General features: G+C 61.8%; 49 protein-coding genes, 1 tRNA gene and 1 pseudogene (2 of these 51 cut by a window edge). 36 read left to right on the forward strand and 15 right to left on the reverse strand.

The annotated features are described in order from the left end of the window. The 3 genes from AACW30_RS10010 to AACW30_RS10020 form a co-directional block, all read right to left on the reverse strand. Positions 1-1,057: the 5' portion of a DNA topoisomerase III gene (locus AACW30_RS10010; RefSeq protein ID WP_200624912.1), read on the reverse strand. 893 nt of this gene lie to the left of the window's left edge; the window shows 1,057 of its 1,950 coding nt (coding positions 1-1,057); the start codon lies at positions 1,055-1,057; its stop codon lies beyond the left edge, outside the window. 224 nt (positions 1,058-1,281) lie between these two features. Next, positions 1,282-2,904 carry an MFS transporter gene (locus AACW30_RS10015; protein WP_119735512.1) on the reverse strand — a complete coding sequence of 541 codons (1,623 nt, stop codon included), beginning with the start codon at positions 2,902-2,904 and terminating at the stop codon, positions 1,282-1,284. A 103-nt stretch (positions 2,905-3,007) separates the two neighbouring features. Beyond that, positions 3,008-4,654, reverse strand: a complete 1,647-nt coding sequence (locus AACW30_RS10020) for a GMC family oxidoreductase (RefSeq protein WP_200624913.1) — start codon at positions 4,652-4,654, stop codon at positions 3,008-3,010. A 155-nt stretch (positions 4,655-4,809) separates the two neighbouring features. On the opposite strand from AACW30_RS10020, the gene AACW30_RS10025 reads away from it, so the two are divergent. After that, a complete protein-coding gene (locus AACW30_RS10025) occupies positions 4,810-5,703 on the forward strand; it encodes a LysR family transcriptional regulator (RefSeq protein ID WP_106579936.1) in 894 nt (297 codons plus the stop codon). 184 nt (positions 5,704-5,887) lie between these two features. On the opposite strand, the gene AACW30_RS10030 is transcribed toward AACW30_RS10025, so the two are convergent. From AACW30_RS10030 to AACW30_RS10045, 4 genes and pseudogenes are all read right to left on the reverse strand, one after another. Beyond that, the gene (locus tag AACW30_RS10030) at positions 5,888-7,747 is read right to left on the reverse strand and encodes a DUF3857 domain-containing transglutaminase family protein (protein WP_200624950.1); all 1,860 of its coding nucleotides are present in this window, start codon (positions 7,745-7,747) and stop codon (positions 5,888-5,890) included. 156 nt (positions 7,748-7,903) lie between these two features. Beyond that, positions 7,904-9,005, reverse strand: a pseudogene (locus AACW30_RS10035) (DNA alkylation repair protein). 16 nt (positions 9,006-9,021) lie between these two features. Further along, on the reverse strand, positions 9,022-10,368 hold the full coding sequence (locus AACW30_RS10040) for a glutamine synthetase family protein (RefSeq protein WP_124416990.1): 1,347 nt from the start codon (positions 10,366-10,368) through the stop codon (positions 9,022-9,024). A gap of 11 nt (positions 10,369-10,379) precedes the next feature. Next, positions 10,380-10,937: a helix-turn-helix domain-containing protein gene (locus AACW30_RS10045; protein ID WP_106580015.1), complete on the reverse strand. Its 558-nt coding sequence runs from the start codon at positions 10,935-10,937 to the stop codon at positions 10,380-10,382. Between AACW30_RS10045 and AACW30_RS10050 the strand changes: the two genes are divergently transcribed. The 3 genes from AACW30_RS10050 (at position 10,936) to AACW30_RS10060 (ending at position 13,013) form a co-directional block, all read left to right on the forward strand. Beyond that, positions 10,936-11,343 carry a nuclear transport factor 2 family protein gene (locus AACW30_RS10050; RefSeq protein ID WP_234452668.1) on the forward strand — a complete coding sequence of 136 codons (408 nt, stop codon included), beginning with the start codon at positions 10,936-10,938 and terminating at the stop codon, positions 11,341-11,343. The two genes, AACW30_RS10045 and AACW30_RS10050, sit on opposite strands and share 2 nt — an antisense overlap. 90 nt (positions 11,344-11,433) lie before the next feature. Then, complete coding sequence (locus AACW30_RS10055; RefSeq protein ID WP_106579940.1) at positions 11,434-11,742, forward strand: RcnB family protein; 309 nt, start codon at positions 11,434-11,436, stop codon at positions 11,740-11,742. A 77-nt stretch (positions 11,743-11,819) separates the two neighbouring features. Then, entirely contained in the window at positions 11,820-13,013 is a 1,194-nt protein-coding gene (locus tag AACW30_RS10060; RefSeq protein WP_200624914.1) for an MFS transporter, read from the forward strand. Here AACW30_RS10060 and AACW30_RS10065 read toward each other — a convergent pair. The 3 genes from AACW30_RS10065 to AACW30_RS10075 all read right to left on the reverse strand — a co-directional run bounded on the left by AACW30_RS10065 (position 12,976) and on the right by AACW30_RS10075 (position 15,142). After that, positions 12,976-13,248 (reverse strand): DUF1652 domain-containing protein, encoded by a 273-nt coding sequence (locus tag AACW30_RS10065; protein WP_106579942.1) that lies wholly within the window; start codon positions 13,246-13,248, stop codon positions 12,976-12,978. The genes AACW30_RS10060 and AACW30_RS10065 overlap by 38 nt on opposite strands. Positions 13,249-13,262: 14 nt before the next feature. After that, positions 13,263-13,514 carry a CsbD family protein gene (locus tag AACW30_RS10070; protein ID WP_200624915.1) on the reverse strand — a complete coding sequence of 84 codons (252 nt, stop codon included), beginning with the start codon at positions 13,512-13,514 and terminating at the stop codon, positions 13,263-13,265. 131 nt (positions 13,515-13,645) lie between these two features. Beyond that, positions 13,646-15,142 (reverse strand): PAS domain S-box protein, encoded by a 1,497-nt coding sequence (locus AACW30_RS10075; RefSeq protein WP_200624916.1) that lies wholly within the window; start codon positions 15,140-15,142, stop codon positions 13,646-13,648. A gap of 172 nt (positions 15,143-15,314) precedes the next feature. Between AACW30_RS10075 and AACW30_RS10080 the strand changes: the two genes are divergently transcribed. From AACW30_RS10080 to AACW30_RS10135, 12 genes are all read left to right on the forward strand, one after another. Continuing rightward, the gene (locus AACW30_RS10080; protein WP_200624917.1) at positions 15,315-16,283 is read left to right on the forward strand and encodes a hypothetical protein; all 969 of its coding nucleotides are present in this window, start codon (positions 15,315-15,317) and stop codon (positions 16,281-16,283) included. Positions 16,284-16,365: 82 nt separating this feature from the next. Then, positions 16,366-17,169: an AraC family transcriptional regulator gene (locus AACW30_RS10085; protein ID WP_200624918.1), complete on the forward strand. Its 804-nt coding sequence runs from the start codon at positions 16,366-16,368 to the stop codon at positions 17,167-17,169. Positions 17,170-17,390: 221 nt separating this feature from the next. After that, the gene (locus AACW30_RS10090) at positions 17,391-18,275 is read left to right on the forward strand and encodes a PhzF family phenazine biosynthesis protein (RefSeq protein ID WP_200624919.1); all 885 of its coding nucleotides are present in this window, start codon (positions 17,391-17,393) and stop codon (positions 18,273-18,275) included. Positions 18,276-18,414: 139 nt separating this feature from the next. After that, positions 18,415-19,035, forward strand: coding sequence for a transglycosylase SLT domain-containing protein (locus AACW30_RS10095; RefSeq protein WP_119735503.1), 621 nt, complete (start codon positions 18,415-18,417; stop codon positions 19,033-19,035). 146 nt (positions 19,036-19,181) lie between these two features. Continuing rightward, positions 19,182-20,183, forward strand: coding sequence for a hypothetical protein (locus AACW30_RS10100; RefSeq protein ID WP_200624920.1), 1,002 nt, complete (start codon positions 19,182-19,184; stop codon positions 20,181-20,183). A 72-nt stretch (positions 20,184-20,255) separates the two neighbouring features. After that, positions 20,256-24,881, forward strand: coding sequence for a membrane-targeted effector domain-containing toxin (locus tag AACW30_RS10105; protein WP_200624921.1), 4,626 nt, complete (start codon positions 20,256-20,258; stop codon positions 24,879-24,881). Between the two features lie 119 nt (positions 24,882-25,000). After that, positions 25,001-25,345: an FKBP-type peptidyl-prolyl cis-trans isomerase gene (locus AACW30_RS10110; RefSeq protein ID WP_119735500.1), complete on the forward strand. Its 345-nt coding sequence runs from the start codon at positions 25,001-25,003 to the stop codon at positions 25,343-25,345. A 12-nt stretch (positions 25,346-25,357) separates the two neighbouring features. Beyond that, entirely contained in the window at positions 25,358-25,960 is a 603-nt protein-coding gene (locus AACW30_RS10115) for a GNAT family N-acetyltransferase (RefSeq protein WP_200624922.1), read from the forward strand. Between the two features lie 810 nt (positions 25,961-26,770). Then, on the forward strand, positions 26,771-27,487 hold the full coding sequence (locus tag AACW30_RS10120; RefSeq protein WP_119735498.1) for an MgtC/SapB family protein: 717 nt from the start codon (positions 26,771-26,773) through the stop codon (positions 27,485-27,487). 301 nt (positions 27,488-27,788) lie between these two features. Next, a complete protein-coding gene (locus AACW30_RS10125) occupies positions 27,789-28,415 on the forward strand; it encodes a response regulator transcription factor (protein WP_106579958.1) in 627 nt (208 codons plus the stop codon). A gap of 6 nt (positions 28,416-28,421) precedes the next feature. Further along, complete coding sequence (locus AACW30_RS10130; protein ID WP_200624923.1) at positions 28,422-32,051, forward strand: transporter substrate-binding domain-containing protein; 3,630 nt, start codon at positions 28,422-28,424, stop codon at positions 32,049-32,051. Between the two features lie 124 nt (positions 32,052-32,175). After that, positions 32,176-32,598, forward strand: coding sequence for a chemotaxis protein CheY (locus AACW30_RS10135; protein ID WP_106579960.1), 423 nt, complete (start codon positions 32,176-32,178; stop codon positions 32,596-32,598). Here AACW30_RS10135 and dkgB read toward each other — a convergent pair. The 3 genes from dkgB to AACW30_RS10150 form a co-directional block, all read right to left on the reverse strand. After that, the gene (gene dkgB / locus AACW30_RS10140; protein WP_179607239.1) at positions 32,595-33,413 is read right to left on the reverse strand and encodes a 2,5-didehydrogluconate reductase DkgB; all 819 of its coding nucleotides are present in this window, start codon (positions 33,411-33,413) and stop codon (positions 32,595-32,597) included. The genes AACW30_RS10135 and dkgB overlap by 4 nt on opposite strands. A gap of 205 nt (positions 33,414-33,618) precedes the next feature. Beyond that, a complete protein-coding gene (locus AACW30_RS10145; RefSeq protein WP_200624924.1) occupies positions 33,619-34,197 on the reverse strand; it encodes a cupin domain-containing protein in 579 nt (192 codons plus the stop codon). Continuing rightward, complete coding sequence (locus AACW30_RS10150) at positions 34,185-36,140, reverse strand: oxidoreductase (protein WP_200624925.1); 1,956 nt, start codon at positions 36,138-36,140, stop codon at positions 34,185-34,187. The genes AACW30_RS10145 and AACW30_RS10150 overlap by 13 nt, the downstream gene beginning before the upstream one ends. 131 nt (positions 36,141-36,271) lie before the next feature. On the opposite strand from AACW30_RS10150, the gene AACW30_RS10155 reads away from it, so the two are divergent. The 11 genes from AACW30_RS10155 to AACW30_RS10205 all read left to right on the forward strand — a co-directional run bounded on the left by AACW30_RS10155 (position 36,272) and on the right by AACW30_RS10205 (position 49,440). Continuing rightward, complete coding sequence (locus AACW30_RS10155) at positions 36,272-37,030, forward strand: class II aldolase/adducin family protein (protein WP_200624926.1); 759 nt, start codon at positions 36,272-36,274, stop codon at positions 37,028-37,030. Positions 37,031-37,071: 41 nt separating this feature from the next. Beyond that, positions 37,072-37,710, forward strand: coding sequence for a TetR family transcriptional regulator C-terminal domain-containing protein (locus AACW30_RS10160; RefSeq protein ID WP_106579972.1), 639 nt, complete (start codon positions 37,072-37,074; stop codon positions 37,708-37,710). A gap of 148 nt (positions 37,711-37,858) precedes the next feature. Further along, positions 37,859-38,650, forward strand: a complete 792-nt coding sequence (locus tag AACW30_RS10165) for an enoyl-CoA hydratase/isomerase family protein (RefSeq protein ID WP_200624927.1) — start codon at positions 37,859-37,861, stop codon at positions 38,648-38,650. 26 nt (positions 38,651-38,676) lie between these two features. Beyond that, positions 38,677-39,837 carry an acyl-CoA dehydrogenase family protein gene (locus AACW30_RS10170; protein ID WP_106579974.1) on the forward strand — a complete coding sequence of 387 codons (1,161 nt, stop codon included), beginning with the start codon at positions 38,677-38,679 and terminating at the stop codon, positions 39,835-39,837. Positions 39,838-39,855: 18 nt separating this feature from the next. After that, complete coding sequence (locus tag AACW30_RS10175) at positions 39,856-41,964, forward strand: acetate--CoA ligase family protein (protein WP_200624928.1); 2,109 nt, start codon at positions 39,856-39,858, stop codon at positions 41,962-41,964. Continuing rightward, the gene (locus AACW30_RS10180) at positions 41,954-43,561 is read left to right on the forward strand and encodes a 5-guanidino-2-oxopentanoate decarboxylase (RefSeq protein ID WP_200624929.1); all 1,608 of its coding nucleotides are present in this window, start codon (positions 41,954-41,956) and stop codon (positions 43,559-43,561) included. The genes AACW30_RS10175 and AACW30_RS10180 overlap by 11 nt, the downstream gene beginning before the upstream one ends. Positions 43,562-43,580: 19 nt before the next feature. Further along, complete coding sequence (locus AACW30_RS10185) at positions 43,581-45,167, forward strand: ABC transporter substrate-binding protein (RefSeq protein ID WP_200624930.1); 1,587 nt, start codon at positions 43,581-43,583, stop codon at positions 45,165-45,167. 149 nt (positions 45,168-45,316) lie between these two features. Continuing rightward, positions 45,317-46,276 carry an ABC transporter permease gene (locus AACW30_RS10190; RefSeq protein WP_200624931.1) on the forward strand — a complete coding sequence of 320 codons (960 nt, stop codon included), beginning with the start codon at positions 45,317-45,319 and terminating at the stop codon, positions 46,274-46,276. Between the two features lie 3 nt (positions 46,277-46,279). Next, entirely contained in the window at positions 46,280-47,107 is an 828-nt protein-coding gene (locus AACW30_RS10195; protein ID WP_106579980.1) for an ABC transporter permease, read from the forward strand. A gap of 2 nt (positions 47,108-47,109) precedes the next feature. Further along, positions 47,110-48,729 carry an ABC transporter ATP-binding protein gene (locus AACW30_RS10200; protein WP_200624932.1) on the forward strand — a complete coding sequence of 540 codons (1,620 nt, stop codon included), beginning with the start codon at positions 47,110-47,112 and terminating at the stop codon, positions 48,727-48,729. 9 nt (positions 48,730-48,738) lie between these two features. Beyond that, a complete protein-coding gene (locus AACW30_RS10205; RefSeq protein WP_119735481.1) occupies positions 48,739-49,440 on the forward strand; it encodes an NAD(P)H-dependent oxidoreductase in 702 nt (233 codons plus the stop codon). A 123-nt stretch (positions 49,441-49,563) separates the two neighbouring features. On the opposite strand, the gene AACW30_RS10210 is transcribed toward AACW30_RS10205, so the two are convergent. Next, positions 49,564-50,643 (reverse strand): 3-deoxy-7-phosphoheptulonate synthase, encoded by a 1,080-nt coding sequence (locus AACW30_RS10210; RefSeq protein WP_200624933.1) that lies wholly within the window; start codon positions 50,641-50,643, stop codon positions 49,564-49,566. Positions 50,644-51,262: 619 nt separating this feature from the next. Between AACW30_RS10210 and AACW30_RS10215 the strand changes: the two genes are divergently transcribed. Both AACW30_RS10215 and AACW30_RS10220 read left to right on the forward strand, forming a co-directional pair. Further along, positions 51,263-52,012: a carbon-nitrogen hydrolase family protein gene (locus AACW30_RS10215; RefSeq protein ID WP_200624934.1), complete on the forward strand. Its 750-nt coding sequence runs from the start codon at positions 51,263-51,265 to the stop codon at positions 52,010-52,012. Continuing rightward, positions 52,013-52,459 carry a GNAT family N-acetyltransferase gene (locus AACW30_RS10220; RefSeq protein ID WP_200624935.1) on the forward strand — a complete coding sequence of 149 codons (447 nt, stop codon included), beginning with the start codon at positions 52,013-52,015 and terminating at the stop codon, positions 52,457-52,459. Between the two features lie 35 nt (positions 52,460-52,494). On the opposite strand, the gene AACW30_RS10225 is transcribed toward AACW30_RS10220, so the two are convergent. After that, a complete protein-coding gene (locus AACW30_RS10225) occupies positions 52,495-52,734 on the reverse strand; it encodes a DNA-binding protein (protein WP_106579986.1) in 240 nt (79 codons plus the stop codon). Between the two features lie 81 nt (positions 52,735-52,815). Here AACW30_RS10225 and AACW30_RS10230 point away from each other — a divergent pair, with 81 nt between their 5' ends. The 7 genes from AACW30_RS10230 to AACW30_RS10260 form a co-directional block, all read left to right on the forward strand. After that, positions 52,816-53,181 carry a helix-turn-helix domain-containing protein gene (locus tag AACW30_RS10230; protein ID WP_200624936.1) on the forward strand — a complete coding sequence of 122 codons (366 nt, stop codon included), beginning with the start codon at positions 52,816-52,818 and terminating at the stop codon, positions 53,179-53,181. Positions 53,182-53,332: 151 nt separating this feature from the next. Next, the gene (gene gacA, locus AACW30_RS10235) at positions 53,333-53,974 is read left to right on the forward strand and encodes a response regulator transcription factor GacA (protein WP_003190387.1); all 642 of its coding nucleotides are present in this window, start codon (positions 53,333-53,335) and stop codon (positions 53,972-53,974) included. 1 nt (position 53,975) lies between these two features. Next, the gene (gene uvrC / locus AACW30_RS10240; RefSeq protein ID WP_119735477.1) at positions 53,976-55,799 is read left to right on the forward strand and encodes an excinuclease ABC subunit UvrC; all 1,824 of its coding nucleotides are present in this window, start codon (positions 53,976-53,978) and stop codon (positions 55,797-55,799) included. Positions 55,800-55,831: 32 nt separating this feature from the next. Then, positions 55,832-56,392: a CDP-diacylglycerol--glycerol-3-phosphate 3-phosphatidyltransferase gene (gene pgsA, locus AACW30_RS10245; RefSeq protein WP_003232771.1), complete on the forward strand. Its 561-nt coding sequence runs from the start codon at positions 55,832-55,834 to the stop codon at positions 56,390-56,392. A 63-nt stretch (positions 56,393-56,455) separates the two neighbouring features. Further along, positions 56,456-56,531: transfer RNA gene (locus tag AACW30_RS10250), tRNA-Gly, on the forward strand. A gap of 189 nt (positions 56,532-56,720) precedes the next feature. Next, the gene (locus AACW30_RS10255; protein WP_106579989.1) at positions 56,721-57,020 is read left to right on the forward strand and encodes a hypothetical protein; all 300 of its coding nucleotides are present in this window, start codon (positions 56,721-56,723) and stop codon (positions 57,018-57,020) included. Between the two features lie 386 nt (positions 57,021-57,406). Then, a protein-coding gene (locus AACW30_RS10260; RefSeq protein WP_234452669.1) for a DUF4113 domain-containing protein crosses the window boundary here: on the forward strand, positions 57,407-57,671 show its 5' end (the start). It continues 560 nt past the right edge of the window; the window shows 265 of its 825 coding nt (coding positions 1-265); the start codon lies at positions 57,407-57,409; its stop codon lies beyond the right edge, outside the window.

Genomic DNA, 57,671 nt, shown 5'->3' on the forward strand with positions numbered 1-57,671 from the left:
TCAGTTCATTCACTGCCGGGTCCGCGCGCCCCAGCGCAGCTAAAATTTTCGGCGCGTCGCTGTGCTGGCTCAACGGCAGGTAGCCGCAATCACTGCGCGGGTAGGTGATGACCTTGTGGGTTTCGTAGAGTGACTGGGCGATATCCAGGGTTTCCTGGGCACCGAGCCCCAGTTTTTTGGAGCAGATTTCCTGCAGGGTGCCAAGATCGAAGGGCAGGGGCGCCACCTCGCGCATGCGCTCGGTGCGCAACTTCACCAGCCGCGCAGTGGCGGCGTTGCGCATGGCATCGGCAGCGTCGCGGGCCACCTGCGGGTTGAGGCAGCGGCCCTGGTCGTCACACGCATCATCCGCGGCGCGCCATTGGGCGGTGAAGGTCATGCGCTCATGGCGCAGATCGACATCGATGGCCCAATAAGCCACCGGCACAAAGTCGGCGATGCTGCGGTCGCGGTCCACCACCAGGCGCAAGGTTGGCGTTTGCACCCGGCCCACCGGCAACACGCCTTGATAGCCGGATTGGCGCCCAAGCAAAGTAAACAGACGGCTCATGTTCATGCCGATCAGCCAGTCGGCGCGCGAGCGACCCAGCGCCGAGTGGTACAGGCTGAAGGTTTCGGCGCCCGGCTTGAGCGCGGCCAGGGCTTTGCGAATGGAGGCGTCATCCAGCGCCGACAGCCATAGCCGCTGGATCGGGCCGCGATAACGGCAATGCTCGACCAACTCCCGGGCGATCATCTCGCCCTCACGGTCGGCGTCGGTGGCGATCACCAGGTCCTGGGCTTCTCCCAGCAAACGCTTGACCGCCTTGTACTGGCTGGCAGTCTTGGGCTTGACCTGCATCTTCCATTTTTCCGGGACGATCGGCAGATCGGCCAGCACCCAGCGCTTGTATTTGGCGTCGTAGGCGTCGGGCGGGGCGGTTTCCAGCAGGTGGCCGATGCACCAGGTGACTGTGACCCCATTGCCCAGCCAGCAACCGTCGCCGCGCCGGCTGGCGCCGAGCACGGCCGCGATATCCTTGGCCTGGGAGGGTTTTTCACAGAGGTACAGCCGCATGGTCATCACATCAGATCGGGTTGATGCCTTGCAGGATGCTGAGTCAGAGGGATTTGAGCAACCATTATCTGTATGGATGTACAGCAAAGTGTGTGAGTGCCACAAAACAAAAGTGGGAGCGGGCTTGCTCGCAAAAGCGGTGGATCAGTCAACGAATGTGTCGACTGGCACACCGCCTTTGTGGGCAAGCCCGCTCCCACAAGGGGGCTCAGGCGTCGTGAAGATCAGTTGTTATTGATGTCCACATGTCGGGTTTCCTTGAGGCAGAACAACCCCACAATCAGACTCACGCCGGTCACCACCACCGGGTACCACAGGCCATAGAAAATGTCGCCGGTGTACACCACCAGGGCAAATGACACAGTCGGCAGGAAACCGCCAAACCAGCCGTTACCGATGTGATAGGGCAGCGACATCGAGGTGTAGCGGATACGCGTCGGGAACAGTTCCACCATCAACGCTGCCAGTGGGCCGTAGCACATGGCGGCGATCAGGATCAGCACCACGATCAGCACCACCACCATGACCTTGTTGACCTGTGCCACATCCGCCGAAGTCGGGTAGCCGGCGAGTGTCACCGCACCGCGCAGGGCCGCTTCGTCGTAACCGTCGATGCGCACGTCACCCACGCTTACCTGCACCGGGCTGCCGGCCGGCGCCGCAGAACTGCTGTACGGCAGGCCTTGCTTGACCAGAAAGGTCTTGACCTTGTCGCACGGGCTGTCAAAACGCGCCTTGCCCACCGGGTCGAACTGGAAGGTGCACGTGGCCGGGTCGGCCAGCACGGTAATCGGCGCCTGATGGCTGGCCTGGTCCATCGCCGGGTTGGTGTAATGCGCCAGGCCCTTGAAGATCGGGAAGTACAGGGCGGTCGCCAGCAGCAGACCGAGCATCAGCACCGGTTTGCGCCCGATTTTGTCCGATAGCCAGCCAAACAGGATAAAAAACGGCGCGCCGATCACTACGCTGATAATCAGCAGCATGTTGGCCAGCGCAGGGTCCATTTTCAGGAATTGGGTGAGGAAGAACAGCACATAGAACTGCGCCGCGTAGAACGTCACCGCTTGCCCACCGTTGATGCTGAACAGCGCGATCAGCACCACCTTGAGGTTTTCCCATTTGCCGAACGACTCGCGGATCGGCGACTTGCTGGCCTTGCCTTCCTCTTTCATTTTCAGGAACGCCGGCGACTCGTGCAGGCTCATGCGGATCCAGGTGGAAATGCCCAGCAGCACGATGGAAAACAGGAACGGAATCCGCCAGCCCCAGACTTCGAACTGGTCGCCGGTGAAGTAACGGCAAGCCAGCACCACCAGCAGCGACAGCAGCAGGCCGAGGGTGGCGGTGGATTGAATCCAGCTGGTGTGCAGGCCGCGTTTGCCGGCCGGCGCGTGCTCGGCCACATAGGTGGCTGCGCCGCCGTACTCACCGCCCAACGCCAGGCCCTGCAACATGCGCAGCACGATCAGGATGACCGGCGCGGCAATGCCAATGCTGGCGTAGGTCGGCAGCAGCCCGACACAAAACGTCGCCACGCCCATCAGGATGATGGTGACGAGAAAGGTGTACTTGCGCCCGATCATGTCACCCAGGCGACCAAACACCAGCGCGCCGAACGGCCGCACCACAAAGCCTGCCGCGAAGGCCATCAAGGCAAAGATAAACGCCGTGGTGTCGTTGACCCCGGCAAAGAACTGTTTGCTGATCACGGCCGCCAGAGCGCCGTAGAGGAAAAAGTCATACCACTCAAACACCGTCCCCAGAGACGAGGCGAAGATGACTTTTCTTGATTCGCTGCCGGTGCTCGCACGAACGGCCGAGCCCAGGGGTTGAGCATGTTCTGACATCGGGTAACCCTCACAGTGATTATTTATTGTTGTTCCACTGTCGGCGCCAACCTCGGCGCCGGTTGTCTCTCTGTAGGCGGCCGGCCAGCCGGACACCTACAGGTCACGCGGGTGTGGTCATTTCTCTTTCCGGGGCAAGATTCCTTGTGTTCGGCGAAAGGATCAACTGCGCAGCTTTCTCCGCAATCATCAGTGTAGGTGAGCAGGTGTTACCTGACGTGATGCGTGGCATCACCGAAGCATCGGCGATGCGCAAACCCGGCACGCCATGTACGCGCAGTTGGGCATCGACCACAGCGTCTTTGTCGCTGCCCATGCGGCAGGTGCCCACCGGATGGAAAATCGTCGTGCCGATGCGCGCGGCGGCTTCGTGCAGTTGCGCCTCGGTCTGCAATGAATCGCCCGGCAGGTACTCCACCGGCTTGAACTGGCTCAAGGCGGGTGCGGCGACGATGCGGCGCGTCAGGCGAATCGCGTCGGCGGCCACGCGCAAATCTTGCGGATGGCTGAGGTAGTTGGGCCGAATCAACGGCGTATCTGCCGGGTTGGCCGAGCGAATGTCGATACGGCCACGACTGTGCGGGCGCAGGTCGCAGACCGAGGCGGTAAACGCCGGGAACGCATGCAACGGCTCGCCAAAACGCTCCAGTGACAGCGGTTGCACATGGTATTCAAGGTTGGCCGAGGTTTGTTCGGGGCCGGAGCGGGCAAACGCGCCGAGCTGGCTGGGCGCCATCGACAGCGGGCCGCTGCGGTCATACAGGTAGCGTAGGCCCATGCCCATTTTGCCCCACAGGGTGCCCGCGATCTGGTTCAGGGTGCGCGCGTTTTCCAGTTTGTAGATCAGGCGCAGTTGCAGATGGTCCTGCAGGTTGCCGCCCACGCCGGGCAGCTCATGCACCACGTCGATGCCCAATGGTTTGAGCACATTGGCAGGGCCGATCCCCGAGCGTTGCAGGATGCCCGGCGAGCCCACGGAACCGGCGCACAGCACGATTTCCTTGCGCGCTTTCCAGCTCATCTGCTGGCCGTTCTGACGCCCGAGCACCTGGGAGGCTCGGCCGTTTTCCAGCACCACGCGGTCCACTTCGACCTCGGTCAGCACGTTGAGGTTGGGCCGCTGGCGGATCGGCTTGAGAAACGCCTTGGCCGCATTCCAGCGCACGCCGGCCTTCTGATTGACCTGGAAATAGCCGCAGCCCTCGTTATCGCCGGTGTTGAAGTCGCTGATCGGCGCGATGCCGCTTTGCGCCGCTGCATCGCGAAAGGCATCCAGGATCGGCCAGTGCAGGCGCTGTTGCTCCACGCGCCACTCGCCGCCGTCGCTGTGAAATTGCGAACCGCCGGCGAAGTGGTTTTCGCTTTGTTTGAACAGTGGCAGCACGTCTTTCCAGGCCCAGCCCGGGTTGCCCTCGGCCGCCCAGCCGTCGTAATCCTGGGCCTGGCCGCGCATGTAGATCATGCCGTTGATCGATGAGCAGCCACCCAGCACCTTGCCGCGTGGGTAACTCAACGCACGGCCTTGCAGGCCTTCCTGGGCTTCGGTCTTGAAGCACCAGTCGGTGCGTGGGTTACCGATGCAGAACAGGTAGCCGACGGGAATATGGATCCAGGGGTAATTGTCGCGGCCGCCAGCTTCAAGCAGCAGCACGCGGTGGGCGGGGTTGGCGGACAGTCGATTGGCCAGCAGACAGCCTGCGGGGCCGGCGCCTACTACCACGTAATCGTATTCAGCAGCTGCAATGGGCATCTGAGGCCTCGCTTGTTTTTCTTATTGGCTCCATCCTAGTTGTTAGTTTTCGTCTTAAAAATGTTAGTTTTTACCCAGCTGCTGTGCGTTTTTAAACAGTGCCTGTAACCACTGACATGAGCGCAACTACTGACTGTCCACGCAAGGGAGGCGATATGTTCGACTGGAACGACCTGCGGTTCTTTCTCGAATTGCAACGCAGCGGCCGCTTGCTCACCGCTGCCCAGCGCCTGAAAACCACGCACGCCACCGTCGCCCGGCATATCGAGGCCATCGAAAAGAGCCTGGGGACTGCGCTGTTTGTGCAGCACGCACAGGGCTACGAGCTGACGCCGTCCGGCGAAGCCCTGCTCAAACACGCTGAGGCCATGGAAAACGTCGCGTTGCTGGCCGAAGACGAACTCACCCATTGCGCCGCGCCCCTGGGCAAGATCCGCCTCGGCGTGGCCGAAGGGCTAGGCGTGATGTTTCTTGCCAGCCGCATGGGCGGGCTGTTTGAGCGTTACCCAGGCTTGGAAGTCGAACTGGTGGCCGTGCCGCGCTTTGTCAGTATTCTGAACCGGGAAGCGGAAATCAGCATTCACCTCGAACGCCCCAGCGTCGACCAGCTTGTCACGCGCAAACTCACCGACTACCGCCTCGCGCTGTATGCCAGCCGCGCGTATCTGGACCGCAACCCGCCGATTGAAAAGCGCGAAGACCTGGCCGTGCATGCGTGGATCGACTACGTGGATGACTTGCTGTTCAGCCAGGAACTCAAATTCCTCAGCAGCTTCTGCCGCAACCCCAAAGTGGTGTTCCACAGCACCAGCGTGATCGCCCAGCACCAGGCGGCGCGCTCGGGGTTGGGCATCGCTGTGTTGCCGTGCTTTATGGCGGCGGGTGATCCGGACCTGGTGGCGTTGTTGCCGACGGAGGGCATTCAGCGCAGCTACTGGATCAGCTCACGCCGGGAGCTGCACAAATCGGTACGGCTGCGGGTGTTGTGGGATTACGTGGTGGAGTTGTGCGCAAGGGAGCAGGGGTTGCTGCTCGGCGAATCCAGCTGAAGAAACCGGATCACACCTGTGGGGAGCGGCGCTTGCCTGCAACACGGCATCCCTCTGATGGCATGAGATCCACGTGTGAGAGCTGGCTTGCCTGCGATGCAAACACCTCGGTCGATCAGGCATGACCAGTGGATGCCATCACAGGCAAGCCAGCGCCCATATTGGATTTGCGTTTACGCTGCCGTCAGAGCTTTACCACCTGATGCACCTGTTCGGCACACGTGCGCGCCTCGTCAATCATTTTGCCAAACGCTTCGCTGGCGACCTCGGCGTGAGTCAGCCAACGCGTTTTCTGGCTCAGGCGATAGTGATAACGCAGCCCGTTGTCCGTGCGCGTGCCGTCCAGGTCCAGGTCGTACCAGGGCGAGCGCACCTGGCAGCCGGGGATGGCTTTTTCCATCTTCGCGCCAGTCAGCGTGAAGCTGTAGTCGTAGGTCTGCGGGTTGCCCAGGTACAGGTCGGCCTGTTGATTGTGACGGCGGTAGTTGATGAAACCATCCCAGCGCCCGTTGAGTGACTCATCGGTATAGACGTAGTCATTCGCGAGTTTTTCCAGGGCACGCTGGTCGTTCAGGGTAGCGTGAACAGCGTAGCCGTCGTGCACCACAAGGGCTGTGGGTTGGCGGGTGATCTGGCAGTCGCTGATCTCGTTGCCAAAGTGCGCGCAGAGGTTCTGGTCGGTGGCAGTGGTGCCTTGTTGGCGGTCATCCACGCTCATTTGCATCAGCGGCAGGCGGCTGAAGGTGATGGTCGCCTGGGTGGCACCATTGCCCTGTTTGTCGAAGTGCACCTGTTTGTCCAGACGCAGGGCGGTTTCGGGGCGTTCCAGCGGGATCTGTTCTTCGCGCACGTGGCCCTGAGCATTGTTGACCAGCACCCAGCGGTCCTGGATGTCGGGCAAGGTCTGGCCTGGGGCGAACACCGGGTTGGTCGGGTCGAGCCACCAGACCTGGCCGTCCACTTCGGCGCGCACGATCGCATGGTTCGGTGCATTGGTGCCGGGAATCAACAAGGCATATGCCACGTCGCCGCGGCTGACCCAGGCGGTTTCAGCCTTGATGCCGCTGGCCTTGAGCATCGCCGTCAGCAGGATCGCGAGGTCCTTGCAATCGCCATAACTGTGCTGCTCGATTTCCGCCAGGTTGAACGGCACGTAGCCGCGCTCTGTAGCGCGCCAGTCGCCCAGGTAGCGGTAGTGATCGTTGATGTGCTGCATCAGCGCGGCCACCTGTTCTGCCGGCGCCAGGCCGCCGACTGCAGCCACTGCCGCGGCGGCTTGCGCAGGCAGCCTGGCGGCAAGTATCTGGTTGTAACGCTGGGCAAAATCACCGAAATACGCCTGGCGATCCACGGTGCTGCCCACTTCCAGGCGCGGAATGCGCTGTAGCGCAGCGCTGGACGATTCGTTGATGTAGTTGAGGTAGGTCGGGGCTTTTTGCTCCACGTCCAGCGTCTTGCCGTTGGCCGACGGGGTTACGGTGAAACCGTCGAACAGCTCACTGCGCCACTGGATCGGCCGTTCGGCGGTAAAGCGCGCCTTGACGTGGTCGCGACGGAACGCGCTGGGGCCGAAGGTGAGGGCATAGTGAAACTGACTCACCAGCGGTTTGGCCGCGCGATGTTCGCGCACGGTGAAGCGAATCTGTGTGCCCACGCGCAGGTTCGGGAAGGCCAGGGAGGTCTGCTTGTCACGGCTGAAACCCTGGTCCGGGTTGGGCGCGGTGCGGGTGTCGATTTGCGTGGCGTCCAGCGCCACCGGCTTGGCACCTGGCTGGGTGGAGTGCGCGCTGATCACCTCAAAGGTGTCGCCTTCGGAGTAATCGAAGTCAATGCGCGAGAGCATTTCGCGGCCGTTGGGTTTGAGGATCGTGTAGTGCTGGGTGGTGGTGCAGTCGGTGCTGGCGTCGCGGTTGAAGTGGCAATGCAGCTCGGTGTCACTGGCCAGCGGCGCTTCGGCCATGGGTTGGAGTGCGGCGTTAACAGGATGGGTAACCAGCCCCAGGCTGATGACAATCAAACAGCGGTGAAACGAAAAACGGTGCAAACGGTACATTGGCGCCTCGGGTGAAACATTGAAACAACTACCCAACGGGCAGTGAGAAGGCGCCGGATGATAATGGATCGCAACAACAAAGGCCAGGATTGTTCGACAATTTATCTGGCTGAAAGGCCCGTGCTAGAGCCTTTTGCTTGATTTGGGTCAGGGTTTTAGCAGTTCAAACTCCGCGCTGCCGAGCTGCTCGCCGTTGACCAGCACATGCACCCGATGCGTGCCCGCGTAGTGCTTGCGCGTGGTCAGCTCACGAATAGGGTGTTCGCGCCGAATGCTGTGGTTTTCGCCCGCGCCCAAGGTGAATGCCTTGAGCTTGAACACCTTGGCCGCACTGTGGCCGGCGCTTTTCACATAGTCGATGGCGTAATCCACCACCAGTTTTTGGGGCGCGGCAGCGGTGGATTCGAGGCTCAATGACAGCGTGATCCGTTCGCCCAGGTTGATCACGGCTGGCGTGACGGCCAGGTGATGAATCTTCACCTCGGCCTTGGCCCCGGCGCCGATGATCGTCAGTGCGCGGGTGTTGCCTTGCTTGATCAGGTTGCGTAAGGCGTGGCGGGCGATCCAGGCGGTGTGCGGGTTGTCCAGGTTCCAGCCTTCGATCAGGCCGAGTACCCATTCCGGATGATCCTTGGTGATGTCGTTGAGGTGGTTGGCCACCGACTTGCGCACGTACAGGCTGCTGTCGGCGTTGAGGTTGTCGAGAATCGACGCGCACAGCGCGGGGTTGGTCTGTACCTCGGCCAGGCGAAAAGACCACGGCAGGCGAGGGCGCGAGCCTTCGCTGGCCAGGCGGCGCACGTGTTCGTTGGCATCCAGCGACCATTGCTGCATGACCGCCAGGGTGCGCTGGAAGTCGTTCAGCAAGAAAGGGCGGATGGCAAATTCGGCAGAGCCAAAAGTGGTGAAGTACTTGAGCGCGGCCATGGACCGCCTGAAGTCACCCTGGCCGTAAGTTGCCACGTAGTGCGGCAGGCACAGGCACACAAACGCGCTGTTCAGGCGCGGCGCAAGGGCGTAAAGCAGCTTGAGTGTTTGCGCGTAATCCAGCGCTATCACGGCGTGCAGGGTGTCGCTGACCCGCGCCACGCGCTGCATCACCGACAACTCGGCAAGCCCGGCCTTGGCGTGCTTGAGAAAAACCCTTGGCGTCGAACGCCGGGTACACCGCCGACATCTCTTGGGCGATGTGCTGCAGGCGTTCGGCGTTGAAGATTTCCTTGAGGGCTGGCGCGCTTTGCTCGGGCATCGGTGCTTCCTGAGTGTTAGAGAAACCAGCGGTATTCCCGCGCGTTGATCTCTTGTTGAAAAGCCAGATGGTCCTGGCGTTTGTTCTCGCAATACACGTCGACAAATTCTGCGCCCAGCTTATCGCGCACAACCGGCTGATGTTGCATGGCGCGCACGGCGTCGAGCATCTCAAGAGGAAAGTCGGTGCCGCTGAGGCGGTCTTCGTTCAAGGGCGCGATGGGTTCTTGCCTGGCTTCAAGGCCATGCTCAAGCCCTGCCAGGATCGCCGCCAGAACCAGATACGGGTTGGCATCCGCACTGGCCAGGCGGTGCTCGATACGCAGGTTGCGCGGGTCTGATTGGGGAATGCGCACGCACGCATCGCGGTCTTCAAAGCCCCAGCTGGCGCGGGTCGCCGCGTTGACCGTGCCACCCAGGCGGCGGAAGGCGTTGTGGTTGGGCGAGAAAATCGGCATGCAGTGCGGCAGCAATTCCAGGCACCCGGCCACGGCATGGCGCAGCGGTTGCTGCTGGTGCGCGGCGAGCAGGTTATTGCCCGCCGCGTCGTAGAGGCTGACATGCACATGCATGCCGCTGCCGGGAAATTGCAGGTAAGGCTTGGCCATGAAGCTGGCACGGTAACCGTGCTTGAGCGCCACGCCACGCGTGCTGCGGCAGAACAGGGCGGCCCAGTCGGCGGCGCGCAGGCCGTCATCGAGGTGGCCGAAATTGATTTCGAACTGGCCCGGGCCGATTTCGGCGGTGATCACCGTGATATCGATGCCTTGGTCCTTGGCGGTTTGCGCCATGTCGTCGAGCACCTCGCTGAAGCGCGACAGCCGTTCGATATGCAAGTTGGGCTGGTCATCGGCGTCCTCGCTCAGCGGGTCGCGGGCGAATTGCGGCAGGCCGTTGTCGAGTTTTTTGTCGAACAGGTAGAACTCCAATTCGAAGGCCACCACCGGATGAATGCCCTTGTGCTGCAGGCGTTCGAGCACCTTGGCCAGCACTTCGCGCGGTTCGAACTCGATGGGCGCCTCGGTGCCGTCCGAGGTGATCAGCATCTGCCCCAGCGGCTGCGACTCCCAACTCACCGGCTTGAGCGTGCCTGGTACCAGACGGCGGTTGGCGTCCGGATCGCCGTCGTGGAAGCAATAATCACCAATCTTGAACAGCCCGCCCTGTGCGCCGAGCAGCACGGCGTTTTGGGGCAGCTTCAGCGGGCTGCCTGCGGCGACCTTTTCCAGCATGTCCACCGGGTAGCGCTTGCCGTAGAAATGCCCCGGAATGTCCAGGGCGATCAGGTCGACGTAACGCACCTCGGGGTGGTTCTGGCGAAAGGTCCGTACTTCGGCCAGCAATGTGGAAGACTGGTTTTTCACGGGTGTTGCTCCTAGTTGTAAACCCACAGCACGCGGGCGGGCAGGTCAGTCAGGTTGGCGTAACGGCAATGGGCGAAACTGGCCAGGTGGAAGCTGTCGCCAGGGCCAAGGGTGACCGAGTCCGGCTGGCCTTCCACCCACAGCGTCAACTCGCCCTCCAGCACAAACCCGGCCTGCTCGGCGCGGTCGCTCATGGTTTGTTCACCGCTGTTGGCGCCGGGTGCGAGCAGGCTGTCGAGCATCGAAAAGGCGCCGTTCATGCTCGGCGAGACCAGGATGTCGGTGATGCCGTTGGCGTAGTACACCGTGCGTCGCTCGTTGGGGCGCGTGACCCAGTCCACCGCCTTGGGTTTGGGCAGGCTGTAGAAGTACGTGGTGGGCACGTCGAGGGCGTGGCTGATGGCGGTCAAGTCAGCCACGGTCGGGCGCGACAGGCCACGTTCGACCTGAGACAGGAAACCCACCGAGCGCTCGATTTTTTGCGCAAGTTGCGCCAGGGTGAGTTTCTTGTGTTTGCGCAGGTCGTGGATCAGCGCGGCCAGGGTGGCGAGTTCTTGTTGTTGGTTCATGAAATTTATGTCGAGAAATTTCATGAAAAATTACAGGATTAATTTCATGGGGGCAAGGCTGATGGATCTTGAAGCGCATCTGTTTTCGTTAGAGCAGGCGCTGCAGCAGAGCACTACACGCAGCGATGCCGCGCAGCTTGAACGTTTGCTGGCGGATGACTTTGTCGAATTTGGCGCCAGTGGCAATGTCTGGGGCAGTAAGGCCCAAGTGATTGCCGGGTTGCAGGATGAGGCTTTCAGTGCGCGCCGCATGACGGAGTTTGCGGTGAAAGCACTCAGTGACGGGGTGGCGCTGGTGACTTATCGCGGTTACCGCGAAGGCGTCGGGCAATCGTTGCGCAGTTCAGTGTGGCGGCAGGAAGAAGGTCAGTGGCGGATGGTGTTCCATCAAGGCACGCCGGTGTAACCCCTCGCCACAAGGATTGAAGGCGGGCTGAATGATTCCGTGCGCTCGCGGTCCGAACCTGGGTACGCATCATTCATTGAAGGAGCACCCATGAAGTCCAAAACCCTAGCTGCTTGCCTGTTGCTGACCGCGGGCCTGTCCACCGCCAGCTTTGTCGTGCAGGCCGGTGATACCCCGCAGGAAACGGTGAAACCTTCGAGCATCAACGCGCGCGATTTGAAAGAAGGCGACCGCGCCCCGGACATGCTGATGCGCAAGGAATCGGCCGTCAGCGACTGGAAGAAACGCGGCCTCAAGCAACCCGAAGAAGACAGCCAATGGGCCCGCGTGGGTGACAAGTTCGTGCTGCTCAAAACCACCAACGGCACGATTCTCGAGATCACGCCCGTCAAGAAATGACCGGTCTTTTTTGCCTGGTCTTGCGTTAAGGTAACCGACCCCCACAGGTCGCGTTACCTCAAACGGATGAGAGCAGGATGCTTGCCACCATCAGAAACTACCCGCGCACCGTTAACCTGTTGCTGTCCGCCACGTTACTGCTGACGTTGGCCAAGGCCATTACCTTTCCCTACCTGGTGATTTACCTCACCCGTCACTTCGGCCTCGACATTACTCAGGTCGGCTTGGTGATCGGCAGTTCGCTGATTGTCGGCTCATTGCTCAGCGTGTATGGCGGTTTTCTGGTGGACCGCGTGAACAGCTACAGGCTGTTGTTGGGCTTGAGCGCGCTGTTTGTGCTGGGGTTTATCGGCACCGTCGTGGCTCAGGGCATCTGGCTGTTCTACAGCTGCCTGATCCTGATCAACCTGGCCTATGCGGTCATCGACATCGCCATCAAGGCCGGCTTCGCCAGCTTGCTGCCCGAAGACGCGCGCAGCGAAGTATTTTCCATCAAATACACCCTGACCAATATCGGCTATGCCGTCGGCCCGTTCTTTGGCGCAATGGTGGCCAAGGTGGATATCAACTTGCCTTTCGTCCTCTCGGCGCTCCTGGGCCTGGGGTTTTTCCTGCTGTACTGGCGCTGGGGTGATCGCAGCCTGGCCAGCGTCGATGCCACGCACAAACCGCTGGCGTTTCTCGCCGTCGGTCGTGTGCTGCTGAGCGACCATCGCCTGGTGTGTTTCACCTTCGGTGGCGTGCTCAGTGCAGTGGTGTTCGGTCAGTTCACGGCGTATCTGTCGCAGTACCTGGTGACAACCACCACCGCGCAATATACCTACACCGTGATCAGCGCCGTGCTCACCACCAACGCCGCACTGGTGATTGCCTTGCAGTATGTGATTGGCCGGCGCATCTCGCACCGCCACCTGAGCCAGTGGCTGATCGCTGGCCTGGGCATGTTTATGCTGGGGGTGATCGGCTTTGCCCTGGCCACCAGCGTGCTGTGGTGGGTGCTGGCGATGGCGGTATTTACCGTGGGGGAGATTATCGTGTTTCCGGCCGAGTACATGTTTATCGACCGAATCGCCCCTGACCACCTGCGCGGCATGTATTACGGGGCACAGAACCTGTCCAACCTGGGCGCCGCGCTGGGGCCGGTGTTGTGTGGGCTGGTGTTGGCCAGCCTGCCGGCCCACTACATGTTTTACATGCTGGGGGCGTTTACCGTCGGTGGTGGGGTGTTCTATTTCATGGGTGCGTCGTTGAAGGCAAATCATCCAACGTGAGCTTGCCGACGTTGTTGCTTTGCAATTCGTAGCGCAGCTCTTCCACCATTTTTTCCACTTCCTGCGGGGTCTGCAGCCGGTTGGTGCTGATCCCGGTCACCACCAGGTCGACCCGACCGGTCTGGGCGTCGAACACCTTGAGGGTCAGTGAAGCGTCCCGGCACAAGGTGAACTCGCAGGTCAGCGGCGACAGGCCTTCTTCGATGCAATTGCGCAGTTGAGAAAGGGTGAACATCTTGCTCAGCCTCCTCAACGACGGCGCAGCAACAGGCCCACCAGCAGGCCTACACCGGCGACGACAGCGACGGTAGCCAGCGGTTTGTTGCGGGTGAAATCACTGACGGTATCCAGCGCGTCGCCATAGGCCTGCTGCATTTGCCCGGCGGCCTGGCGCGCAACGCCTTCGGCTTGCAAATGCTCATCACCGGTCAGGTCGCCAAGAAAACCCTGGGCCTTGCCTGCAACTTTCTCGACGGCGCCTTTGACTTGTTCGCTTTTCATAGTGCATTCCTTCAAGAGATCAAACCAATACGGCACGGGACTCAAAGCCCTGTGCCCACCCTTCAAGGTTAAGCATCTCGATCTACGCAAATAAGGCGAATTTGCACCGGTCCTACTAGTGCATTTGCACTTTATTTCTTGCTTTTTACGCGTAGTTCCCCGGCGAACAGCCCGCGTTCACGGGCCCAGACAATCGCCGCACTGCGGCTGTGCACCCCCAGTTTGGAGTACACCGTGGCCACGTGGTTACGCACGGTGTTGGGCGCCAGTTTCAGGCGCGAGGCGATCTCCTTGTCGGCCAGGCCTTCGCAGATCAAACCCAGCACATCGCGCTCACGGGCCGTCAGGTCGGTGAAGGCCACGTTCGGCAAATTGGGGCTGTTGACACTCTTGGCGTTGGCCAGTTTTTCGATCAGCGTCTGGCTGAACCAGGAGGCGTCCTGCATCACTTCCTCGATGGCCGCCACCAGCTCCAGCTCCGAGCGTTTGCGTTCGGTGATGTTCATCATTACCAGCAAATAGCACGGCACATCCTGGATCAGCACCGTGTCGGCGGAGACCACGCAATCGATCACCTCGCTGCCTTTTTTGCGCACCTTGAGGTCCAGGCCGTCGAGGTTGCCGGCTTTTTCCAGCGTCGCAAACAGCTGCGCGCCTGCCTGGGGATTGTCGATGAAGTGAATGTCTTCGATGGTCTTGCCGATCAGCTCTTCACTGGTGTAGCCCGTGATGTTCATGAACGCTTCGTTGATATCCACCACCTGCCGGTTGGCGGCGCTGCACACCAGGGTCGGCACCGGCGTCAGGCGGAACGATTTGGCAAAGCGTTCCTCGCTCTGGCGCAGGGCAATTTCCGCCTTGCGCCTTGGCTCCAGGTCGGTGAAGGAAAACAGCATGCAGTCTTCCTCGTTCATGTCCAGCGGCTGGCCCGCGACGATCACCAGTTTGCTGCCGCCTTCGGGCAGGCGCAGCTCGGCCTGCATCTGCGGGATGGTTGCACCTTCACCCAGGCGCTGGATGGCCAGGTCCTTGCGCTCGGCCTGTTCCAGCACGTCCAGTTCATACACCGAGCGCCCGATGACCTGATCGCGGCTGTAGCCGGTCATTTCCAGAAAACCCTGGTTAACCTTGATATAGCGCAGGTCGCTCAAGCGGCAGATCACGGCGGGCGCCGGGTTGGCGTTGAAGGTTTTCTCGAAGCGCTGCTCGGCGCTGGCCCACTCGGTGGCATCGCTGAGGATCAGCACCAGCAGCTCCGGCTCACCCTGAGTGTCGGTCAGCACCAGGCTGCGCAAGCGGTGCACCCAGCTACGGTTTTCGTCGGCGGCGGGGGTGACTTCCACCACCACATCGCTGAAATCTTCACCGGCTGCCACGCGGCTGAGCGGGTAGCTGTCCAGCGGCAACGGATGGTTGTTGCGATAGCGCAGCGCGAACCGCTTGGCATATTGCGCAGTATTGACCCCCAGCGCCTCGATCTCGCTGACCCCGTGCATGGTCAACGCCGCTTCGTTGGCCCAGAGGATGGTCTGGTCAACCTCGGCCAGGATCACGCCGTCGGACAATCCGGAGATGATCTGCTGCAATTGGCGGCGGTTGGTTTCTTTGGCAAGAACGTCCTGGGTCATGGTCTCTCCGGAGTATGGGCGCATGGCAGTTACGACACTCGGGCTTGAGGATAGTGCAGAGAAGTTGCCCGGCGCGGGGTGCGAATGCACCAGACGCCCTGGTGCATTTGCGCGAGGACGGCCGTCCCTGCGCTCGCCAGACTAAAACGGTCAATCACTCAAAGGATTAATCATGACCACTGTCCATGAAACCAATCGTTCACCGTTTCGCGTGTCCTGGAGCTCTGTGCTGGCCGGTAGTGCAATTGCCCTGGTGACCTACCTGGTGCTCAGCGTGCTGGGCACGGCCATCGGCGCGAGCGCGGTCGACCCGATGCAAGCCGGTAACCCGTTGCGTGGCTTCGGCACGGGCGCCGGGATCTGGCTGTTTGTGTCGACGCTGGTCGCCATTGCAGTCGGTGCATTTGTAGCGGGGCGTACCGCGCCGGATCGCGGCGGCCTGCATGGTGTGCTGACCTGGACGCTGACCACACTCTTCACCACCTGGCTGCTGGCGGCGCTGGCGTCAAGCGTGGTGGGCACGGCGGGCAATGTCGTCGGCAAAGGCCTGTCGGCTGCCGGCAGCGGCATCGCCGCCGCAGCGCCAGGTATCAGCGACAGCGTCAAGCAGCAGCTGGACGAGCAGGGCATCCACCTGGATTGGAACAGCCTGCAAGGCCAACTCGACACCTTGCTCAAGCAAAGTGGCAAGCCTGAACTGGACCCGGCCAACGTCGAGCAGAAAACCGACCAGGCTGCCGCCGACGGCAAGCAGACGGCCACGGATGCCGCGACCAACCCGGCCCAGGCCGGTGATCAGCTCAAGCAGTGGTTCGAGCGCGTGAAAGCCTCCGGTGAACCTGCGTTGAATGCGGCGGATAAAGACGCGCTGATCAACATCGTTGCGGCCCGTACCGGCAAGAGCAAAGAGCAAGCCACGCAAATCGTCGACAACTATGCGCAGGCTTATCAGCAAGCCATGCAAAAGGTCGATGAGCTCAAGCAACAGGCCGAGCAGAAGGCCCGTGAAGCAGGCGAAGTCGCCGCCAAACAGCTCTCGCGTGCAGCCTGGAGCACCCTGGCCATGCTGCTGTTGGGTGCGGCCCTGAGCTTCTTCGTCGGCCGCACGGCGTTGACCACACGCCGCGTACCGTTGGCTTAACCGTGTCAGCGGCAGGGACGCCGCTTTCCACTGATCCCAAACATGCTAGTGTCAGCGCTCCATTCCCGTGCAGTGCCTGGCGATGCGTGATATCTACAGCGTCTTCAACGCCAACGACACCTATGAAACGTCGGCCCACGCCCATGACGCGTTCATGCTGATGGTGCCCGAGCGTGGCGTGTTGCGCTTCAAGGATGAAGACAGCGGGCGCAGCGCGTCGGTGCTCAACCGCCAGTTCGTGTGCGTGCCGCCGCAGCGCAGCCATTCCTCCTCGTCACTCACTGCCCGCCAGGGCCACCTGGCGTTGTACGTCGACCCTGACTACATGCATTACGCGCTGCGCGATCTGGCCGGGGACGCCAACCGCCTGCCGCGTGCGCCCACCCTGGGCATCTGGCAAACCTCTGCGCCGCTGCACGCTCTGTTGCTGGCGAAGAAAGCCTTGAGCCAACCCGACCCCTTCGTTGATCGCCGCCGCCAACTGGCCCAGGTCGATCACTTGTTACTGCTCGAATGCCTGACGATTAGCCTCAGCCAGCCAAGCCTGCAACGCTCCTGCACAGAGCGCCATGGCGCCATGCTGGTACGTGACGTGAAAGCGTACGTCGAGGGCAATCTTGAGCAGGCGCCGGGGCTGGACGAATTGGCTGCGGTGTTTCATCTGTCGCGTCGGCACCTGACCCGCTTGTTTGCCTTGCACACTGGCGAGACGGTGCTGGCGTTCGTGCAGCGCTTGCGTGTGGAGCGCGCACAAACCCTGCTGCGGCATACGCGCATGTCGGTGCTGGAGATCGCCCACAGCGTCGGCTACGAATCACCGTCGCACCTGGCCCACGTGTTTCGGCGGGTGCTGGGCAGGTCGCCGGATGAGTGGCGGCGCGGCTGACATGCCTGGGTCACACTCGCCCCCTGTGGGAGCTGGCTTGCCTGCGATAGCATCACCGCGGTCTGACTGAACAACCGAGCTGCCACAGTTGGTTCGGTTCCTTCAAATCGATTGCCAATTTTTCATGGCCCGATCCCGCGCATGATTCGGCCCGATCCCGTGCGCTACACGGCAGTCATCGGTTCATCCTGTGTTCTTCACCCACTCAAGGGAGAGGCGAAATGACGCCCGAGGTTCACCTGGTCAATGTATTTTGCGCCGCCCCGCGCGGCGGCAACCCGGCGCCCACGGTGGTGCTGGCAGATGGCATGAGCGATGCGGACATGCAGCAGGTCGCCCGCGCCTATGGGCATGAATGTGGTTTTGTATTCGCCGCCCCCGTGGGCAGCGACTTCGATTTTGCACTGCAGTTCTGGGTGCCCAACCACGAAATGCAGATGTGCGGCCACGCCACGGTTGGCGCCATCTGGTTGCTGGACCGGCTCGGCCTGTTGCACAAGCAGCAACTGGCGCTCTGGACCTTGAGTGGGCGGGTCGATGCGCGCGTGATTGACGCAGGTACGCCACAGGTTCAGGTCGAAATCAGTCAGCCCAAGGGCCAGGTCGCCACCCTGGGCGATGCCGATGTCGAAGCCGACATTCTCTCGGTGCTGGGCATCACCGCCAACGAACTGGCGCCGTTGCCGATTCAGAACGCCTGCACCAGCCGTGTGAAAACCCTGATCGCGCTCAAAAGCGTGGCGGTGCTGGACAGCCTCAAGCCCGACTATCGCCGTATTGAGCAACTGTGCGAGCGCATCGGCTCCACCGGCCTGTACCCCTACGCGGCGTCCGACCTTGAAGGCCGACAGTTCGATGCACGGCAATTTCCCAAGTCTTCTGGCTACCCCGAAGACGCTGCTACCGGCATCGCCGCCGCCGCGCTGGCGTTTGGCCTGCTGGAAAATCAGCTGGTCAGCGCCGATGAGCGCCCGGTGCATATTCGCCAGGGCAGGGCGATGGGGCGGCCGTCGCAGATTTCCCTGCGGTTTCGCCGGGATGCGGCGGGGCAGGTTCAAGGGTGCTGGCTGGGTGGGCCGGTGGAATTTGCCGAGGCGCATTCATGAGCCTTCGGGGCTGCATCGCTGCTTTGGGCCCGGTGCTGCCCGCTCCCACAGGTTATAGCGCCAAGCCGATAACCTATGTGCCTGAATGAATGCGTAAAATAGCGGCCTTTTACTTACGCGAATCACGCAAAGGTGCCCCTTGAGCGCAGGCAAAGCCGTCGGACTGTTACTCCTCACCTCAATGCTGGCGGCGTGCGGCACCTCGCCGCCACGCACGCCGAATGATCTGTGCGGCATCTTCCGTGAAAAGGACGACTGGTACGACGCCGCCAAAGTCACGCAAAAGCGCTGGGGTGTGCCGATCCAGGTGCCGTTCGCGATCATGTACCAGGAGTCCGGTTTCCATCAGGACGCCCTGGCCCCGCGCAAATATTTGCTGTGGATCATTCCCTGGGGCCGCGTCTCTACCGCCGCCGGCTATGCCCAGGCCAAGGATGAAGTGTGGAACGACTACCGCAAAAGCACGGGCCGCAGCGGCGCCAGTCGCCAGGACTTCGACGACGCCATCGACTTTATCGGCTGGTACATGGACAAGACCTACACCATCAACGGCGTGTACAAATACGACGCCTACGGCCAGTACCTGAACTACCACGAAGGCTGGGGCGGTTACCGCCAGCGCACTTACGCCGCCAAAGCCTGGCTGCCGCCGGTGGCCAGCAAAGTGCAGGCCCGCTCGCAGATGTACGCGGCGCAATATGCAGGCTGCAAGAATGATTTGGGGCGAGGGTTCTGGAGCCGGTTCTGGCATTGGCTGTAAACAACGGCGCGACCCGGCCACTCGTTGAAGGCTCAACGATGTAGCCGTGGCGCGGGAACAAGCACGCTCGCCACTATCTATCTAACACCGCGCGTACCGGCCGCTCTCCATGCTGATGCCTCTTTCATCGCATGGAGCCACGACCAATGAGCATCGCCGTTTCTGTCACATCCGTTCCTTCTTTCAGCGAGATCAAGGGTTACCTCAACCAGATCGGCCATCACGTGTTTGAGCACCCGGCGCCGCTGTTGCCCGAGCAACCTGTCGGCGCCGAGCAGGCGTATTTGCAGCGTTTGCACCGCACGCTAAGAAGCCACTGCGCGGCGCTCGCCACCACGCTGCGTGCGTTGTATCAGCCCCTGGCAACCGCCGACCTGCAGCATGCCGACGGCAAGGCATTGCTGGCGCGTCTGCGGCGCGAGTTGAACGCTCAAGTGCACGCGGTGCAAGCGCGCAGCGTGATCAGTGGCAAAGGGCTGCGCAGTTTCCTCAGCAACGAAGCGGGCATTACCGCGTTGGAGCAGGAGGCACAGCGTGACCTCAACGACCGGCTGCTGCACCCGCAGATGGCGCGCCAGATCACGCACATTTCACTGGGCCCGGCGTTTCGTCCCGGGCTGTATGCGCTGACTTTTACCTACCAGGCGCGGCGCATTGAGTTCGCCGGGGCGTTTGTGCTGACCACGCTCAATCATCCAGGCGTGAATTCGCTGACCGGCGGCGAATCGGTCGGCAACGTGCTGATGTTCAACCCGCTGCGCGGGATCGAATCCTTCAACTCGCTGGAAGAACTCGACCGTTACCTGCTGAACGCCATGGACAACGCGGCGTGGCGCAGCGAATTCATGGCGTTGCTGCCCAGACGCTACCAGTCCCTGGGCCCGGCCGGCATCTGGCCGCTGGCGCTGGAACCGATCGACGCGGAGCCGCTGTTCGAGCACACGGTTGACGCGTTGACGGCCAAGCGTGAGCAGGATATCGACTGGGCGCTCGACCTGGTGGAGAACCCGGGGCGCACGGCACGCGAGGTGGTCGCTGACCTCGATCAGGCCATCCAGGCGACGCTGCCCGACCTCGGCCCGCGCCTGGCGTTGCACGCCCAGCGCCTGCTTGACCGCTGCTTGCGCTACAGCGCCCCGGATTGGTAGCGCAGCGCCAATACTGCGCAACGAACCCTTCTGGCCCAGTTGTTGGCTCGCTATAACCAGGCGCGCGCGACGATGCTCGACCTGCTGGGCCCGGCCGCCACGCCGCCGGCCCTGGCGCGTTATCAAGTGGTCGAGCACTTGGCCGACGAACTGGATATCCACGACCTGGACCCGGATCTGCTGCAGGTCAGCACAGGGCGTGGCGTGGCGGGTGTGGGCGACTATGAGCAGCAGCTAAGCCTGACCCTGTTGGCCTTGCGCGGGTTGCACGAGGGCGATGATGCGCCGGGGTCGGACTTCCTCACCAGAACCACGTTGACCTATGACCAGACGCCGCTGGGCGCTGAGTATCAGGACCTGACGCCGGCTTACCTGGCGAGTTTGCTGGGCCGCCTGCAACCGCGCCTGGCGTTTGCCGCCGTGCAGAAAGAAAGTCACACCAGCCCGGTGGTCAAGCAGGCGATCGAATCGATGTTCGACCACCGGCTCAACGCCCTGGCGTACACGGCATTGTTGCAAAACCATGTGAGCGAGGCCGACTACGCATTGATCCAGGCGCTGCGCGAGGGCTCCGGCGAAAACCTCAGTGCCGCTACCGTGTCGCTGCATGAGGCACAGCTCAATGGGGTGTGGCTGCTGCGCCAGACGGACGCGAAGGGTGCGGTCAAACGCTTGTTGCTGTGCACGCCCGAAGCCCCCAGCGCGACGCAGTTCCAGGCATTTGACTGCGAGGCCAGCTGCAAGGCGCACCTGCTTGGCTGGTGCGCCCAGCCCGCCATGAAGGGGTATGTCATCCGTACACTGGCGTTGCGTTTTCGCCCGTCCATGCAACGGATTCTCACGGGCCTGAGCCTCAAGCCGCATGCGCAGGAGTACCACGAGGTCAGGTTCACCTTTGTTGCCGATTACGCCAGCGGTCTCAACGCCATGGCGCAACACATGCTGGCTACGCTGGACGACGACCGCACGTTCGCCACGCCGCTGTGGTTCAGTTCCGCCAGCCAGGCGCAGCGCCAGACCCTCACCGGCCTGGCGCAGGACGCCGAGGGCGCCTTGCGCACTTACACTGCCGATCCGCACGGCCAGGCGTTGTTCCCGACCTTTACGACCTTTGTGCATGAGCAGGCCAAACTTCGCCTGAACGCGCTGCTCGGGCGTGCCGCGCAAGACGTCGACCCCAATACGGTCCACGTCCATTACCCGCAGGCGTTTCCCGGGCTTACGACGCCGGACTCCGTCACGTACACCCGATTGTTGCGCGACGGTTATCACGACAGCGTGGGGTTTCTGGACCCCAAGTTTGAAACCTCGGCGACCTTTACCGGCCCAGCCGGCGTCGACCTCAGGCGCTTGACGCCTGAAGCGGTGTCGCGCTCGGTGCGGGGCGTGTGGATCGGCCAGCGCTATGTCGACCTGGTGCGCAACACCCTGCAAAGTCCCAGCAGCCCCGGCTATGTATTCCGACGTAACGCAACGCTGGCCATCAGCCAATTGCAGATGCGCAACGCTGCGCTCGAATCACGCCTGCAAGGCCACCTCTCCCAGGCTGACCTGGACTGGCTCAACACCTGCCTGCAGAGCTTGGGCAATACCTCGGCCCAGGTGCGCGAAAGTTACCAGGTGCACCGGCTGTTCGTGGACGGCGAATGGGTGATCGACACCTTCCTGTTCAAGCGCGGGCATGACCCGGTGCTGCTGTACACCCCGAATGCGCCGGATGGCGTCACCTTTCGCCATGCACGCCTGTTCAACTATGTGTTGAAACACGTGGATGGCATGGTCGGTTACCTCGCCGAGCGGGTGGGCACGCAGGCACAGGCCCGGGTGCTTGGGTTTCTGGAGAACGCCAGAAAACAACTGCCGCAAACCCTGGATCGCAGCCATCCCAGCCCTGGCCGGTATGATCCGATCAGTCGTGAGACGGTGGTAATCAACCTGCGTCAGGCGCTGTACGACGCCAAGTTGCAGCGCAAGATAGACGACGTCGAGGCAAGCTCCGTCAACCGTGCGCACATGATCATGGACCTGGTGTGGAGCGTTATCGAACCCCTCGTTGCCGTCGCCACCGCGCCTTACCCGGTGCTGAGCCTGAGCCTGGGCATGCTGCTGGCTTTCAAGGATGGGATGCTCGCCCTGCACGCGTATAACCAAGGGCAGATGGGTGAAGCCTTCGGGCACTACCTTGGCTACCTGCTCAACAGCGCCGGCGCGGTATTCACCGATTTGCGCCCGGCGCTGATCAGCCCGCTGGGCAAGCCGATACGTCCGCTGCGGCATACCGCGCCGCAGGAACACGCGTTGTCGTTGATCAAGCAATTGGAGGCGCCAACGCCGGCCCTCGATGATCTGCAAGCGGTGATGTTCCAAGGCCAGGCGTTATGGACCCGCAAAACGCCCGACGCTCTGGGGCGTTTCCTGCTGCTCAGGCAGGATGCTGCAACCGGGCATTTGCAGTCCACTGGCAGGCTGGTCCAGCGTAATACTCAAGGCCAGTGGAGGCGTGCCGGTGTTGCGGGCGGCGCCCCCAAATATGAAAAACTGCCCGTCGCCGCCAGCCCGCTGGAGCGTTACGAAACCCCGCAGGCGCTGTTGAAAGACCTTGAGCATGTGGTGACCCCTGGCGCCGTGGAGGCGGCCTTCGCGCGCATCGCCGACCCGTATGGCGAACAGGTCGCCAGGGACATCATGGGCAAGCAGCTGTTCCACCTGCGCGCGCCGTATGGCACGGCAGTGGACAACCTGACCCGTGACGCCAACGCTTACTTTGATGCCTTGGCCCCGATTGTGCCCCGGGCCGATGTACTGAGTGTTGAGTCTGACGCCCTGCATGAAGTCATCCTGCAAAAGCTGCTCAGTGAAAGCAAAGGGCTGGTGATCGGCGCGAGTGTGGATTCGATTGCCAGCAAGCAGTTCCTGATCGACACCCTGCAAACCTTGCATGAGCGTGGCGTGCGGCGTCTGTACATCGAGTACCTGCCCGCCGATGTGTTTCGGGTCAAGCTGCAAACACGCCACGCCGCCAAGGTGTCGAAGAGCATCGACACGCACCTCAAGAGCGTCGATAAAGCGTTGGGCATGCCCAAGGACAGCGCCTATTCCTACCAGGCGCTGGTGCAGGCGGCGTCTGACAACGGCATCGAGGTAAGGGCGCTGGATGCGTCCACTTCCTACTATCTGGACGATGCGTTGGCGGGAGGCACCACCTCGGTGCTCACGCCTCGGGAGAACCGGCTGCGCAACTTCTATTCACACAAGGTGATCGCCGCCGACGTGGCGGCCCACCCTGACGACGGTTGGGTGGCGCTGGTGGATCACCGGCGCATGAGTACCCACGGGCAAGTCCCTGGCCTGGCCGATCTGCACAGCGCCGTGAGCCTGCGTGTCGAGGATGTCAGCGTTGGCACGCCGGTCGGGGTGTGGAAGGACACACCCGGCTCGATTCCCGACGATGCGTTGGCCAAGGCTGATTTCAGGATCACCCTGCAGACCGCTTACACCCAACCCCAGGCGCAGGCGTTGGCGCCCCCGGCGCAGCACGGTTACAGCGTGTTCGAAATGCCCTGCGCGCTGCGTGAAGCGTTGCGCACGCTGAAAGACTCGCCAAAGGGTCTGGATTCGCGGTACTTCCCCGGCAACCCAGCGCTTCGACCGGCCTACGCGGCCTTCCAGCGGACTCGCGAACGTCTCGACGCGGCGGCCGGCGCGCACTTCAAAACCTATGTGCCGCCCGCCAGCGCGCCGCAGCCACAGCTGTCGCCGGGCCTCACCGTGCGGGAGTTCTTCGAGCGCGCCTATGCCCATTCAAACGGGGTAGTGATCGGCGAGGCGCACAGCCTGCAATCGAGCAAGGCGCTGTTGATCAAGGAATTGAAGACCATGAAGGTCAAGACGCTCTATGTTGAGCACCTGCTGACGGACCTGCATCAGGCGGACCTTGATGCCTTGTCCCAAGGCAGTCCGATGTCCAAGGCGCTCAAGGACTATCTGCGGATACAGGACCGTGGGCACATGCTGGGCTATAAAGGGCCGCACACTTACACCGCGGTGATCGAAACGGCCGCCAAGTACAAGATTCGCGTGCGTGCGCTGGATTGCTTCGCCAGTTACTGCGTCGACGGCATGCCGGATAAAGCGACGTCGCGCACGGCGATGTTCAGCTATTTTGCCAATGAGGTCATTACTCAGGATCAAGTTGCCCATGGCCCGCATCGCTGGGTGGCGTTGATGGGCAACACCCACACCGACACGTTCCTGGGCGTGCCTGGCCTGGCAAGGTTGCAGGGCGCCATCAGCCTGCATGTCAACGAAGTGGCGCCCAGCCAGCCTGTCGGCTTGCGGGTGGGAAAATGGGAGGCGGCCAACAAGCCCCTGCGCCCCGATGAATGGGTAGCCATGCGCAGTGATTTTGCCCTTGATGTCGCGGTGGCCGGCCGCACGCCGCCGGAGGCGTTCAAGCCCGCCGACCGCTCACGTCTGAGGCACACCGGGCATTTTTTGATCGAGCGTCCGACGCCCGACCAGACGCTGCTGGTGCATCGCTCGCGCAGCGGCGACATCGTCACCACGCCGATTCAGGTGGATGAGCGCGGGCACTTCTTTATTGATCGGTGGGCGCCGCTCCAACACGAGCGCTATCTTTATCAATTCCATTTGATCGAGGCGCTGCAACTCCACATGGGCTTGCGCCCGGCGCCTTGAGTGGCTGCGAGCGGGCAGGGGGCATTGCTGCCCGCACTTCGTTGGGCCGTGCGCAGGTGCTTGCCAAACGCCGGTGATTCTGGGAAAACGCCCACCTTCTGGTATTTAACGAGCACCCCATGAGCAACCAAGACCTTCAGATCACTGACATCCGCCTGGGCGACGGTAAAACCGTGGTCAAGGGCGCACTGATTACCACCCAATACACCGGCACCCTGGAAGACGGCACGGTGTTCGATTCGTCCTGGGAACGCGGCAAGCCGTTTCAGTGTGTGATCGGCACCGGACGCGTGATCAAAGGCTGGGACCAAGGCTTGATGGGCATGCGCGTTGGCGGTGTACGCACATTGTATGTACCGGCGCACCTGGCGTATGGCGAGCGTTCGATGGGCGCGCACATCAAACCCAATAGCAATCTGCGTTTTGAAATCGAGTTGTTGGAAGTGCTGACGCGCGATGACTGAGGGAAAATGAACATGGACGTTGATGTTGAGGCGCTGCCGGGCTGCTGCGTCGCGGGCATCCGGGTGGTCGAATTGCTGGGCAGCGATGCGGCTGAGCTGCAGCATTTTTTCGAACAGGCGCCGGCCTATTTCATCGCGGTCAATGGCGAGCCGGCCACGCCGACTGAAGCGCGCGAAGAACTGCAGGGTTATTTGCCGGCAGGGTGGCGCTGCAGCCGGATGTACTGGCTGGGTTACCGCGATGCGCAGGATCAGTTGGTCGCCGTGGTGAACATTGCCGCGGACTTGCTCGCTGCCGGGGTCTGGCATATCGGATTGCTGCTGGTGCATACGCGTTTGCACGGCACCGGGCTTGCGCGACAGTTGCATGCCGATCTCGAATCCTGGGCGGCGAGCAAAGGCGCCCAATGGCTGCGGCTGACGGTGGTGGTCGGCAACACCAGGGCCGAGCGGTTCTGGCCCAAGCTTGGGTATGTGCCGGTGCGCACCCGCGAGGGCATCACGATGGGGCGACAGGTGAATACGGTGTCGATTCAGGTCAAGGCATTGGCGGGTGGCCGGATGGATGAATACCTGGAGAAGGTCGAGCGCGATCGGCCGGGTGCGCCGTCATAACGGTGTACATAAACCTGGTGCACAGGGGCCATTTCACTCTCATCTTTGATCGGGGTGACGTCCGGAGAAGGGTTCCTGAACTCACCCTGAAGAAGCGGCCTGTTCGTCATCGGTAAACTTTCCTACGGTTTACTCACGCGAAAACGCGGCGTAAACTCCGCGCGTTTTCATCAATAGCGGAGACCCTCAGTGGGTACTTGTTCGAGTGACAGTTGTCGGCCGGTTTCAGTAACCGGCACATCCTTGGCAAGATAACGCGCATTCTTCCTGTGCCGTTGTCTCGCCTGAAAAAAGCGAGAAGCGGCATTCCGGCAGCGGCCAGTCCTGGCAACTGCCTGCATCCCTCTCATCGACGCTGACCAGCACCTGAAAGCATTCAGGCTGCTACGGACGCGCCTGCCTTTTACGGTGGGCGGGCCAAGCTGACTGTACCGATCAAACCGGTGCGGCGCAGACGGTCGTACCTGCACGAAGGTTTCCTCGCGCAGGAGTTACACCATGCATCTCATACGGCTCAGGGCGTTCTTCGCCGGCTTGCTGCGGACCGGGCCTGTCGCTCGCGCGAGGGTGTCAGCACCCGTAATGCCACTGCCTTGCGCGTGCAGTACGGTGTCAATGAGGTCGAGCACGAGCAGGCCGCTGGTGTGGCGAGTACCCGTGTGGCACCCATTCAACCGGCTGCCGACCCGGACGCTGATCGTGCGCATGATCCGCACCTCGAACATCCCGTTTCTGCACAGTCGCTGACCCAGGCGGGGAAGGGTTTCTATATCTGTAAGTTTGGCTGGCAATAAACAGGGAGGATTTCCTATGCAAGCAATCAACAACATCAACCTCAATTCCTTGGTCGATACGGTCGTCAGCCTCAGCGCGGCGTTTATCCTCGGTGGCTTGATCGGCTTCGAGCGTCAGTACCGCCAACGCACGGCGGGTTTGCGCACCAATGTGCTGGTGGCCGTGGGCGCGGCGATTTTTGTCGACATGGCCAACCGGCTGGGCGGCGCGGAAGGCGCGGTTCGGGTGGTCGCGTATGTGGTCTCGGGCATCGGCTTTCTGGGCGCTGGCGTGATCATGCGCGAAGAAGGCAACGTGCGCGGTCTCAACACTGCCGCCACCCTCTGGGCCTCGGCAGCCGTGGGTGCTTGTGCGGGCGCCGACCTGATCCTCGAAGCGCTGCTGGGCACGCTGTTTGTGCTGGCGGCCAACACGCTGCTGCGCCCGATCGTCAACAACATCAACCGTCAGCCTCTGGACGTGGTGTCGGCAGAGGTGACCAACATTCTCTATGTCATCGCGCGGCGCAGCCAGCAACAGGCAGTGATGGTGTTGCTCGAAGCCGAGCTGGCGCGCTGCAACTACCCGGCGAGCGACGTTGACGTTCGGCCATTTGGCAGTGAGGAAGTGGAGATCGAGGCCACCCTGGTCGCCACCTCGGTAGACGGCGACGAACTGGATGCGCTGGTAGCGCGTATTTCTACATCGACCCTGGTGGTGCAGGCCTTCTGGAGCCCGAGTACCACTGATTGACCGGCGCGCCTCACGCATGACCAGGCGCTGGCTTGGTCATGTTTCGTGAGGAAAAGTCCTACATACGCTTGGGACTATCCCTTCCGATGAAACGTCATTTCGTTGCTAAGGTTGCGCGCTTGCGGCTAGCCGGCGGCATCGGTTTGGCTGTACGTGTTCGGCCGGTTTCAATCGAAGGGACCAGGAACAGCCTGGTTATTGTCCTGAGTAGGTGCAGCACCGCTGGTCGGCACTGTCATTTCTCACAGGTACCTGTGTCCCGTGTCATGTGTAAGGGTACTTATCCTCTCAGGGGAGTTTTATGACTAAAGCGCTAATAGTTGATGATCATCCGTTTATCCGTAAAACCGTCCGGCACCTGCTGACACTGGAAGGGTTCACCGAAATCGATGAAGCGGGCAACGGTGCGGACGCTGTGCAGAAGGCCAGAGAAGGGCGTCCGGCGTTGATCATTCTTGATTTGGCCATCCCGAAGCTGGGGGGGCTTGAGGTGATCAGCCGGGTCAAGGCGTTGGGGCTGCCGTGCAAGATTCTGGTACTGACTTCGTACCTTCCGGAGTTTTTTTCGGCGCGTTGCATGCGTGCCGGGGCCATGGGGTTCGTGGCCAAGACCGGTGAGCTCGATGAGCTGCAAAAGGCTATCAAAGCGGTGATGTCCAACTACAGTTGCTTCCCCAGCTTGCCGAGCAGTTCGGTGCGCCGTGACGATCTGCAGTCCACGGAACAGGAACTGGTGCAAGCCCTGTCAGATCGCGAGTTGGCGGTGTTGCAGATGCTGGCCCTGGGCTTGGGCAATAACGAAATTGCCAATCAGATGTTACTCAGCCACAAGACCATCAGCACCTATAAAACGCGACTCAAGGAGAAGCTGCGCATGTCGTCTGTGGTCCACATGGCCAAGTTTGCACAGCGTAATCATCTGATCTGATTCGACATGATCCTTGCGCCGATGCGACGGTTCATCATTGCGCTGTTGATGGGCGTGCTGCCGATGATGGCCAGTGCCCTTGATCAGCCGCAAAACCTGCGCCTGCTGGGGCACTCCAGCCTCAATGGCCACTCCGTAACGCTGGGCGAAGCCGACTGGCAGTGGTTGCGGGGGCGGCGTGTGTTGCTGATGGGCGTTTCCGCGCCCGACTACGGGCCCTTCGAACTGACCAACAACAACGACGAAATCGAAGGCATCACGGCGGACTATGCCGGGTTGCTCGCCCAGGCGCTGAATATCAGCGTTGAGGTGCGGCGCTACGACACCCGCGATGAGGTGCTCGAAGCCCTCAAGCAAGGCGCCATTGACCTGCTTGGGACGTCCAATGGTTTTGAGGCGGGCGACCCGCAACTGGTGCTTTCGCGTTCTTACGCCAATGACCAGCCGGTGCTGGTTACCCGCACCGGCGACAGCCAATCCCTGAGTGTCGGCCTCGCAGGCAAGCGCATCGCCATGCTCTATCACTACATGCCGCCCGACGTGGTAGAGGCTTTTTACCCCAAGGCCCACGTGGAGCTGTTTCCGTCTATTTTCGAAGCCATCGGCGCCGTCGCGTTCGGTCGCGCCGATGTCTACCTGGGCGACGCCATCTCTGCCAATTACCAGATCAACCGCAACCACTTGAACAATGTGCAAATGGCGGATTTTTCCACGCTGGAATCCAACTCCTTCGCCTTTGCCGTGCTCCGGGACAACACCCGCTTGCTGCGCATCGTCAACACTGCGCTGAGGGCCATCCCGGCGAACGAACAGATGGAAATATTGCGTCGCTGGAACGGTGACAACCTGGGCCTGCTCGGTGCCGAGCGGTTGCACTTGAGCACCAGTGAGCAGCGTTGGCTGGAGAAACACCCGCGGGTCAGGGTAGTGGCGTCCGAACAGATGCTGCCGTTGGCGTCCTTTACCGCACAAGGGCGACTGGAGGGTTTGAGTGCCGATGTACTGTCGCGGATCAGCCTGCGTACCGGCTTGAAGTTCGATGTCGTGTCCGGCGGCTCGATGCCTCAGCAGATTGACGCGGTCAGCACAGGCCGCGCCGACATGATGGCGGTGGTAACGCCCAGTATCGAAGGCTCTGATCAGGTGCGCTTTACCCGACCCTACCTGACCAACCCCGTGGTGCTGGTCACCCGCAATGACGACCCTGGCACGATGACCCTGGAGGACATGGTCGGCAAGCGTCTCGCGATCAGCAGTGGCAATGCCGTGCGCGACGTCATCAACCGCGATTACCCGGGGATTAACTTTGTGGCGGCGCGAAACCCCACCGAAGCCATGGCGCTGTTGGCCAGCGGCGCTGCCGAAGGGGCAGTCAACTCATTGATCAATGCGCGTTACCTGATCGCCCAGCAGTACCGCGACCGCTTGCGCGTGACCAGTACCGTCGGCGCCGAGCCGGCACGCATGACGTTCGGCGTCAATCGCGGCCAGCTGGAGCTGTACTCGATACTCGACAAAGCGTTGCTGAGTATCCCTCCACAGGAGATGGATGAGCTGGTCAGCCAATGGCGCACGGATGTGATCATTGAAGACCATTGGTTGCGTCACCGCAGCGCGATCATTCAAGGCTTTGGCCTGGCGGCGTTGTTGCTGCTGATCACCTCCGGCTGGGCGATTTACCTGCGCAGCCTGATCCGCAAGCGCGCGCAGGCGGAACGGGCGTTGAGCGACCAGATGCGTTTTATGGGCGTATTGATCGACGGCACGCCCTATCCCATTTACGTGCGCGACCGCCAGGGCCGGCTGATGGCGTGCAACAGCGCTTACCTGGACGTGTTCGGCTTCAAGGCCGAGGCAGTGATCGGCAAGACCGTGATAGAAGCCGACAGCGGCAACCCTGCGCAGTCGCGGTCCTTCCATGAGGATTACCTGCGGTTGATGGCGCGCGGCGAGCCGCAGATCAATGACCGGCTACTCACGTTGCCGAGTGGCAAGGTGCTGACCATTTACCACTGGATGCTGCCGTACCGTGATGGGGACGAAAACGTGGTGGGCATGATTGCCGGCTGGGTGGATGTGAGCGAACGCCAACGGCTATTGGGCCAGTTGCAGGAGGCCAAGGAAGACGCCGATGCCGCCAACCGCGCCAAGACCACGTTTCTGGCAACCATGAGCCATGAGATTCGCACGCCGATGAACGCGGTGATCGGCATGATTGAACTGGCGCTCGCCAACGCCGAACAGGGGCGCGTCGACCGCGATGCCCTGGAGGTCGCCTCGGTTGCGTCGCGCGGCATGCTGGAGTTGATTGGCGATATTCTGGACATTTCCCGGATCGAATCCGGTCACTTGGCCCTGACCCTGGCGCCGGCCAATCTGCATGAATTGCTCACCTCGGTGGCGCGGGTGTTCGAGGGGCTGGCGCGAACCAAAGGCCTGGCGTTGCAGGTGGAACTCGACCCGCTGATTGATCATCCGGTGTTGATCGACTCCTTGCGGTTCAAGCAGGTGGTGTCCAACCTGCTGAGCAATGCGATCAAGTTCACGGCCCAGGGCCAGGTACGTCTGGGCGGGCGCAGTGCATCGGGGTCTGACACTGGCCATCTGGACCTCGTGTTATGGGTGGAAGACACCGGCATTGGCATCAGCAGTGAAGACCAGCAGCGTCTGTTCAACCCGTTTTTCCAGGGCAGCAACACCGAACAATCAGCGCGCAGCGGCTCGGGGCTTGGGCTGGTGATCAGCCGCAGCCTGTGTGAAATGCTGGGCGGCACGCTGCAGTTGAGCAGTGTGCCCGGGCAGGGCACGCGCGTGGACATGACGTTGACGTTGGCCAGGGCCACCGCAGCGCCGGTCGAGCGTGCCGGGCCGGCGCCAGTGGCCCGACCGGGCCGTGTACTGAGCATTTTGGTGGTCGACGACTACCCGGCCAATCGCTTGCTGCTGGCGCGCCAATTGCGCTTTCTGGGGCATCGCATCACCCTGGCCGAAGACGGTGTGCAAGGGCTTGAATGCTGGCAAGCCGAGCACCCGGATGTGGTGATCACCGATTGCAACATGCCCCTCAAGAATGGCTACACCTTGGCGCGTGATATCCGCGCGCAGGAGCGTGCGCAAGGCTTGGTGCCGTGCTTGCTGCTGGGCTTTACCGCTAACGCGCAACCGGAGGAAACCGAGCGCTGCCGACAGGCAGGCATGGATACGTGCTTGTTCAAACCCGCAGGTCTTGAGGACTTGCGCTCGGCACTGGCTGCGCTTGCGACCAGCCCAGGGGTATCAGACGTTGAGCAGGCATTTGATTTGAGCGCCCTGATCACGCTGACGGGGGACGATGACGCGGCGCTCCATGAACTGTTGATACCCTTGCTCTCAAGCCTTGAGGCAGACCGCACGCTACTGCCGGTGCTGCACCGCCAATTGAATTTTCACGAACTGCATGACCTCGCCCACCGCGCCAAGGGCGGCGCACGGCTGGTCAGGGCGCACACGCTGATAACCCGTTGCGAAACGCTCGAGGAGGTGTGTCAACGCCAGGAGGGCGACGCGTTGGGCATGGCGGTTGAAGCGGTAGGCGAAGCCCTCGACGATCTGCATCGGCGGCTGAGCAGTTTTACGCTCGGCGCTGAGCGCGGTTGATGGCCGTTCAGTGGATTTGGGAGAACTCCTACATCAAGGGGGAACATACCTGATTTTGTCTTCGGGATATGTCTGGAAAATGGGCCACGCTCACTGACGAGCACAGCCTGCCCAGGGGTTTGCCATGCCGAACAAAGCACTGACCATCCTGATTGCCGATGAACAGCACCTGCAACGGCTGTACATCGAAAAAATGCTCAACCAACTGGGGTACCACCGGATTGTTCCGGTGCAAACCCTTGAAGAAGTGGAGGTTCTTACCGCCATCCCGGCCGAGCCATTCGACGTACTGATCATTAATGCGGGGTTGGCGGCCCAGGCCGGCGAGCCGCAGCCCCAGGTGCGCCATGTACTGGTTTATGACCATCAGGACCTGGATATTCCAGGCGGCGTACCGCCGACGCTGCTGGTCCGGCTGCCCGGCATGCCGGACACCGTCAACCTTGAGCACTTCATGGACATCATCGACCCGCCCGAGGCCCACCGGGGCCTGCGGGTATTGCCGTGGCTGCGGGAGCTATCCCGCACGCCGGCGGCCGGGGTTTAGTCCCACTTCGGGGCGATGCCTTTAGGGCTGGTCAGGCGATGGCCGCGCTCCAGGCCGGCGATCTGCGCCATGTCGGCGGCGCTCAAGGTCAATTGCAGGGCCTTGAGGTTGCTGTCCAGATTGGCGCGCTTGGTCGACGACGGAATCACCGCATAGCCCAATTGCATGGCCCACGCGAGGGTCACTTGCGCCGCGGTGGCTTGGTGGCGTTCGGCGATCTGCTGGATTACCGGGTCTTTGAGCACTTCGCCGTAGGCCAGGGTCATGTACGACGTAATCTGGATACCGTGGGCGGTGGCGAAATCCACCACCTTCTGGTTTTGCAGATAGGGGTGGAGTTCGACCTGGTTGGTGGCGATGTTTTCGGCGCCCACCGCAGCAATCGCCTGCTTCATCAGGTCGATGGTGAAGTTGGAAATACCGATCTGGCGCGTCAGGCCCAGGCGCTTGGCTTCCAGCAACTGGCCCATGAATTGGGCGACAGGCACCTGGTCTTCCGGCGACGGCCAGTGGATCAGGGTCAGGTCCAGGTAGTCGGTCTTCAGTTTGCGCAGGCTTTCACGCAGGCTGGGAATCAACTGGCCTTCGGCGAAATTGGCGATCCAGATCTTGCTGGTGATGAACAGTTCATCACGTGGCACGCCGCTGTCGGCAATGGCTTGGCCGACATCCGCTTCGTTCTCGTAGATCTGAGCGGTATCGATGACCCGGTAGCCCAGTTCCAGGCCCGTGCTCACAGAGTCGATTACCACTTGGCCTTGCAGGCGGAAGGTGCCAAGGCCGAAGGCGGGAACGTTTTGCGTAGGGATAGACATCTGTAACTCCTGAAGGGGGGTGAACAATGGAGTCGAGTATCCACCCGACGTTCCTTTGGAAAAACCGCCGATCCCGAAAAGGACTCTTTACCAGAAGTCACGAGTGTCGCCGCGATAAAAAATGCGGCTTCACTTGCCACAGGTGGGCGCCGCACGGTATTCCAGAACACCCATTCACACCGCGCCGTTTATCAACGCAAGCGGCTCAAAACGTTGGCGGCGTAATCACCCAGATGACTCGCGTCTCTACCTTGCCCGGGTTGCCATAGCGATGCGGTTCGCTGCTGGCAAAGCTGAAGCTGTCACCGGCATCCAGCACAAAATGCCGATCGCCCACCCATAGCTCAAACTGCCCGCTCAACACATAGCCCGCTTCCTCGCCTTCATGGCTGTAGCTCTGCTGGCTGTAGGCGCCGGGCGGAAAGCTCGATTGCAGCATTTCCAGTTGATGGTTGGGCAACGGTGTCAGCAATTGGTCGACGATGCCATCTTCATAGCGAATGCTCTGGCGATTGTTCTGGCGCACCACATAGCCTTCATCCGCCTCGGCGGGCATGCTCTGACTGGCGAAAAACCATTGGGTCGTCACCCCGAGGCTGCGGGCGATGTTGAACAGCGCCGGGATCGACGGGTACGCAAGATTTCGCTCCAACTGGCTGAGATAGCCGGCGGTCAACGCGCTGCTGCGAGCCAGTTCGGTCAGTGTCATGCCACGCGCCTTGCGCAAACCACGGATGCGCGTGCCGAGAAACAGTTGCTGCGGTTCGTCGTTCAAAGGTTCCATGCGACCTTGAGTCCTTCGTAAATCGCCTCTTCGGCGGTGCGCGGTGCGAGGCAGTCGCCGATGCGCTCAAAGGGCACCCGCCCCGCCAGTTCTGCGCCCAGAGTGTCCACTGGCTGATGCCCCTGGCACAACACCAGGCTGTCGATATTTTCCAGCAACATCGGCTCGCCACTGGCGGTGTGTTGCAGGTAGACGGTGTTGTCGTCGCAGCCGTACAGACGCGCATAGGGGATGATCGGGATGCCCAGTCGATGCAGCTCTCCCGCGAGTTGATCGCGGACGTACAGCGGCAGGTTTTCCCCGCAGTGGGTGCCGTTCACCGCCAATTGCACGTGATGGCCAGCGCGTACCAGGCGCTCGGCAATACCGGGCCCGATCCAGTCGCAACGCCAGTCGACTACCACCACCGAACGCCCCAGCGTGACTTGATCGCGCAACACCTGCCAGGCGTCCACCACCTGCAACGCTCCACCTTGCTCGAAGGCCGGCCAATAGGGCTCGGCGCCGGTGGCGATGATGACGTAATCGGGCTGCGCCTGTTCCACCAGCGCACGGTCGACGCGGGTATTGCGCACCACGCGAACACCCGCCAGTGCCATCTCGCGTTGCAGGTTGGTGCTGGCACCACCGAATTCACTGCGCCGTGGCAGCAACTGCGCCAACAGCACCTGCCCGCCCAATTGCGCACTGGCCTCATACAACGTTACGTCATGGCCGCGTTGCGCGGCCACGGCCGCCGCTTTCATGCCGGCCGGGCCACCGCCGACCACCATGACGCGTTTGCGCGTCAACGCCGGCTGCAGGCGACTGAAGCTCAGTTCGCGCCCGGTTTCAGGATGCTGGATACAGGAAATCGGCAAACCCTTGTGAAAGTGCCCGATGCACGCCTGGTTGCAGGCGATGCATGCGCGCACATCTTCGACGCGGCCTTCGAGGGTTTTGGCGGGCATCAGCGGGTCGCAAATCAAGGCGCGGGTCATGCCGCACACGTCGGCCTGGCCGCGCGCCAGGATCAACTCGGCCTCCTGAGGCTGATTGATCCGCCCGGTGACAAACAACGCAATCGACAGACTGGCCTTGAACCTGGCGGCTTCGTCCGCGAGGTACGCGGCAGCAATGGCCATGGGCGGCACGATATGGATCGCACCGCCCGTTGACGCCGACGTGCCGGCGACGATGTGCACATAGTCCAGTTGAGTTTGCAGGCATAGCACGGCTTCCAGGGATTCGCTTTCGGTGAGCCCTTCGGCGTCGCGCTCGTCAGCGCAAATACGCAGGCCGATGATGAAATGCTCATCGGTCGCTGCTCGTACCGCCGCAAGGACTTCCCTCAAAAATCTCAGACGTTGCTCAAGCGCGCCGTTGTATTGATCGGTACGCCGGTTAACCCGTGGGTTGAGAAACTGCGCCGGCAGGTAGCCATGGCTGGCAACCACTTCCACCCCGTCAATCCCCGCCTGATGCAAGCGCCTGGCCGCTGCTGCGTAGCCGGTGACGATCTCCTCGATCATCGCGTGATCCAGCGCCCGAGGCATCACCCGAAACCGCTCGTTGGGCACCCCCGACGCGGAGTACGCCACTGCCAGCAAACCGTCTGCCGACTCTATGATTTCGCGGCCCGGATGAAAGATCTGCGACAGCACCACAGTACCGTGGGCATGGCAGGTCTGGGCCAATTCGCGGTAGCCCTCGATGCAGGCGTCGTCGGTGGCCATCAGCACATGCGAGGTGTACCGCGCGCTGTCATGCACCCCGGCCACCTGCAGCACAATCAGCCCCACGCCGCCTTCGGCTCGCGCACGGTGATAGGCGATCAACTGCGCGTTGACTCGGTTGTCGGTGGGCATCGAGGTGTCATGCCCGCTGGACATGATGCGGTTTTTCAGGCGTTTTCCGCGCAGCTGCAACGGCGCGAACAGGTGAGCAAAGGCGGGGTGCGACATGGTGCGGATACTCCAGGCGCTGTTATTGTTATTTTTCTATAGGAGGCGAGCGCCAGTAAAAAATCAACTTGTTTTTTTACTGGCGCCTGGCTTAGCGTCGCCTTCACCAACCGCGTGCCTGGAGAATAAAAATGACTGACTCCGCCGAGAAGCAACTGCGCGAAGAACTCGCCGCCTGCTATCGCCTGATCGCGCACTACCGCATGAGCGACTTGATCTTCACCCACATCTCGGTGCGCATTCCCGGGCCTGAGCATCACTTCCTGATCAACCCTTACGGGCTGATGTTCGATGAAATCACTGCCTCCAGTCTGGTCAAGATCGGCCTGGATGGCCGCGCGGTGGAGCCGTCGGCTTATGCGGTGAACCCGGCTGGTTTTGTCATCCACAGCGCCATCCACGGTGCGCGCGAAGACGCCCGGTGCGTGCTGCACACCCACACCCGTGCGGGCTGCGCCGTGGCGGCGCTGGCGTGCGGGTTGTTGCCGGTCAACCAGATCTCGATGGAGTTCTACGGCAAGGTCGCCTACCACGATTATGAAGGCGTCGCCCTGGACATGGCCGAGCAGCGCCGGCTGGTGCACGACCTGGGCGACAAGCCGGTGCTGATGCTGCGCAACCATGGTTTGCTGACGGTGGGCGAGACGGTCAGCCAAGCGTTCTTGCGCATGTACTACCTGGAAAAGGCCTGCGATATCCAGATTGCCGCCCAGGCTTGCGGCGCATTAGTCCTGCCGCCCGCCGAGGTCTGCGCCCACACCGAACAGCAATTCAACAACCCCGGTCGCGCGCTGCAGGAAGGCGAATTGACCGATCCGGACGCCACGCAGTTGGCATGGGCGGCGTTGCTGCGGAGGCTCGATCGCGTGTCGCCCGGTTACAGGGACTGATGTAGAGTCGTGCAGCCGACTCAACCGAAGGACATCGCCCCATGACCCAGGAATCCCGTTTTTCCAGGATGGAACCGCAATTGCGCAAGGCCAATCTGGTCCAGGCAACGCTGACGTGCCTCAAACGCGACGGTTTCCAGGGGGCATCGATCCGTAAGATCAGCGCCGAGGCCGGGGTGTCGGTCGGGCTGATCAGCCACCACTACTCGGGCAAGGATGAGCTGGTGGCCGAGGCTTACCGCACGATCACCGGCCAAGTCATGAGCCTGCTGCGCGAGACCATGGCCAAGGCGCCGCCCGAGCCTCGCGAGCGCCTGTCGGCGTTGTTCCGGGGTTCGTTTTCGCCTGAATTGCTCGACCCGCAACTGCTCGATGCGTGGCTGGTGTTCTGGGGCGCGGTGAAAACGGCGCCCGCGATCAACCAGGCCCACGAACACTCCTACGGCGAGTACCGCACCATCATGCGCTGCGCCCTGACCGACATGGCCAGGGAAGAGGGCTGGCAGCAGTTCGACGCCGACCTTGCCGCCATCGCCCTCAGCGCCTTGCTCGACGGTTTGTGGCTGGAGTCGGGGCTCAACCCCGGCACCTTCACACCGGAGCAGGGCATCCAGATTTGCGAGGCGTGGGTCGATGGCCTGCAAAGCGGCGGTCGCCAGCGTTACCTGCTCAAACCCTGAGCCTCTCTCGCCGCCTGAACGCAAGGTTCAGGCGGCTATTTCCCGTCTGAAAATATTTGCAGTTTGCCGATTGCCTCCTTGCTGAACACTCGTTTAGTATCTCGCCATGTCGCACCCCTCACGCCAATTAAAATAATTCGAGGAAGCCATGACTACCGATTCGCCCGTGCTCACCGATGTGCAAGCAGGCGTTGCCTGGATCACCTTCAACCGTGGTCCCCAGCGCAATGCCCTGGATATCCCAACCCTCAAGCACCTGCATGCCTTGCTCGACACCTTCAACCGCGACCCCGCCGTGCGCGTGGTGGTGTTGACCGGCAGCGGCCGCAGCTTCTGCGCCGGCGCCGACCTGGCGGAGTGGGCCGAAGCCGAATCGCATGGCGCCCTGGAAACCTACGGCTGGACCGAAACCGCCCACGCCCTGATGACCCGCCTGCACACCCTCGACAAACCCACGATTGCCGCGATCAACGGCACGGCGGTCGGCGCCGGCATGGACCTGACCTTGTGCTGCGACTTGCGCATCGCCGCCCAATCGGCGCGCTTCAAGGCCGGCTACACCAGCATGGCTTACTCGCCGGATGCCGGTGCCAGCTGGCACCTGCCGCGCTTGATCGGCAGCGAACAAGCCAAGCGCCTGCTGTTTCTCGATGAGCTGTGGAGTGCCGACCGCGCACTGGCAGCCGGCCTGGTCGGTGAGGTGGTTGCCGACGAGCAACTGCACGCCCACGCCATGGCGCTGGCCTCCCGCCTGGCCAATGGCCCGACCTTCGCGTTCGCCCAGACCAAGACGCTGATCCGCGAAGGCGCCGCCCGCAGCCTGCCCGAGCAATTGCACGCCGAACTGGCGGCTGGCCTGTTGTGCGGGCGCAGTGTCGATGGCGCCGAAGCCCTGCGCGCGTCCATGCAAAAGCGTTCACCGATTTTCTGCGGCCAATAACAACAACACCCCGAGCAGGTAGCGCCATGAATTTCCAACTCAGCCAAGAACAAGACATGTTGGTGGACGCCGTACGCAGCTTTGTCGCCAAGGAGTTGCTGCCCCACGAAGAGGCGGTGGACCGTGCCGATGAGGTGTCGCCCGAGCTTGCCGCGCAGATCCGTGACAAGGCGATTGCCGCCGGTTTCTATGCCTTCAACATGCCCGAAGAGGTGGGCGGTGGCGGCCTGGACTACCTGTCCCAGGCACTGATCGAGCGGGAGCTGTCCAAAGTCTCGTGGGCACTGCACGTGTTCGTTGCGCGGCCTTCGAAAATTCTCATGGCGTGCACCGGCGCGCAGATCGAGGATTACCTGTTGCCGTGCGTGCAAGGCAAGAAAATCGACTGCTTCGCGCTGACCGAGCCGGGTGCCGGTTCCGACGCCAACGCCATCAAGACCCGCGCCGTGCGCAGCGGCGATGACTTCGTCATCAACGGCAGCAAGCACTTCATCAGCCATGCCGGCCACGCCGATTTCGCCATCGTCTTTGCGGTGACCGACACCTATGAGCACAACGGCCGTCAGCGCAATGCGGTGACCTCGTTTCTGGTCGATCGCGGCACGCCCGGCATGACCATCCGCCGTGGCCCCAAGTGCGTGAGCAACCGTGGTTATCACACCTATGAAATGTTCTTCGACGACTGCCGCGTGCCTGCGTCCAAGGTGCTTGGCGAAGTCGGCAAGGGTTGGGACGTGGCCAATGCCTGGCTCACTGCCGGGCGCGTGATGGTCGCCGCCAACTGCGTCGGCCAGGCTCAGCGCGCGCTGGATGTGTCGCTGCAATGGGCCGCCGACCGCAAGCAGTTCGGCCAGCCCATCGGCACCTACCAGGGCGTGAGTTTCAAACTCGCCGACATGGCCACGCAGATTCGCGCCGCCGAGCTGCTGACCCTGCACACCGCCTGGAAGATGGACCAGGGCAGCATGACCGACGGCGAGGCCGGCATGGCCAAGCTGTTTGCCAGCGAAACCCTGGGCAACGTCGCTGATGAAGCCGTGCAGATTTTCGGTGGCATGGGCTTGATGGACGAAGGGCCGGTGGAGCGCATCTGGCGCAACGCACGCATCGAACGGATCTGGGAAGGTACCTCGGAAATCCAGCGCCATATCATCGCCCGTGAACTGCTGCGGCCGCTGTTGCGCTGATCGGCGCGGAGAACGCTTATGTCCCAGGCTATTCGCGACAACCTCAAGCGCCTGCTGGCGCCCCGGCACCTGGCCTTCGTCGGTGGGCGCAGCATGGCGCGCGCGCTCAAGCGCTGCGCCGACGGCGGTTTTACCGGGCCCATGTGGCTGGTCAACCCGCAGCACGACAGCCTCGACGGTATCCCGTGTGTGCGCCGCATCGCCGATTTACCCTGCGGCCCGGATGCGGTGTTTATCGCCACCAACCGTGAACTGACGCTGACCTGCGTGGCGGAACTGGCCGCCATCGGCACCGGCGGCGCGATTTGCTACGCCTCGGGTTTTGCCGAAACCGGGGCCACCGGCCTAGCCCTGCAACAGCAGTTGCTGAAGGCCGCGGGCGACATGGCATTGCTCGGTCCCAACTGCTACGGCCTGCTCGATTACCTGCACAGCTCGGCCCTGTGGCCGGTGGCCCATGGCGGCAAAGCGGTGCACAAGGGCGTGGCGGTGCTGACCCAGAGCGGCAACTTCGCCTACAACCTGTCGATGAGCGACCGCTCGCTGCCGGTGGCCTACATGGCGTCGGTGGGTAACCAGGCGCAACTGGGGGTGGCCGAACTGATGGACGTGTTGCTCGATGAGCCGCGCGTCACCGCCATCGGCCTGCACCTGGAAGGCTTGAAGAATGTGCCGGGGTTTGCTCGCGCGGCGCACAAGGCCCTGGAAAAAGGCATCCCGATCATCGCGCTGAAAACCGGCGTGTCGCAGATTGGCGCCGAGCTGGCGTTGAGTCATACCAGCTCGCTATCCGGTTCGGACGCGCTGTACGACAGCCTGTTTGCACGGCTGGGCGTGATTCGCGTCAGCGGCCCGGTGAGTTTTGTCGAAACCCTGAAAGCCGCCGCGTGCGGCCATCTGCCGGCGGGCAATCGCCTCATCGCGCTGGCTTGTTCCGGCGGCGATGCAGGGCTGATTGCCGACTATGCCGAGCGCAACCACCTGGCCCTGCCAGAACTGGACGAAGGCCAGCGCGGCGAGCTGGCGCAGGTGTTGCCCAGCTACGCCAACCTGGTCAACCCGCTGGATTTCACCACCGCCATCTGGGGCGACCGCGACGCACTCGGCAGCATGCTCGACACGGCCCTGCGTACCGATGCGGATGCAGCCATGCTGGTGCTGGATTACCCGGCTGAATTCACCGGCGAGCGCAAGGAATGTGACGTGCTGTTGGCGCTGTTCTGCGACGCACTCGCGCGGCATGGCAAGACCGGCTTCGTCACCTCGGCCTTTCCCGAATTGCTGCCGGCCCATGCACGCGAGCGTCTGCATGCCCAAGGCATCGCCGCGCTGCAAGGCGTGGAGGACGCGTTCGCCGCGTGGGGCCGCATCGGCGACTACCAAAATAATCGTCGCGTGTTGCTCGAACGAGGCGAATCGATCCTTGCGCCGCTGTGCCCGCAACCCCTTGAGAGCCAGGGTTTGGCGCTGGATGAGTGGGCGTCCAAACAAGCCTTGCGCGCCTTCGGCCTGAATACGCCGGCTGCTGTATTGAGCACGCCGGGGCGGGTGATCGTGGACGCCAAGCTGTTGGGCTACCCGTTGGTGCTCAAGGCCGTCAGCGCTGATTTGCCGCATAAAACCGAAGCGGGTGCCGTGGCACTCAACCTCGAAGACGACGTGGCGCTGGCCACCGCACTCGAGCGCATGCGCGGGCAAATCGCCGCGTACGCACCGGGTGTCGCCTTCGATCAATTACTGCTGGAGTCGATGGCAACCCAGCCGTTGGCGGAGCTGATCGTGGGCATCAAGCGTGAAAACGACTTCGGCCTGGCCTTGGTGATTGGCGCTGGCGGCATCCTCGTGGAGTTGCTCAAGGACAGCCGCAGCCTGTTGTTGCCGACCACCGACGGCGCGATTCGCAACGCGTTGCTCAGCCTGCGCAGCGCGGTGTTGCTGCAAGGCTTTCGTGGCCGTGAGGTGGCGGATATGGACGCGCTGGTCGCGGCCATCCGCGCAGTGGCCGACTACGCCTGCGCGAATGCCGGGCAGTTACTGGAACTGGATGTGAACCCATTGCTGGTCAATGCCCGCGGCGCCACGGCGGTCGATGCATTGATTCGCCTAGGAGATGGTCATGCACGCTAAAACAATCACCGGCGGCCAAGCGCTGGTGCGGTTGCTCGCCAACTATGGCGTCGACACGGTATTCGGCATTCCCGGCGTGCACACGCTGGAGCTGTATCGCGGCTTGCCCGGCAGCGGCATTCGGCATGTGCTCACGCGCCATGAACAAGGCGCAGGTTTCATGGCCGACGGCTATGCGCGGGTCAGCGGCAAGCCGGGCGTGTGCTTTGTGATCACCGGCCCTGGGGTCACCAATGCGGCAACCGCAATCGGCCAGGCTTACGCCGACTCGATCCCGATGCTGGTGATTTCCAGCGTCAACCACACCGCCAGCCTCGGCAAGGGGTGGGGCAGCCTGCATGAAACCCAGGACCAGCGCGCAATCACCGCGCCAATCACGGCGTTTTCGGCGGTGGCGTTGTGCGCCGAGGATTTGCCCGAGCTGATCGCCCGGGCCTACGCAGTGTTCGACAGCGAGCGGCCACGGCCGGTGCATATCTCGGTGCCGCTGGATGTGTTGGCGGCGCCGATTCAAAGGGACTGGAGCAATGAGGTAGTACGCGGTTCAGGGCGTGGCGTGCCAATGGCCGAGGTGCTGGATCAGGCGGTGGCCAAGCTCGCTTCGGCCAAACGGCCAATGATCATTGCCGGCGGCGGCGCGCTGGCGGCGGGGGAGGCTTTGCAGCGCTTGAGCACGCAACTGGCGGCGCCGTTTTTTACCAGTGTCGCGGGCAAGGGTTTGGTGCCGTTCAATGACCCGCTGAATGCCGGTTCAACCCTGTGCGTCGAACCCGGCTGGCAACTGATCAGCGAGGCCGATGTGGTGCTGGCGGTCGGCACGGAAATGGCCGACACCGATTACTGGCGTGAGCGCTTGCCCATCACTGGTGAGCTGTTGCGCGTGGACATCGACCCACGCAAATTCAATGATTTTTACCCGTGCACGCTGGCGCTGCACGGCGATGCCAACAGCACTGTGCTGGCGTTGCTGGAGCGCTTGCCGACGGCGCCGCGAGACGCTGAAGCGGCAATCAAAAAAGTCGCCACATTGCTCCAGGCCGTTGAGCTGGGACACGGGCCCTTGCAGTCGATCCACCAAGCCATCCTCGACCGCGTCGAGGCCGAACTGCCCGCCAATGCTTTTATCAGCACTGACATGACCCAACTCGCCTACACCGGCAACTATGCCTACCGCAGCCGCACCCCGCGCAGCTGGCTGCACCCCACCGGCTACGGCACCTTGGGCTATGGCTTGCCGGCGGGCATCGGCGCCACGTTCGGCGCGCCTCTGCGGCCAGGGCTGGTGCTGGTGGGCGACGGCGGCTTCCTCTACACCGCCCAGGAATTGGCCACCGCCGTTGAAGAGCTGGACAGCCCACTGGTGGTGCTGCTGTGGAACAACGATGCCCTCGGGCAAATTCGCGATGACATGCTCAGCCTCGACATCGAGCCCATCGGCGTACTGCCGCGCAACCCGGATTTCGCGCTGTTCGCCCAGGCGTTCGGGTGCACCGTGAACCAGCCAAAGAATCTGGATGAATTGCAAACGGACTTGCGCAACGGCTTCAAACGCAATGGCGTGACCTTGATCGAGTTGAAACATGCCTATGCCTGTTGACCTTTAGAGGAGCAAGACCATGAGCGAAAACAACAACAAAATGACTCAAGCGATGCACCGACGGGACTTCCTCAAACACAGCGCCGTGGCCGGCGCGGTGGCGGCGGCGTTTTCCATGGGCCTGCCCTTGCATGCCTTCGGCGAAGACGCAGCGCCCAAACCGGGCGGCGTGCTGCGCCTGGGCCTGGCCGGCGGCAGCACCACCGATTCGCGCGACCCCGGCTCCTGGGTCGACACGTTTACCTTCGTCGGCTTCTCGGCGGTGTACAACACCCTGACTGAAATCGCCGTGGACGGCAGCGCAATCCCCGAACTGGCCGAGCGCTTTGAATCCACCGCGGACGCGCGCGTGTGGACCTTTCACTTGCGCCAGGGCGTGACCTTCCACAATGGCAAAACCCTGACCGCCGAAGACGTGGTGGTGTCGATCAATCATCACTTGAGCAAGGACTCCACGTCGGCGGCCAAGACGGTGCTCGGTGATGTCGCCAGCGTCAGCGCCAACGGCAACGACGCGGTGGTGTTCGAGCTGCATTCGGGCAACGCGGATTTTGCCTATGTGGTGGCCGATTACCATTTGGTGATCATGCCCGCCAAGGACGGCGCCGCCGATTGGCAAGCCGGTGTGGGCACCAGTGGCTATCGCCTGAAAAGCTTCGAACCGGGCGTGCGCATGGACCTGGAGCGCAACCCCGATTACTGGAAACCCGGCCGCGCGCACTTCGCCAGTGCCGAGTTGCTCGCCATCGCCGACGGCGCCGCGCGGGTCAATGCGCTGGTCACCGGGCAAGTCGATGTGATCAACAAAGTCGACCTGAAAACCGTGGCATTGCTCAAGCGCAACCCAGGCTTGGTGATTGAAGAAACCAAAGGCGCCCAGCACTACACCTTCCCGATGCTGTGCGACAGCAACGAGTTCAAGAACAACGACATTCGCATGGCCATGAAGCACGCGATCAACCGCGAAACCCTGCTGGCGTCGGTGCTGCATGGTTATGGCCTGGTGGGCAACGACCACCCGATCCAGCCGGGCAGCCGCTTTATCAACGCCGCGCTGGAGCAGCGCGCCTACGACCCGGACAAGTCGCGCTTCTACTTGCGCAAGGCCGGGGTGGAGTCGCTCAAGGTGCGCCTGCAAGCTTCCGACGCGGCTTACACCGGCGCGGTGGACGCCTCGGTGCTGTTCAAGGAACAGGCGCGCCAGGCCGGTATCGACATTGACGTGGTGCGCGAGCCGGCCGACGGCTACTTCTCCAATGTGTGGATGAAGCAGCCGTTCACTACCTCGTTCTGGTACAGCAGCCTGACCGCCGACCGCATGTTCAGCATCGGCTACGCCAAAGGCGCGGCGTGGAACGAAACCCACTGGGACAACGCGCGCTTCAACCAACTGCTCACGGCCGCGCGTGGCGAGATGAACGCGCCACTGCGCCAGGAGATGTACAACGAAATGCAGGCCCTGTGCCGGGACGATGGCGGTGCGATTGTGCCGCTGTTCGCCAGCTCTGTGGCGGCGCGTTCGAACCGCGTCAGCCATGGGCCGCTGACCGCGCCTTATGGTGAGCTGGATGGGTTGCGGTTGATTGAGCGCTGGTGGCAAGCCTAGAGCCCTACTAACAATGAAGATCAAATTGTGGGAGCGGGCTTGCTCGCGAAAGCGCTCTGTCAGTTGACACATGTAGTGGCTGGCACACCGCTTTCGCGAGCAAGCCCGCTCCCACATAGGGTTTGTGGTGTTTCAGGAGCAATGCACCCATGAATAGTTTGTTGAAGCTCATCCTCCAACGTCTCGCCCTCGGCCTGCTGTCGTTGTTCGCGGTCTCGGTGATCATCTTTCTCGCCGTGGGCATGCTGCCGGGCGACATTGCCCAGGCCATGCTCGGCCAGTCGGCTACGCCGGAAACCGTGGCGGCGTTTCGCGCGCAGTTGGGCCTGGATTTGCCGCCGTTCACGCGCTTTGCGCAATGGCTGTTGCGCCTGCTGCACGGCGATCTGGGCGCTTCACTGGCCAACCAGCGGCCTATCGCCGAGCTGATCGGTGCGCGTCTGGGCAATACGCTGAGCCTGGCCGCCCTGGCGGCGTTGGTCTCGGTGCCCACCGCGCTGGTGCTGGGCATGTTGGCGGCGCTGTACCGCAACAGCTGGTTTGATCGCCTGCTCAACACCACGGCCTTGAGCGCCGTGTCGTTCCCGGAGTTCTTTGTCGCCTACCTGCTGATCCTGGTGTTTTCGGTGAAGCTCGGCTGGTTTCCCAGCCTGTCCAACCTGGCACCGGATGCGTCGTTCTCCACGATCCTTGAGCGCTCGGTGTTGCCGGTTGCAACACTGAGCCTGGTGGTGATCGCGCAGATGATGCGCATGACCCGTGCCTCTTTGATCAACCTGCTGGCCAGCCCCTACATCGAAATGGCCCGGCTCAAGGGCATTCGCCCGTCGCGGATTATCTGGCGCCACGCGTTGCCCAATGCACTGGCACCCATCGTCAACGTGGTGGCGCTCAACCTGGCGTACCTGGTGGTGGGCGTGGTGGTGGTCGAAGTGGTGTTTGTCTATCCGGGGCTGGGGCAATTGCTGGTGGACTCGGTGTCCAAGCGCGACATCCCGGTGGTGCAGGCGTGCAGCCTGATCTTTGCCGCCACCTACATCCTGCTCAATACCTCGGCGGATGTGCTGTCCATCGCCAGCAACCCACGCCTGATGCACCCAAAGGGGTAGACCATGAGCCTGTTGAGCCACGTGGCCAGGGCGCCGTTGAGCGCCAAGTTCGGCCTGCTGATCATTGTGTTGTACATCGCGGTGGCGCTGTTTGCGCCGCTGCTGGCGCCGTATGGCGAAACCCAGGTGGTGGGCGAGGGGTTCGCGCCCTGGAGCGGTCAGTTTTTGCTGGGCACCGATAACCTCGGGCGCGATATGTTCAGCCGCCTCGTCTACGGCGCGCGCAATACCCTGGGCATCGCCTTCCTGACTACCACGCTGGCGTTCCTGCTGGGCGGTTTGAGCGGCTTGGTCGCCGCCATCAAGGGCGGCTGGATTGACCAGGGGCTGTCGCGGGTGGTGGATATTCTGATGGCAATCCCGCAGCTGATTTTTGCCTTGCTGATCCTCAGCGTGGTGGGCACCAACGCGACGTCGCTGGTGGTGGTGATTGCGCTGCTGGATTCGACGCGGGTGTTCCGCTTGTCTCGCGCGGTGGCGATGACCGTGGTGGTGCAGGATTTTGTCGAAGCCGCACGCCTGCGTGGCGAAGGCTTGTGGTGGCTGGTCAGCCGCGAAGTGCTGCCCAACGCTGCCGCGCCGTTGATTGCCGAATTCGGCCTGCGCTTTTGCTTTGTGTTCCTGTTTATCAGCGCGTTGTCGTTCCTGGGCCTGGGCATTCAACCGCCCACCGCCGACTGGGGCAGTATGGTGCGCGATAACGCGGTGTTGATCACCTTCGGCGACATCAGCCCGTTGCTGCCGGCGCTGGCGGTGGCCTTGATTACGGTCAGCGTGAATTTTGTCGTCGACTGGATGCTGCATACATCCAGCGGCCTGAAGGAGTGTTGAGGATGGACAGGCCATTGCTGGAAATCCGCAACCTGCAGGTTGAAGGGCATTACGAAGACGCCTGGCACCCGCTGATCCAGGGCATCGACCTGACCTTGCAACGCGGCGAAGTGCTGGGGCTGATCGGCGAGTCGGGCGCGGGTAAATCCACCCTTGGCCTGGCGGCGATGGGGTATGCGCGCGACGGTTGCCGCATTGTCGGCGGCTCGGTGTGTTTTGACGGCATCGCGTTGCTGCATGCCAAGCCTGAGGCCTTGCGCAAGCTGCGTGGTTTGCGCATCGCGTATGTGGCGCAAAGCGCGGCGGCGTCCTTCAACCCGGCGCACCGCCTGATCGATCAGCACGTGGAAACCGCGGTGATCAACGGCGGTATCAGCCGCGCCCAGGCCGAGCGCGAAGCGGTGGAGTTGTACCGCGTGCTGCGCTTGCCCAACCCCGAAACCATTGGCCAACGCTATCCGCATCAAGTGTCAGGTGGGCAGTTGCAGCGGGTGATGACGGCGATGGCGATGGCCTGCCACCCGGACTTGATCATCTTCGACGAACCCACCACCGCCCTCGACGTCACCACCCAGATCGAAGTGCTGGCAGCCATTCGCGACGCGGTGAAAACCTTCGGCAGCGCCGCGCTGTATATCAGTCACGATTTGGCGGTGGTGGCGCAGATGGCCGATCGCATCATGGTGCTGCGCCACGGCAAACTGGTCGAGGAAGCCGACACTCGCAGCATGCTCAGCCAGCCGCAGCAGGCGTACACCCAATCGCTGTGGGCGGTGCGCAGCTTTCGCACCGAGCCCAAGGCGCGCCCGGCCCAGGACGTGCCGCTGCTGGAGGTGCGCCAGGTGTGTGCCAGCTACGGGCATCAACCGGTGCTGCATGAGGTGTCGCTGCAGCTGCATCGCGGCCAGACCCTGGCGGTGATCGGCGAATCCGGCAGTGGCAAAAGCTCTGCCGCGCGGCTGATTACCGGCCTGCTGCCCGCCACGGCGGGGCAGGTGTTGTACGACGGCGAGGCGCTGCCGGTGGATTTCCGGCGGCGCAGCAAGGAGCAGTTGCGGCGTATCCAGATGATCTACCAGATCCCCGACACGGCGCTGAACCCGCGCCAGCGCATCGTCGACATCATCGGCCGGCCACTGACGTTTTACCTGGGCCTCAAGGGCAAGGCGATGCGCGCGCGGGTGGCCGAGCTGCTGGAGATGATCGAGCTGGACCCGGCGGTGTTTATGGAGCGCCAACCGCGCGAGCTGTCCGGGGGGCAGAAGCAGCGCATCTGCATCGCCCGTGCACTGGCGGCCGACCCGCAATTGATCATCTGCGACGAAGTCACCTCAGCCCTCGATCAACTGGTGGCCGAAGGCGTGCTGAAGTTGCTCAACCGCCTCCAGCAGCAACTGGGTGTGGCTTACCTGTTTATCACCCACGACGTCGCCACGGTGCGCGCGATTGCCGATGAGGTGGTGGTGATGCAGCGGGGCAGGGTGGTTGACCAGGGCAGCCGCAGCGCGATTTTTACCCCGCCTTACCAGGACTACACCGGCCTGTTGTTTTCATCGGAACCGGAAATGGACCCGGACTGGCTCGATCATTTGCTGGCCCAACGGGCGGCGCCCACCGTTTGAGGAATTCACATGAAGGTTTTGATTGTTCACGCCCATCCTGAACCGCAGTCCTTTACCGCCGCCTTGCGCGACCAGGCGGTCAGCACGCTGCAAGAGCAGGGGCATGCGGTGCAGGTCAGTGACTTGTACGCCATGCAGTGGAACCCCGTAGCGTCGGCGGCGGATTTTTCGACACGGGAGAATCCTGACTATTTGGTGTACGCCCTGGAGCAACGGCTGGGGGTGAAGAAGCAGTCGATCGCGGCGGATATCCAGGGCGAGTTGGACAAGCTGCTGTGGGCTGACCTGCTGATTCTCAACTTCCCGATCTTCTGGTTCTCGGCGCCGGCGATGCTCAAGGGCTGGATCGATCGGGTGCTGGTGTCGGGCGTGTGTTACGGCGGCAAGCGTTTTTACGATCAGGGCGGGCTGGCGGGCAAGCGGGCGCTGGTCACGGTGACCCTGGGCGGGCGTGAGCATATGTTTGGCGAAGGCGCTATTCACGGGCCGCTGGAGGAGATGTTGAAGCCGATTCTGCGCGGCACGCTGGCGTATGTGGGGTATGAAGTGCTGGCGCCGTTTGTGGCGTGGCATGTGCCGTATATCAGCGACGAGGCGCGGCGGGAGTTTCTGCTGGGGTACGCGCGGCGGCTGCAAGGTCTGGCGCAAGAGCAGCCTTTGATATTCCCGAAACTGGAACAATTCGATGAGGCGCTATACCCACTTTCCTGAGTCCAGCGCTGTTCAAGTGTGGGAGCTGGCTTGCCGGCGATTACGGTACATCAGCTAAAGATCTGTAGCCTGATACACCGCTATCGCAGGCAAGCCAGCTCCCACATTTATGAGCCGCTTCTGTCAGTTGGCTTTGTGTTGCTCCCGCAACCGCTCTGCCGCTGTGCGCAACAACTGTTCGGTGCCGTCCCAGCCCAGGCAACCATCGGTCACCGACACGCCGTATTTCATCGACGCGCTCAACGGCTGGCAACCTTCGAACAGATGGCTTTCGAGCATCATGCCGATCAGCGAGGTGTCGCCTTGCAGGCGTTGTTCCAGCACGTCGTTGAACACGGCCGGCTGACGCAGCGGGTCTTTGCCGCTGTTGGCGTGGCTGCAATCGACCATGATCCGCGCCGCGACCTTGGACTTGGCCAAGTCGTGTTTTACCTGCGCCACACTTTGCGCATCGTAGTTTGGCCCACGGTGACCGCCGCGCAGCACCAGGTGCGTGTCGGGGTTGCCTGGGGTCTGGATGATTGCCGGATGGCCCTGGCTGTCGACGCCGAAGTGGCGGTGCGGGTGTGACGCCGAGCGCATCGCGTCACAGGCAATCGCGACGCCGCCGTCGGTGCCGTTCTTGAAGCCGACCGGCATGCCCAGGCCGCTGGCCATTTCGCGGTGGATCTGCGATTCGGTGGTGCGCGCGCCAATGGCGACCCAGCTGAGCAGGTCATCGAAGTAGCCGGCGGCCATGGGTTGCAGCAGCTCGGTGGCGACCGGCAGGCCCAGGCGCAGCATTTCACGCATCAGTTCGCGCGACAGGGTCAGGCCTGCGGCCATGTCATCGCTGCCGTCCAGGTGCGGGTCGTAGGCCAGGCCTTTCCAGCCGATGGTGGTGCGCGGCTTTTCCACGTAGGCGCGGATCACCAGCAGCATCTGGTCGCTGACTTCAAGCGCCAGTTTCTTCAGATTGCGCGCGTATTCCATGGCCGATTCGGGGTCGTGGATCGAGCACGGGCCGACAATCACCAGCAAACGGGCATCTTCACCGTTGAGGATGGCGCGCACGGCTTGGCGATGGGCGTGGATCTGTTCGTTGAGGAAGGGGCTCAGGGGCAACTGGTGCTTGAGTTCAAGCGAGCTGGGCAGGCGCTGGGTCAGGGCTTCATTGGCGCTGGACAGGTTGGCAACGGGCAAGGCGGCGGTGGCAGAGTTCATATTCAAGGCTTCCTGGGCAAGCGGCGGGCGATTCCCGCGCGCTCTGCCCTACTGGGGTGTTCGACAATTGGCCGTATTGGCTACGTGTGTTGGCTTGCCACCAATAGGTGACCGATCGGAGGCGGCAGGCTGTCCCGAACGGAGCTTGCTAAATCGCCATGCAGTGCAGGTGTCGTAGCGGTAATAGGTGGCGTAGTTCATGTCGTGAGTCCTTTTAGTGTTCGGTGTGAAGCAAAATAAGTAGGGGCTGAAAAAACAAAACCCCCGGTCGGGGAGCCGACCGGGGGTTAGATTTCTCTGGTAGGCGACCCCTTGAGTAGTGGGCGCCGATTTCAGGTATCAGGCGCGCCAGTGGCTAAACCAATACCCAAAATAAAAGCTGACCAGTGCGCTCGAACCGTTCACGCGGGTAGCCGATACCGAGCGCGGGGCGCTGGCAGCAGGGCAAACCTGAGTGTGGGTGAGTTGCAACATGGTGTGTCTCCAAATGATGGGGGGAGCTTACTAGAGGCACGCGGGTGGATTCAATCAGTAATTTCTATCGCCTGAGGTACTTACGGCTATGGGGTGAGTGTCGATATGCTGCTGACACTTAGATATTGATGGCTTGGACGCGACCATGACTGCCTTGACCCTTGCTGCTGCTCAGACCACTTCGATCGCAGGCGATGTGCCGGCCAATATCCAGCGGCACTTGGCGTTTATGCAGGTGGCGGCGGAGCACGGTGTGCAGTTACTGGTGTTTCCAGAGCTGTCGTTGACCGGCTACGAGCCGGCGCTGGCCGCTGAACTGGCGATGGCGCCAGAGGATGCACGGCTTGCGCCATTGCGTGAGAAGGCGCAGGCGCTGCAATTGACGGCGGTGGTGGGGATGCCGATCCGTTTGGCGCCCGGGGCGGGCGTGTTGATCGGCGCGCTGGTGTTGGCGGCGCACGGGTCGCTGGCGGTCTACACCAAGCAGCATTTGCATCCGGGTGAAGACGTGGCGTTCGTCGCAGGGCAGGGCGGTGCCGCCCTCGAATGGGCGGATGACCGTATTGCGCTGGCGGTTTGCGCAGACTTTTCCCACGCAAGCCACCCACGTGAGGCCGCGCAGGCCGGCGCCAATGTGTACGCCGCCGGCGTGTTGATCAGCGAGGGTGGCTACGCCGCAGACAGCGCGCTGCTCCAGGGGTATGCCGCCGAGCATCGCATGCTGGTGTTGATGGCCAACCATGGCGGACCTTCAGGCGGCTGGGCCTGCGCAGGGCGCAGCGCCATCTGGGCCGCGGACGGCAGCGTGCTGGCCGCTGCACCGGGCACTGGCGACGCGTTGGTGCTTGCCCGCCGCGATGGCGGCCACTGGTCTGGCCACGTGGTTGCCCTGTAAATGACGTTTCACCTGCGCGCCGCGACTGGCGATGACTTGCCATTCGCACGCAGGCTGACCTGCCAAGCCATGGGCGGCTACTACCTGCAATACGGTCTTGTGTGGTCTGACTATGGCTTTGATGTGGGCTGGGGAAGCCGCGAGAACTGGATGATCTGCAAGGACGACGCAGTGCTGGGGTTTATCAGCCTGAGCCGTGACAACAATGCTCTGTACATTCGCGAATTGCACTTGTCCGAAAACTACCGCAAGCAGGGCGCAGGCAGCTGGGTACTCGAGCAGATGGCGCTCAAGGCGCGTGAACAGGGACTGGGTCTTTTACGCTTGACGGTGTTCAAAACCAATCCGGCGCGCAGGTTGTATCAGCGCCTGGGGTTGAGCATCGTAGGGGAAGAGGGTTGCTTCTGGCGCATGGAGCGCGAGTGTCAGGCAGGTCCATCGGACTAAAACAGGCACGTCTTGCCAATAGGCGCATACTGCGGTCAGGAAACGATTTCCGGGTCGCGGTTCAGGGCCACGGGCTCATCCACGATAATCCCTTCTTTCATGCCCAACAGGACCGCCACCTTGTGGGCTTCCCCACGCCGTCCTTTTTTACGCCCAGCGAGCACTTGATAGGTCGTGGCCGGATCAACGCCGTGCTCACGGGCAAACGCTTGAACTGACTTTCCTTGATGTTCCAGCCAGGCCTTGGCTTGTGCAGCAGTGCGAATACCGGGCATAGTTCAAAACCGTTCAAGTTTGTTTAAAACGAGATGAGTGTGTCACCTCTTGGGGTGTGCCAGACAGGATCATACATCCAAATGAGTGGAATCGGTTCGCGTTTAAGACAGGAAAGAGAACGTCTTGGCCTGTCACAGAAAGTTTTTGGTGAAATCGGCGGCGTTGAAGCAAATGCCCAGGGCAAATACGAGAGCGGTGGCCGCGCACCCAAGGCGGACTACCTGTCACGCGTGGCTCAGCGTGGTGTAGATGTTTTATATGTGCTGACGGGAAGCCCGACGCCTATCCAGCTGAAAAACCTCAGTCAGCTGGAAGAAAAAATCCTGGAAAACTACCGGGTGATGCTCAAGGAAGATCAGGACGCTATCCGCCGACTGACCTCCACACTGGCGGAACACTCCGTGTCGCAGAACGGAAAACACAAGTCCGCTCTCACGCAAAGCTGACCTTTTGCTCAGTAAAATCGGCTGTCTGGCGCAAGTCGGGCACCGATGGCGTGCGCAAACTCTATATATATGACGCTTGCAGCTAGGTCTGCGCCCTGGTTTTTTGCTAAGGTGTTCAGCAACCTATAAGACCATATCGCGAGGTGTCTGCTTGATTAGGGTGCTAGTAGTCGATGACCATGATCTCGTTCGTACAGGCATTACACGAATGCTGGCTGACATCGATGGCCTGCAAGTAGTCGGTCAGGCCGAGTCAGGGGAGGAGTCCCTGATCAAGGCCCGGGAGTTGAAACCCGATGTGGTTTTGATGGACGTCAAGATGCCTGGGATCGGCGGTCTTGGTGCCACTACCAAATTGTTGCGCAGCCATCCGGACATTAAAGTCGTGGTGGTGACCGTGTGTGAGGAAGACCCTTTTCCTACACGTCTGCTGCAGGCAGGCGCGGCCGGTTACCTGACCAAAGGTGCGGGCCTGGCGGAGATGGTGCAAGCCATTCGCCTGGTATTTGCCGGCCAGCGTTATATCAGCCCGCAGATTGCCCAACAGTTGGCTATCAAATCTTTCCAGCCCACCAGCGACTCGCCGTTTGATGCGCTGTCGGAGCGGGAAATCCAGATTGCCTTGATGATCGTCGGCTGCCAGAAAGTGCAGACGATTTCCGACAAGCTTTGCCTGTCGCCCAAAACCGTTAACACCTACCGCTATCGCATTTTCGAGAAGCTCGCCATCAGCAGTGATGTTGAATTGACCCTGCTCGCGGTGCGCCACGGCATGGTGGACGCCAGCGCCTGACATGACCACACCGTTTGATCCAAGTGCCTTTCTCTCAACCTGCAGTGGCCGCCCCGGCGTGTACCGCATGTTCGACAGCGAGGCACGCCTGCTTTACGTGGGCAAAGCCAAGAACCTGAAAAACCGTCTGGCGAGCTACTTTCGCAAGACCGGCCTGGCGACGAAAACCGCTGCCTTGGTGGCGCGTATCGCCCAGGTTGAAACCACCATCACCGCCAATGAAACCGAAGCGCTGTTGCTTGAGCAGACGCTGATCAAGGAATGGCGGCCGCCCTACAACATTCTGCTGCGTGACGATAAATCCTACCCCTACGTGTTTTTATCCGACGGCAATTTCCCGCGGCTGAGCATTCACCGCGGCGCGAAGAAGCAGAAGGGCAAGTATTTCGGGCCGTACCCCAGCGCGGGTGCAATCCGCGAAAGCCTGAGCCTGCTGCAAAAGACCTTTTTTGTGCGCCAGTGCGAAGACAGTTTCTACAAGAACCGCACGCGGCCTTGCCTGCAGTACCAGATCAAGCGCTGCAAGGCGCCTTGTGTCGGCCTGGTTGATCCGGCGGAGTACGCCGAGGATGTGCGCCATTCGGTGATGTTCCTTGAAGGGCGCAGCAATGCGCTCACCGATGAGCTCTCCGGCGCCATGGAGCAAGCTGCCAGCACGCTGGATTTCGAGCGGGCCGCCGAGTTGCGTGACCAGATCTCTCTGTTGCGCCGTGTCCAGGACCAGCAAAGCATGGAGGGCGGCAACGGCGACGTCGATGTCATCGCCGCCTTCGTCAACCCGGGCGGCGCCTGTGTGCATTTGATCAGCGTGCGTGGCGGGCGAGTGCTGGGCAGCAAGAACTTCTTCCCGCAAACCGGGATCGACGAGGAAGTGGCTGAAGTCATGGCCGCCTTCCTCGGTCAGTACTACGTCAGCAGCCCCGAGCGCGATCTGCCCTCGGAGTTGATCGTCAACGTGGTGCATGAAGACTTCCCCACACTGATCGAGGCCATCCATGAGTTGCGCGGCCGTGAGCTGGACATCAGCCATCGCGTGCGCGGTACCCGCGCCCGTTGGCAGCAACTGGCGGTCACAAACGCCGAGCAGGCCCTGAGTGCGCGTCTGGCCAATCGACAGCATGTGGCCGCACGCTTTGACGCCTTGGCTGAAGTCCTTAACCTGGACGAGCCGCCGCAACGGCTGGAGTGCTACGACATCAGCCACTCCAGCGGCGAAGCCACTGTGGCGTCCTGTGTGGTGTTCGGGCCGGAAGGGCCGATCAAATCCGATTACCGGCGCTACAACATCGAAGGCGTTACCGCCGGCGATGACTACGCCGCGATGCACCAGGCCCTGACGCGACGCTTCAGCAAGTTGAAGGACGGAGAGGGCAAACTGCCGGATATCCTCCTGGTGGACGGCGGCAAGGGCCAACTGTCCATGGCCCGTGACGTGCTCAACGAACTGGCCGTGCCCGACCTGATCCTGCTCGGCGTGGCCAAGGGCGCCACGCGCAAGGCCGGTTTCGAGACGTTGTACTTGAATGATGCCGCCCATGAGTTCACCTTGAAGGGCGACTCACCCGCGCTGCACCTGATTCAACAGATCCGTGACGAGGCCCACCGTTTTGCCATTACTGGCCACCGTGCCCGTCGCGGCAAAACCCGTCGAACCTCAACCCTGGAAGGGGTGGCGGGCGTTGGCCCGACACGCCGCCGCGACCTGCTAAAACATTTTGGTGGCTTGCAGGAGCTGTCCCGTGCCAGCATTGACGAAATAGCCAAAGCACCCGGTATCAGTAAAAAGCTCGCTGAGTTGATTTATGCAAACCTGCACAGCGAATAGAATGCCTTCTCACCTCGTAGCCAGTTGTGCCGATGAATATCCCTAATCTGATTACCGTTCTACGCGTCCTGCTCATTCCGATTTTCATTTTGTTGTTCTATTTGCCGTACGAATGGAGCTATGCCGCCTCCAGTTCAGTGTTTGCCTTTGCAGCCGCAACCGACTGGCTTGACGGCTACCTAGCACGTCGCCTGGAACAGAGCACGCCCTTTGGCGCGTTCCTTGATCCGGTGGCCGACAAGCTGATGGTGGCTGTCGCCCTGGTCCTGTTGGTGCAGGAGCACGGCAACCTGTGGCTGACGCTGCCGGCCGCGGTGATCATCGGCCGCGAAATCGTCGTCTCGGCCCTGCGCGAATGGATGGCCGAAATCGGCGCGCGCGCCCACGTGGCGGTCTCCAACATGGGCAAATGGAAAACCGCTGCGCAAATGCTCGCGTTGGTGATCCTGCTGGCCAATCCATCGGACTTCTCCTTCTGGGTGCTCACGGGCTACGCCTTGCTGCTGATCGCCGCGGGCCTGACGTTGTGGTCCATGCTTCAGTATTTGCGTGCCGCCTGGCCACATCTGCGCACCACCGTTGAAAAGAAATAAAACTTTTTTGAATCAAGGGGTTGACGGGCGTTCTGGATTCTATAGAATGCACACCACCAAGACGCGGGAATAGCTCAGTTGGTAGAGCACGACCTTGCCAAGGTCGGGGTCGCGAGTTCGAGTCTCGTTTCCCGCTCCAAATACAAAGAAAAAGCCACTCAATAGAGTGGCTTTTTTTTGCCTGGGATTTACGCAATAGACGCTTCGGCGTCTTTTTTCGTTTGGCGCGTGGTCTGCCACCCTGGGTGCGGTTGAACTGCTGATGCCGGGAACGACCCACTGCGCCTGCAAGTCTATCTGTATCTACTCATCGGTAAGGTACAGCGCAATGGACAACACAATCACCGTGGATCAACTGGCGACCGCCGATCTTGGATCAATCAACGAGATATGGCTGGGCGAGACGCATACCCAGCTGTGCCTATGGCGTGGCGAACAAGTCTTCTCTCACGAAATGATGAGCGAGGGCACGCACGACCAGAATGTCCGACGCCTGTGCGTGCAGTTGGTCAATCCTGACGATCAGGCTGCAGTGGCCAGCGTTGAGTCAATTGTGCGCGAACGGTTGAAAAAGATGGGGAAGGAGGGCGAGTTTTATCCGGCTGAAGAGGCGGACACTCACCAGTAGTCAGTTTGAAGCCCAGAAGTGTCGGCCAGTCATGATGGGCCTCAGACGTTAGATGAGCACCCATGGCTGAATAGGCTTGGCGATGTCCGTTAATTGGCCGCTGACGGCTGCGAAAATTGCGAAAGCAGTCACTTCACCCATGAGCAACATGCTGAACTTGTCATCCGGTGGCACGAGCAGTACACGAGCGCCAGGGCGCAGTATCAGGGTAATTAACCCTTACGCCGAAATCATGCATCTGCGAACGTCAACTTCGCATCGATAACGATTAATCGTGAGTCAAACCAGATCCTGTCGTGGCGTGGAAATGGATCTTCCTCTGACAATCCTGAAAGGCTTAGGGTTGTTTACTCAATCGAGTAACACCCTGGAGCAGGCCAAGGACTATGGATATCGAATTTCGCGGTAATGGCATGCGTGAGAACCCGTCTGTAGGTACGTGCGATGAGTACGGTGTGAGTGGGCTGACCAGCGTTGAGGACCTGACCGAAGCGCGTCGCTGGATTGCTGAGCTACACCCAGGCTTTAAACCTCTGTTCTCGCTCGATGATCTGCACCAAGCCCGCTACACCTCGGGCCATGTGCGCAATAACCTGGGGATGGACGATGCAACGGAGCAGGACATCGCTGGCCTGCCTCCTGAGTGCTTCG

The organism is Pseudomonas sp. MF6747 (assembly GCF_963890955.1).
Classification (GTDB): Bacteria; Pseudomonadota; Gammaproteobacteria; order Pseudomonadales; family Pseudomonadaceae; genus Aquipseudomonas.

Bases quoted from the DNA above. Each gene is read 5' to 3' on its own strand.
- AACW30_RS10020 (WP_200624913.1), bottom strand. From the start codon at position 4,654: ATGCCCATTGCAGCTGCTGAATACGATTACGTGGTAGTAGGCGCCGGC.
- pgsA (WP_003232771.1), top strand. From the start codon at position 55,832: ATGAATATCCCTAATCTGATTACCGTTCTACGCGTCCTGCTCATTCCG.
- AACW30_RS10150 (WP_200624925.1), bottom strand. From the start codon at position 36,140: ATGTCGCACCCCGCCTTTGCTCACCTGTTCGCGCCGTTGCAGCTGCGC.
- AACW30_RS10195 (WP_106579980.1), top strand. From the start codon at position 46,280: ATGAGCCTGTTGAGCCACGTGGCCAGGGCGCCGTTGAGCGCCAAGTTC.
- AACW30_RS10190 (WP_200624931.1), top strand. From the start codon at position 45,317: ATGAATAGTTTGTTGAAGCTCATCCTCCAACGTCTCGCCCTCGGCCTG.
- AACW30_RS10120 (WP_119735498.1), top strand. From the start codon at position 26,771: ATGCAAGCAATCAACAACATCAACCTCAATTCCTTGGTCGATACGGTC.
- AACW30_RS10180 (WP_200624929.1), top strand. From the start codon at position 41,954: ATGCACGCTAAAACAATCACCGGCGGCCAAGCGCTGGTGCGGTTGCTC.
- AACW30_RS10145 (WP_200624924.1), bottom strand. From the start codon at position 34,197: ATGGAACCTTTGAACGACGAACCGCAGCAACTGTTTCTCGGCACGCGC.
- AACW30_RS10115 (WP_200624922.1), top strand. From the start codon at position 25,358: ATGGACGTTGATGTTGAGGCGCTGCCGGGCTGCTGCGTCGCGGGCATC.
- AACW30_RS10100 (WP_200624920.1), top strand. From the start codon at position 19,182: ATGAGCATCGCCGTTTCTGTCACATCCGTTCCTTCTTTCAGCGAGATC.
- AACW30_RS10225 (WP_106579986.1), bottom strand. From the start codon at position 52,734: ATGCCCGGTATTCGCACTGCTGCACAAGCCAAGGCCTGGCTGGAACAT.
- AACW30_RS10085 (WP_200624918.1), top strand. From the start codon at position 16,366: ATGCGTGATATCTACAGCGTCTTCAACGCCAACGACACCTATGAAACG.
- AACW30_RS10055 (WP_106579940.1), top strand. From the start codon at position 11,434: ATGAAGTCCAAAACCCTAGCTGCTTGCCTGTTGCTGACCGCGGGCCTG.
- AACW30_RS10205 (WP_119735481.1), top strand. From the start codon at position 48,739: ATGAAGGTTTTGATTGTTCACGCCCATCCTGAACCGCAGTCCTTTACC.
- AACW30_RS10185 (WP_200624930.1), top strand. From the start codon at position 43,581: ATGAGCGAAAACAACAACAAAATGACTCAAGCGATGCACCGACGGGAC.
- AACW30_RS10215 (WP_200624934.1), top strand. From the start codon at position 51,263: ATGACTGCCTTGACCCTTGCTGCTGCTCAGACCACTTCGATCGCAGGC.
- AACW30_RS10105 (WP_200624921.1), top strand. From the start codon at position 20,256: ATGCTCGACCTGCTGGGCCCGGCCGCCACGCCGCCGGCCCTGGCGCGT.
- AACW30_RS10125 (WP_106579958.1), top strand. From the start codon at position 27,789: ATGACTAAAGCGCTAATAGTTGATGATCATCCGTTTATCCGTAAAACC.
- AACW30_RS10090 (WP_200624919.1), top strand. From the start codon at position 17,391: ATGACGCCCGAGGTTCACCTGGTCAATGTATTTTGCGCCGCCCCGCGC.
- AACW30_RS10200 (WP_200624932.1), top strand. From the start codon at position 47,110: ATGGACAGGCCATTGCTGGAAATCCGCAACCTGCAGGTTGAAGGGCAT.
- AACW30_RS10170 (WP_106579974.1), top strand. From the start codon at position 38,677: ATGAATTTCCAACTCAGCCAAGAACAAGACATGTTGGTGGACGCCGTA.
- AACW30_RS10080 (WP_200624917.1), top strand. From the start codon at position 15,315: ATGACCACTGTCCATGAAACCAATCGTTCACCGTTTCGCGTGTCCTGG.
- AACW30_RS10050 (WP_234452668.1), top strand. From the start codon at position 10,936: ATGAAATTTATGTCGAGAAATTTCATGAAAAATTACAGGATTAATTTC.
- AACW30_RS10045 (WP_106580015.1), bottom strand. From the start codon at position 10,937: ATGAACCAACAACAAGAACTCGCCACCCTGGCCGCGCTGATCCACGAC.
- AACW30_RS10060 (WP_200624914.1), top strand. From the start codon at position 11,820: ATGCTTGCCACCATCAGAAACTACCCGCGCACCGTTAACCTGTTGCTG.
- AACW30_RS10110 (WP_119735500.1), top strand. From the start codon at position 25,001: ATGAGCAACCAAGACCTTCAGATCACTGACATCCGCCTGGGCGACGGT.
- AACW30_RS10165 (WP_200624927.1), top strand. From the start codon at position 37,859: ATGACTACCGATTCGCCCGTGCTCACCGATGTGCAAGCAGGCGTTGCC.
- AACW30_RS10160 (WP_106579972.1), top strand. From the start codon at position 37,072: ATGACCCAGGAATCCCGTTTTTCCAGGATGGAACCGCAATTGCGCAAG.
- AACW30_RS10230 (WP_200624936.1), top strand. From the start codon at position 52,816: ATGAGTGGAATCGGTTCGCGTTTAAGACAGGAAAGAGAACGTCTTGGC.
- AACW30_RS10065 (WP_106579942.1), bottom strand. From the start codon at position 13,248: ATGTTCACCCTTTCTCAACTGCGCAATTGCATCGAAGAAGGCCTGTCG.
- AACW30_RS10075 (WP_200624916.1), bottom strand. From the start codon at position 15,142: ATGACCCAGGACGTTCTTGCCAAAGAAACCAACCGCCGCCAATTGCAG.
- AACW30_RS10135 (WP_106579960.1), top strand. From the start codon at position 32,176: ATGCCGAACAAAGCACTGACCATCCTGATTGCCGATGAACAGCACCTG.
- uvrC (WP_119735477.1), top strand. From the start codon at position 53,976: ATGACCACACCGTTTGATCCAAGTGCCTTTCTCTCAACCTGCAGTGGC.
- AACW30_RS10025 (WP_106579936.1), top strand. From the start codon at position 4,810: ATGTTCGACTGGAACGACCTGCGGTTCTTTCTCGAATTGCAACGCAGC.
- AACW30_RS10070 (WP_200624915.1), bottom strand. From the start codon at position 13,514: ATGAAAAGCGAACAAGTCAAAGGCGCCGTCGAGAAAGTTGCAGGCAAG.
- AACW30_RS10175 (WP_200624928.1), top strand. From the start codon at position 39,856: ATGTCCCAGGCTATTCGCGACAACCTCAAGCGCCTGCTGGCGCCCCGG.
- AACW30_RS10220 (WP_200624935.1), top strand. From the start codon at position 52,013: ATGACGTTTCACCTGCGCGCCGCGACTGGCGATGACTTGCCATTCGCA.
- AACW30_RS10015 (WP_119735512.1), bottom strand. From the start codon at position 2,904: ATGTCAGAACATGCTCAACCCCTGGGCTCGGCCGTTCGTGCGAGCACC.
- AACW30_RS10155 (WP_200624926.1), top strand. From the start codon at position 36,272: ATGACTGACTCCGCCGAGAAGCAACTGCGCGAAGAACTCGCCGCCTGC.
- AACW30_RS10255 (WP_106579989.1), top strand. From the start codon at position 56,721: ATGGACAACACAATCACCGTGGATCAACTGGCGACCGCCGATCTTGGA.
- AACW30_RS10130 (WP_200624923.1), top strand. From the start codon at position 28,422: ATGATCCTTGCGCCGATGCGACGGTTCATCATTGCGCTGTTGATGGGC.
- dkgB (WP_179607239.1), bottom strand. From the start codon at position 33,413: ATGTCTATCCCTACGCAAAACGTTCCCGCCTTCGGCCTTGGCACCTTC.
- AACW30_RS10210 (WP_200624933.1), bottom strand. From the start codon at position 50,643: ATGAACTCTGCCACCGCCGCCTTGCCCGTTGCCAACCTGTCCAGCGCC.